This window comes from Type-E symbiont of Plautia stali, assembly GCF_059731115.1.
Genome location: NZ_AP035906.1, coordinates 691,753 through 749,423, shown reverse-complemented (window position 1 = coordinate 749,423; position 57,671 = coordinate 691,753). Strand labels below are relative to the sequence as shown.

The following is a 57,671-nucleotide window of genomic DNA, read 5'->3' as shown; positions in this document are numbered from 1 at the left end:
GGCCCCTGAAACTTCCAGCCGATGCCATACGAGACCCAATCACCAATAAGGCAACCGGCGAAACCTGCCGCCCAGGCAGGATAAAGGCCAATCTGTCCGCTGCCCACCAGCGCCCCAAGGCTGGCCATTAATACGGTTCCTGGCAACAGCAATCCCACGAACGCCAGTGACTCAAGGAAGGTCACCAGCGCCACGGCCATCAGCGCGTACTCCAGCGATTGCGAAAACAGATGTTGAATCCAGGCTTCCATAACTATCCTCTGCGGAATATAGAGGCTGGATTGTCCGGAGCCAGCGCCAACCCGTCAAGGCAAGAATTGTAGGACGATGTTGACAGAGTACTGACAATGTCGCCACACACAGGCACTGTATAAACATCCATGATATACTTCAGGCAATTCATTTCCCGGAGTTCACGTGACCGAACCACGCGCAGGTTTTTTGCTTACCCGCCACTGGCGAGATACCCCAACCGGCAGCGAAGTGGTGCTGTGGCTGGCGACTGATCAGGGACCGCAGCGGCTGGTGCTACCGGCACAAGAGTCCGTGGCTTTCATTCCAGAAGAGTTCCGCCAGCAAACCGAAGCGTTGATCCGTGACGAGCGGCATATTCGTGTGCAATCGCTCGAACTGAAAGATTTTCGCCGTCGTCCGGTGTTTGGCCTTTATTGCCGCAGCCATCGCCAGCTGCAAAACCTGGAAAAGCGCCTGCGCGAAAATGGCATCGCGCTGTATGAAGCCGATATCCGCCCGCCAGAGCGCTATTTGATGGAGCGTTTTATCACTGCGCCGGTGTGGTTCAGCGGCGAGGTACACGGCGATAGCGTGGTCAATGCTCGCCTGAAACCGCATCCAGATTACCGCCCGCAGCTAAGATGGGTTTCGCTGGATATCGAAACCACGGAACACGGTGAACTGTATTGCATCGGGCTGGAGGGCTGCGGTCAGCGCCAGGTGTATATGCTGGGTCCACCCAATGGCGATGCCAGCACGCTCGATTTCGATCTCATCTATGTGGATAGCCGCCCGCAGTTGCTGGATCAGCTCAATGCCTGGTTCGCCCGTCACGATCCTGACGTGATCATCGGCTGGAGCGTAGTGCAGTTCGATCTGCGCGTCCTGCAAAAACACGCCGATCGTTATGGCATTCCGCTGCGCTTAGGACGCCAAAATCAGGCGCTGGAGTGGCGCGAGCACGGCTTTAAGCCTGGCGTCTTCTTCGCACAAGCAACAGGACGGTTGGTGATTGATGGTATTGAAGCGCTGAAATCCGCGTTCTGGGACTTTCCCTCTTTCAGTCTTGAGGCGGTGTCACGCCAGCTCCTCGGCGAAGGAAAAGACATCGACAACCCGTGGCAGCGCATGGAGGAGATCAACTGGCGTTTTGCCCATGACAAACCCGCGCTCGCGAAGTACAACCTGAAAGATTGCGAACTGGTGACGCGCATTTTCCATCACACTGCCATCATGCCGTTTCTGCTGGAACGCGCCACGGTAAATGGCCTGGCGGTCGATCGTCACGGCGGTTCGGTGGCGGCGTTTGGTCATCTTTATATTCCGCGTATGCATCGCGCAGGATTCGTGGCGCCTAACCTTGGTGAAGTGGCACCCGAAGCCAGCCCCGGCGGTTATGTGATGGACTCACGGCCCGGCCTGTATGATTCGGTGCTGGTGCTGGATTACAAAAGCCTTTATCCCTCCATTATTCGCACCTTTCTGATCGATCCTGTCGGTTTGGTGGAGGGGCTGGCGCATCCAGACGATGCCGATTCCGTGCCCGGGTTTCGCCATGCGCGCTTCTCACGCCAAACCCATTGCCTGCCAGCGATTGTGGAGCAGATTTGGCAAGGGCGTGAAGCGGCTAAACGCAACGGCAATCAGCCTTTGTCACAGGCGCTGAAAATCATCATGAATGCCTTTTACGGCGTGCTTGGCACCAGCGCTTGTCGCTTCTTTGATCCACGCCTTGCGTCTTCTATTACCCTGCGTGGCCACGCCATCATGCAGCAAACACGCGAGCTGATTGAAGCCGAAGGGTTTGATGTGATTTATGGCGACACCGACTCCACCTTTGTCTGGCTCAAAGGCGCGCACAGCGAGGCGGAGGCCGCCGCCATTGGTCATCGTCTGGCTAAACAGGTCAATGCGTGGTGGCAGCAACATCTGCAGCAGACTTACGGGCTGGAGAGCGCACTTGAATTAGAGTACGAAACCCATTTCAGTCGCTTCCTGATGCCCACCATTCGCGGTGCTGAACAAGGCAGTAAAAAGCGCTACGCCGGCATGATTCGCAGCGACGGAACAGAGCGGCTGGTGTTTAAAGGGCTGGAGTCAGTGCGCACCGACTGGACACCGCTGGCGCAGCAGTTCCAGCAAAATCTGTATGGCCGAATTTTTCGTGGTGAGCCATGGCAGGATTACATCCGAGAGACCGTGGCGCAGCTGCTGGCGGGCGAACTGGATGAATTACTGGTCTACAAAAAGCGCCTGCGCCGCCCGTTAAAAGATTATGAAAAAAACGTGCCACCCCATGTACGCGCTGCTCGCCTCGCCGATGAGCAAAATCGGAAATTACAGCGTCCATTACAGCATCAAAATGGCGGGTCCATTCGCTATGTGATGGCGACCGCTGGCCCGGAACCGCTGGAAGCACGCACCACGCCGCTCGACTATGATCACTATGTCACCAAACAGTTACAACCGGTGGCAGATGGCATTTTACCTTTCGTCGGCGATGACTTTGCTACACTTATTACCGGGCAGCTGGGGCTTTTTTGACAGGTGACGAATGCCCTGCCATCCAGTACCATAGCGCCCTTCCTGTTTCTCACCGCATAGACACCCTGACCAAACTCTTGTTTGGCGGTGTTGTATTGCCTGAGTGCAGGTGAACTTCTTTATGGCATGTCAGAGAGTCGAGCTAAAAATATATGGTTTTTACACTGGGTCAGCGCTGGATTAGTGATACGGAAAGTGAACTGGGATTAGGAACGGTGGTGGCGATTGATACCCGCATGATCACCATGATGTTTCCGGCAACCGGCGAAAACCGCCTGTATGCCCGTAATGATGCTCCCGTCACCCGTGTGATTTTCAATCCGGGCGACACTATCACCAACCACGAAGGTTGGCAGATGAGCGTCGATGAAGTCCGCAACGATAACGAATTAATGACTTACATCGGCACGCGTCTCGACACCGAAGAAAGTGGCGTGGTGATGCGCGAAGTGATGCTGGACAGCAAGCTGGTGTTCAGCAAACCTCAGGATCGTCTGTTCGCCGGTCAGCTCGACCGTATGGACCGTTTTGCCCTGCGCTTCCGTGCGCGTAAATACCAGAGTGAGCAGTATCGCCTGCCGATCAGCGGCCTGCGCGGTATGCGCACCAACCTGATTCCGCATCAGCTGCATATCGCCCATGATGTTGGCCGTCGCCATGCGCCACGCGTGTTGCTGGCGGATGAAGTGGGCCTGGGTAAAACCATTGAAGCCGGGATGATTATTCAGCAACAGCTGCTGGCCGGTCGTGCCGATCGCGTACTGATCGTGGTGCCGGAAACGCTGCAGCACCAGTGGCTGGTTGAGATGTTGCGCCGCTTCAACCTGCGCTTTGCCCTATTTGATGACGACCGCTACACCGAAGCCCAGCACGACAGCGATAACGCTTTTGAAACCGAGCAATTAATTATCTGCTCGCTAGACTTCGTGCGTCGCAATAAGCAGCGTTTGGAATTACTGGCTGATGCCGACTGGGATTTACTGGTGGTCGATGAAGCTCACCATCTGGCCTGGAGCGAAGAGGCGCCGAGCCGAGAATACCAGGTGATTGAACAGCTGGCGGAAAAAACGCCAGGCGTATTGCTGCTGACGGCCACGCCGGAACAGCTGGGTCTGGAAAGTCACTTTGCCCGTTTACGTCTGCTCGATCCAAATCGCTTCCACGACTTCAGCCAGTTCGTGGCTGAGCAGCAGAATTATCGCCCGGTGGCCGATGCGGTGAGTTCGCTGCTTGCCGATCAGGCTATCACCAAAGAAGAGATGAACCTGATCAATGACCTGATCGGTGAACAGGACATCGAGCCGCTGCTGCAGGTGGCGAACAGCGATCGTGAAGGCAAAGAAGACGCACGCAAAGAGCTGGTCTCGATGTTGATGGACCGCCACGGCACCAGCCGCGTGCTGTTCCGTAACACCCGTAACGGCGTGAAGGGCTTCCCGAAACGCGAACTGCACCAGATTCGTTTGCCACTGCCTGCGCAGTATCAAACCGCGATTAAAGTTTCCGGCATTATGGGCACGCGCAAGAGCGCAGAAGAACGCGCGCGTGACATGCTGTATCCGGAAAAGATTTATCAGGAATTTGAAGGTGATAGCGGTACCTGGTGGAACTTCGACCCACGCGTTGAGTGGCTGATGGGCTACCTGACCAGCAACCGTAAAGAGAAAGTGCTGGTGATTTGCGCTCAGGCTGCCACTGCGCTGCAACTGGAGCAGGTGCTGCGCGAGCGCGAAGGTATTCGTGCTGCAGTGTTCCACGAAGGATTATCCATTCTGGAACGCGACCGCGCTGCGGCGTTCTTCGCCTCAGAAGAAGAAGGCGCACAGGTACTGCTGTGCTCGGAGATCGGTTCTGAAGGCCGTAATTTCCAGTTCGCCAGCCGTCTGGTGATGTTCGACCTGCCGTTTAACCCGGATCTGCTGGAACAGCGTATTGGTCGTCTCGACCGTATCGGCCAGATGCACGATATCCAGATTCTGGTGCCTTGGCTGGAAAAAACCGCTCAGGCGGTACTGCTGCGCTGGTATCATGAAGGTCTGGATGCGTTTGAGCATACCTGCCCAACCGGTCGCACCATTTATGACAGCGAATACAGCAAGTTAATCGAATACCTCGCCGCACCTGAGAATCCACAGGGGCTGGATGAATTTATTGCAGAGAGTCGTAAACAGCACGACACGCTGAAAGCGCAGCTGGAGCAGGGTCGTGACCGCTTACTGGAGCTGAACTCCAACGGCGGCGAAGCAGCGCAGGCGCTGGCGAATGCTATCGGCGAACAGGATAATGACACCGATTTGGTTAACTTCGCGCTTAACCTGTTCGATATCGTCGGCATCAACCAGGAAGACCGCAGTGACAGCCTGATTGTGCTGACGCCATCCGATCATATGCTGGTGCCGGATTTCCCAGGTTTACCGGAAGATGGCTGCACCGTGACCTTCAACCGTAACCAGGCGCTGTCGCGTGAAGACACCCAGTTCATCACCTGGGAACATCCGCTGATCCGTAATGGTCTCGATTTGATCCTGTCCGGCGATACCGGCAGCTGTGCATTGTCACTGCTGAAGAACAAAGCGCTGCCGGTTGGGACGCTGCTGGTTGAGATGGTGTACGTGGTTGAAGCGCAGGCTCCGAAAAGCCTGCAACTCACCCGCTTCCTGCCGCCAACGCCGGTGCGTCTGCTGATGGATCGTGCGGGCAACAACCTGGCAGGCAAAGTGGAGTTTGAAAGCTTTAACCGCCAGTTAAACGCCGTGAATCGTCATACCGGTAGCAAACTGGTTAACGCCGTGCAGCAGGAAGTGCACGAGATTCTGACCCAGGCCGAAAAAGTGGTGATTCCGGAAGCACAGGCGATCATCGCAGCGGCGAAAGTCGAGGCGGATGAGAAGCTGAGTGCCGAGCTATCACGTCTTGAAGCGCTGCGAGCGGTCAACCCCAACATCCGTGATGATGAGGTTGAAGCGCTGGAAAGTAATCGCGAGCAGGTGCTGGCGAGCCTCGGTGATGCGGGCTGGCGTCTGGACGCACTGCGTCTGATCGTTGTCACGCACCAATAATTGCTGAAGGCCACTACGACATGTTGATGGAAGCCTACAATCCGCCGCTCGAACCCTGGCTACATATTCTGTATCAGGACGAGCACATTATGGTGGTCAACAAGCCAAGTGGCTTGTTGTCGGTGCCGGGTCGGCTGGAGGAGCACAAAGATAGCGTGATGACGCGCATTCAACGTGATTTCCCCCAGGCGGAATCGGTGCATCGGCTGGATATGGCCACCAGCGGCGTGATCGTGGTGGCGCTGAATAAGGTTGCGGAAAGAGAGCTCAAGCGGCAGTTCCGCGAACGTGAGCCATCTAAGTATTATGTGGCACGCGTGTGGGGCCATCCTGCGGCGGAAGAGGGATTGATCGATCTGCCGCTGATTTGCGACTGGCCTAATCGCCCTAAGCAAATGGTGTGCTTCGAGAACGGTAAAGCCGCGCAGACCGAATATCAGGTGCTGGAATACGAAGCGAGCAACAGTGCCCGCGTGCGGCTCAAACCAATTACCGGGCGCTCGCACCAGTTGCGCGTGCATCTACTGGCGCTGGGTCACCCGATTTTGGGCGACCGCTTTTATGCCCATGAAGAAGCACTGAGCATGGCGCCGCGTCTGCAACTGCACGCGGAGTCATTAACCATTACCCATCCGGCGTTTGGCAACAGCATGACGTTTAAGCAGCCAGCAGATTTTTAATCTGCAGGTCATAAAAAAGGGCCGTCAGTCATGACGGCCCTTTCAAATTCAATCTTAACGTTCCAGGCTATTTAAATCCTTTCTCCTTACGAATCAAATCGTAAGCCGCCTGAATCTCCTGCGCTTTCTGCTTCGCCATCTCCATCATTTCTGGCGGTAACCCTTTCGCCACCAGTTTGTCCGGATGGTGCTCACTCATCAGCTTGCGGTAGGCTCGTTTAATCGTGGTGCTGTCATCGCTGCTTTTTACCCCCAGCACACTACAGGCGTCATCCAGCGTCGGTCCGCGTTTCGCCTGTTGATAAGCACCGCCATAAGAGGAGCCACCGCCACCAAATTGTTGCCCACCTTCCATCATGCGAAGGAACTGATCGAACTGTGCCCGCGAAATGCCCAGCTCTTCCGCGATTACATACAGCACCTGGCGTTCATTGGGATGCAGCGAACCGTCAGCAAATGCCGCCTGAATCTGAATTTCCAGAAACATCCGAATCAGATCAAAACGACCAAAACAGGCGCTGCGCAGTTCACGCAATTTATTCCGCAGCGGATAGTCACTTTGCTTGCCTTCGCGGAAAGCACGCTGCGCAGCCATGCGGGCATCGCCATGCAGTTGCATACGATCCATAAATAAGGAAGCAATCTGGATATCTGCCTCGGTGACGCGCCCTTTTGACTTGGTCAAATGACCCATCACCTGAAAAGTGGTACTGAAAAACAGCGTCTGTCGCGCCTGATTATTGGCGAAATAGCCCTGTCCTTTTACGCTGCGCACTTTGTCAAACATATGACCAATGATCAGACCCAGTACAATGCCCCAGAAGCCTGCTCCGGAAAGTAAGCCGAGAGCCAGACCAATAACTTTTCCCCAGTAGCGCATAAACTCCTCAATTCGCCATGCTTGCGGCTGAAAATTGCATTATCATACCTTTCATTTACTTCAGTGCCTAACAGCAACGCGATCAGACAAGGATTAACACTGGCACAACGCCGGGCAGTAAGTTAGTCTCTGAGCCGATTGTCGGCATGATGCCCGTTCTCATGGAAATCCCGAACCGCGTATGAAAAAACAGATACCTACCCTGCTGGCAACCATGATTGGTGCAGCGCTCTACAGTCAGCAGTCATTCGCCGACGATCTTATGTCGCAATGTATGCTGGGCGTGCCGAGCTACAACCGTCCGCTGGTCAGCGGCGACACCAATTCCCTGCCTGTCACCATCAACTCTGACTCGGCCAAGGGTAACTACCCGAATGACGCGGTATTCACGGGCAATGTTGATGTGCAGCAGGGCAACAGCCGCTTACGTGCCGATGAGATGCAACTGCATCAGCGTCAGCAGGATGGACAGACCACGCCAGTGCGTACCGTGGATGCGCTGGGTAATGTGCACTATGACGACAACCAGGTCATCCTGAAAGGTCCGAAAGCGTGGTCCAATCTGAACACCAAAGACACCAACGTGTGGAACGGTGATTACCAGATGGTGGGCCGTCAGGGCCGTGGTGTTGCCGACCAGATGAAACTACGTGGCGACAACCGTTATACCATTCTGGAAAACGGCAGCTTCACCTCTTGCCTGCCCGGCTCTAATAGCTGGAGCGTGGTCGGTTCTGAAGTGATCCAGGACCGTCAGGAAGAAGTGGCGGAGATTTGGAACGCCCGCTTTAAACTCGGCAATGTGCCGGTGTTTTACAGCCCATATTTGCAGTTACCGATTGGCGATCGCCGTCGCTCCGGTTTCCTGATCCCGAATGCGAAGTACGGTAGTAACAACGGCTTCGAATTTATGCTGCCGTATTACTGGAACATCGCGCCACAGGCCGATGCCACGATTACGCCGCATTACATGAGCAAACGTGGTCTGCAATTGCAGAACGAATTCCGCTATCTGACCGTGTTTGGTGCCGGTTTGATGGAACTGGATTATCTGCCGTCCGATAAGCAGTACGACAACGACAAAGCGGTGCGTGGCATCGCCGAAAATGATAACTCAGATCGCTGGCTGTTCTACTGGCAGCATGCTGGTGTCTATGAGCAGCACTGGCGCTTCAATGCCAATTACACCAAGGTAAGTGACCCGTATTACTTCAACGATCTCGACTCGAAGTATTACAACTCTACTGACGGTTATGCGACGCAGAAATTCAGCTTTGGCTACGCGGACACAAACTGGGACGCCACGCTGTCGACCAAAGATTTCCAGGTGTTTGGCAGTACCAGCACACGAAATATTTATCGCGCGATGCCTCAGCTTGACCTGAATTTCTATCAGAATGACATTGGTCCCTTTGACGGTCGTATTTTTGCTCAGGCGGTTAAATTTACCAACGTAAACAGTGAAATGCCTGAAGCCACGCGCCTTCATATCGAACCGACGTTGAATTTGCCACTATCCAATGGCTGGGCCAGTCTCGATACCGAAGCAAAATTCCTCGCTACCCACTATCAGCAGGATGGTATCGACAATTACAACAGCACTGTGGATGAAAATAGTGCTAGCGGCCTGCTGAAAAACTCCGTTAATCGTACCTTGCCGCAGTTCAAAGTGGATGGTCGCCTGGTGTTTGACCGCGATATGGATTGGGAACCAGGCTACACGCAAACGCTGGAACCGCGTGTGCAGTACCTCTATATCCCGTATCGTAACCAGAGCAGCATCTATCCGTACGACTCCACCCTGCTGCAAACCGACTATACCGGTCTGTTCCGCGATCGTACTTACAGTGGTCTGGATCGCATCGCTTCGGCTAACGAAGTTTCAACCGGTGTGACCACGCGAATTTATGATAACGATCTGGTTGAACGTTTTAACGTTTCTGTGGGTCAAATCTACTCGTTTACCCCGTCTCGTACCGGCGTAAACCAGACGAGTGATGAAGATGATACCGGCAGCCTGGTGTGGGCGGGTGACACCTACTGGAAAATCAGCGATCGCTGGGGCGCACGCGGCGGGCTTCAGTATGACACCCGTCTCGATAACGTTGCACAAGGCAACGCCATCCTGGAATATCGTCAGGATGCCGATCGTATGGTGCAGTTGAGCTATCGCTATAGCAGCCCGGAATACGTGGCGCAGGCGTTAAACAACTCCAGCTTGCTGACGAACCCGATCTACAAAAACGGGATTTCACAAGTTGGCGCAACCGCGAGCTGGCCAATTGCTGATGCCTGGTCACTGGTCGGTGGTTATTACTACGATACCCGCAACAGTCGTCCGGCTGAACAACTGGTAGGCCTGCAGTACAGCTCGTGCTGCTACGCCATTCGTCTGGGTTACGAGCGCAAGATCAACGGTTGGGAAAACAACGACAGTAAGTACGACAACCAAATCTCATTCAACATTGAGCTACGTGGTCTGAGTTCTAACTATGGCTTAGGCACCAATGAAATGCTGCGTCAGGGCATCATCCCTTACCAGCGCGCTTTCTGATGTTGTGATGTTTGACAGGCTATCCCGCAGTGCGGAAACAACAATGGATAAAGTATGAAGAACTGGAGAATGCTGATTCTTGGTGTAGCGATCACCGCTAACACTGCGTTCGCAGCCCCACAAGAGGTTGATAAAGTTGCTGCCGTCGTGAATAACGGCGTGGTACTGGAAAGTGACGTTGATAACATGATGCGCACCGTGAAATCACAGGCGCAGCAGGCTCATCAACAGTTACCTGATGACAAAACCTTGCGTCATCAGATCCTTGAGCGTCAGGTCATGGATGCCATCATTCTTCAGATGGGCGAGAAAGCCGGCTTGCAGGTCACCGATCAGCAGTTAGATCAGGCTATTCAAAATATTGCCGCACAAAATAAGATGAGCATGGACCAGTTGCGTAGCCGCCTGGCCTACGACGGAATGAACTACAACGCTTACCGTGCGCAGATCCGTCAGGAAATGCTGATCTCCGAAGTGCGTAATAACGAAGTGCGCCGCCGTGTCACCATCCTGCCGCAGGAAGTGGATACGCTGGCAACGCAGATTGGTTCTCAGAACACTCAGGGTACTGAACTGAACGTGAGCCAGATCTTGCTGCCGCTGTCAGAAAATCCGACGCAACAGCAGGTTGACGATCAGGAAGCGCTGGCGCGTCAATTAGTGGGTCAACTGAAAAGCGGTGCCGATTTCGGCAAAATGGCAGTGACTTACTCTGCCGATCCGCAAGCGCTGAAAGGCGGCAACATGGGTTGGGCAAAAATTGAAGAGCTGCCTACCCTGTTCTCGCAAGCGTTAAGCACCGCGAAGAAAGGCGACATCGTCGGCCCCATCCGTTCTGGCGTCGGCTTCCACATTCTGAAAGTGAACGATCTGCGCGGTGAGAGCAAAAACATCTCTGTCACCGAAGTGCATGCGCGTCACATTCTGCTGAAGCCTTCTCCGATTCTCACTGACGCGCAGGCGCAAGCGAAGATCGAGCAGATTGCTGCAGATATCAAAAGTGGTAAAACCACCTTTGCCGCCGCAGCAAAACAGTTCTCTGACGATCCGGGTTCAGCCAATCAGGGCGGCGATCTCGGCTGGGCAACCCCGGAAATCTACGATCCGGCCTTCCGTGATGCACTGCTGAAGCTGCAAAAAGGTCAGGTCAGCGAGCCGGTACACTCTTCTTTCGGCTGGCATTTGATTCAGCTGCTGGATACCCGTCAGGTTGATAAAACCGATGCGGCGCAGAAAGAGCGTGCTTATCGTCTGCTGTTTAACCGTAAATTTGCCGAAGAAGCACAAACCTGGATGCAGGAACAACGCGCCAGTGCTTACGTGAAGATTCTGGACAACAATGGTCAGTAATTACCGTGTCGTGATCACCCCCGGCGAACCCGCCGGGATTGGTCCTGATCTCACCGTTCAACTGGCTCAGTTCGACTGGCCAGTTGAACTGGTGGTCTGTGCCGATGGCCATGTGCTGCGTCAGCGCGCCCAGCAACTGGGCTTACCGCTGACGCTGCGCGATTACCAACCTGGTGTTGCGGCACAAGCACAGCAGGCCGGTACGTTAACGCTGCTGCAGGTTGATACCGCACAGCCGATCACGCCCGGTGAATTAACCGTAGCGAATGGCCACTACGTGCTGGAAACGCTGGCGCGTGCCTGTGACGGCTGTCTCAACGGCGAGTTTGCCGCATTGATTACCGGTCCGGTGCACAAAGGCGTGATCAATGACGCCGGTATTCCGTTCACCGGCCATACCGAATTCTTCGCCGAGCGTGCCGGTGGCGATCGCGTGGTGATGATGCTGGCAACCGAAGAGTTGCGCGTCGCGCTCGCCACTACGCATTTGCCGTTAAAAGATGTCGCTGATGCGATTACTCGCGACAGCCTGCATGAGGTGATCACGATTCTGCATCAGGATTTACAGCAGAAGTTCGGTTTACCCCATCCCCATATCTTCGTCTGCGGCCTGAATCCGCACGCGGGCGAAAGCGGCCATATGGGCCGTGAAGAAATTGATACTATCATTCCGGCGCTCGACGAACTGCGTCAGCAAGGTATACAGCTTACCGGCCCGTTACCGGCTGATACGCTGTTCCAGCCGAAATACTTACAGCATGCCGATGCGGTCCTGGCGATGTATCACGATCAGGGCTTACCGGTGCTAAAATTTCAGGGGTTTGGCCGCGCGGTGAATATCACCCTTGGCCTGCCCTTTATCCGGACTTCTGTCGACCATGGTACCGCGCTGGAATTAGCCGGCCAGGGCAAGGCAGAACCGGGCAGCTTTATCACGGCGCTTAATCTCGCCATCACTATGATCAAGAGCAGTAATGAATAATCGCGTCCATCAGGGGCATTTTGCCCGTAAACGTTTCGGGCAGAACTTCCTGAACGATCAGTACATTATCGACAGCATTGTCTCCGCTATTCACCCGCAGAAGGGAGAAGCGATTGTGGAGATTGGTCCCGGCCTGGGTGCCTTAACTGAACCGGTGGGCGAACGCCTCGATGAACTGACCGTTGTAGAGCTGGACCGCGATCTGGCTGCACGTTTGCAGACCCATCCGTTCCTCGGACCTAAGCTGACCATTTACCAGCAAGATGCCATGACCTTCGATTTCTCGGCGCTGGCGCAAGAGAAAGGTCAGCCACTGCGCGTCTTTGGCAACTTGCCGTACAATATTTCGACCCCGCTGATGTTCCACCTTTTCAGCTATACTGGTTCGATTAAAGACATGCACTTTATGCTGCAAAAAGAAGTGGTCAACCGTTTGGTTGCCGGGCCAGGCAGCAAAGCCTATGGCCGTCTTAGCGTGATGGCACAGTACTATTGCCAGGTGATTCCGGTGCTGGAAGTTCCACCCGAATCCTTCACGCCTGCGCCAAAAGTTGATTCCGCCGTGGTGCGTTTGATGCCTTACCCAGAGCCACCTTATCCGGTGAGCGATATTCGCCTGCTGAGCCGCATCACTACTGAAGCCTTTGGTCAACGCCGTAAAACCCTGCGTAACAGCCTTGCACATATGTTTACTGCGGGTGCGTTGGATGAACTGAACATTGATGCCTCGCTGCGTGCTGAGAATGTCACCGTGGCGCAGTATTGCCAATTGGCGAATTGGCTGGGCAATCATCAGGCTGAAACCCCGGAGAAATAAGTGTATGAGTGAACTGGCCCGCGTCTGTATTCATGTATTGAGTCAATATGTGGAATCACAATCCTTGCCCGACGAGGATCGTTACGTGTTTGCCTACACCATCACCATACGTAATCTGGGACGAAATAGCGTTCAACTGCATAGTCGCTACTGGCTTATCACCAATGGCAACGGTCGTGAGACTGAAGTTCAGGGGGAAGGTGTGGTTGGCGAGCAACCGCACATTGCCGCTGGCGGTGAGTATCAGTACACCAGCGGTGCGATTCTGGAAACCCCTATGGGCACCATGCAAGGTCACTATGTGATGATCGACGATGAAGGTGAAGAATTTCACGTCGACATTCCGGTGTTCCGACTCGCCGTGCAAACCCACATACATTAATCCCCCTCCGCCCGGCCAGTCCGGGCGGCGCGTTTTGATCGGACTGACGTAATGAGTACATACCTGATTGGCGATATTCACGGCTGTTATGACGAGCTACGTGCGCTGCTGGCGCAGGTTGATTTCGATCCGCAGCAAGACGAGCTTTGGCTAACCGGCGACTTAGTGGCGCGTGGCCCGGGTTCGCTGGATGTGCTGCGCTATGTGAAATCGCTGGGAGATTGCGTACGACTGGTGCTCGGCAATCACGATCTGCATCTGCTGGCGGTTTATGCGGGCATCAGCCGTAACAAACCTAAAGATCGTCTGACGCCATTGTTAGAGGCGCAGGACGCGGATGAGCTGATCAACTGGTTACGTCGCCAGCCGCTGCTACAAGTGGATGAAGAGAAAAAGTTGTTGATGGCTCACGCAGGGATCACGCCGCAATGGGATCTCGACACGGCAAAACTCTGTGCACGTGAAGTCGAAGCCGTACTGGCCAGCGACACCTATCCACTGTTCCTGGATGCGATGTACGGCGACATGCCGAACAACTGGACGCCGGAACTGAGCGGTTTGGCGCGTCTGCGCTTCAGTACCAATGCCCTGACGCGTATGCGCTTCTGCTTCCCCAACGGTCAGTTGGATATGATCTGCAAAGAAGCCCCTAACTCTGCTCCACCGCCGTTGAAGCCCTGGTTCCTTGTTCCCGGCAAGATCGGCAGTGACTACACGCAGGTGTTTGGTCACTGGGCTTCACTGGAGGGCAAGGGGACGCCTGAACACATTGTCGGCCTGGATACCGGTTGCTGCTGGGGCGGCACGCTGACGCTGCTGCACTGGGAATCGCAACGCTATTATGTGCAGGCTTCTAACCGTGAAAAGGCGATGGCAGAGAGTGCCGCCAGCGCCCATCCGCCGTTGAGCGACATGCATTAATAAAAGCCCGTCCAAATGGCCACTGAGCCACATGTCATAAACAAAAAGCCCCGCAAATTGAGCGGGGCTTTTTTCGTTCGTCATAAACGATGATGCTGAGATTTCCCGGTTGCCATAAATGGCGACACTACGACGAAATGGCACTATTTTCGTAGGTGACGCACTGATACGCACCGGGACCAGCATCAACGGCGATCTAAAATCTCAAAGCAATAACTGTGCGAGTTCTGCGCATCGGCGTCATGGAACTCGCTAAAGGTCGACTGCCACTCATCCGGCTCGTAATCCGGGAATTGGGTATCGCCTTCCACTTCGGCATCAATGTGCGTCAGGTACAAACGATCGGCACGGGCCAGCATCTGTTCGTAAACACGACCGCCACCAATCACCATCATCTCTTCTACGTCGCCCGCCGCTTTCACCGCTTCGTCCAGCGAAGTCACCCAGGTCACGCCTTCATGGGTGCCCGGCTGGCTGCTCACCACGATATTCAAACGTCCCGGTAGCGGGCGGCCGATTGATTCAAAGGTCAGACGCCCCATAATCACCGGTTTATTCAGCGTATTACGTTTAAACCACGCCAAATCAGCAGGCAGGTTCCAGGGCATGGCGTTTTCCATACCAATAATGCGATCGGCTGCCAGTGCTGCGATCAGACTAATCATGTTAAAAGACCTACAGGAAAAAAATTGGCGCCATCATACGTAAAGGCGAAAGTTTCGTCGATAGGCCGCCCCCGCTATTTGCGTAAAGCTCCTATGCGACCGCATTTTTGTTATTGGACAGAGTTTTACACCGACTTTCCCACCATACATGGAAATAGACGCCAGATTAGTCCAGCGGAACGCTACAATTCAGGGTGAAATGAGGCTTTGACGTGATGGAGTGTAAAGAAAACCGCACTGTCTGCGACAAAGGAAAACGGCTCCCGCAGGAGCCGTAGTCACGCCAATTAGAAATCGTAGCGCAGACGCACCAGGTTCATGTTACCCAGTGATTTGTCGGTGCTTGAGGTGATCACGTATTCGTAGTCCACCTGGAAGCCGTAATCCAGTTTAGTGCTGATACCGACGCCATTGTCGATACGCTTGTAGTTACGTCCATTGACGAACTCCAGACGGTCGCCCATGAAGTAAGGCTGAATAGACTTGACCGCGTACTGATTGATAGCGAATTTGTAGCCAGCAAAGTACTCCACGCCCCACGCATCATCGGCGAAGTAGTTGTTAACGTTGTTCTTCTTGGTTGGTGAGAAGTTCTGATACCAGCCTGCACCTGCAGACAGCGTCCAGTTATCCGGGGTCCAGCTCAGCGCGGTACCGTAGATGTTCTGGTCATAGTCTTTGCTTTCACCGGTGCCTGGGTTATGGATATCTGCACGGGTGTAGTTCCATGCCGTGCCCCATGCCAGATCTTTGGTGATGTGATAGTTCACACCCAGTGATCCGCCGCCTTTACGCTTGTAACGCAGGCCGTTGCCTGGCAGGTAGTTGTTATCTTCAAACAGGTATGAAGCATAAACATCAACGTCGCCGAAGGTGTTTTTGTACTTCAGCATCTTACGTGAACGGTATGAACCGTCGTAGTCACCGTTGATACCGTTGCCCGGTGCCTGAGCCAGCATGTCGTAGTCCCAGATATCGGTCTTCGCACCGACCACATCATAGTAAACACTGTTCTGCTGACCAAAGGTCAACTGACCCCAGGTTTTGCTCTTCAGACCCGTGTACAGCTGACGACGCGTGGTGTTGTTCTGGCCATCGGCATAGTGGTTATCCCAACCCCACCAGGCCGGGAAGTTCACGCCCAGCTCGTAGTAGCTGACCCAGCTGATGTCATCAAACAGGTAGTAATCCGCGGAAAAACGGAAACGTGAACCACCATCGTAGCCGTTACGCTTGTACGATTGGTCACTGACGCCAGCCTGATGCTGGAACTGAGGACGAATACTGCCGCCGACTTTGAAATCAAGACGACTAAGTGGATCGCCTGTCTGCGGATCCTGCTTCAGCAGGGTAATTTCCGCCTGGCTGGCGAGAGGCGCAGCAACTAATAACGCAGCCACTGCGCTGAGGGTGAAAGCACGCATTTTCATTTTTTATATCCCAGTTAAGGTGAGCGCTCTATTGATGAGCGCTCAAGATAGTACGGTGCGCTTACCGGGATCGTATTTATAATTTTGTGCGGATAATCCGAGGTGTAACCGTTATCGCATCAAGTGATAAAAACTATGTCAAATCAATATATTTTTCACACATAACCTTATTCAACCAATGATAAACAGGCGAAAAAAACGGCTCCCAAAGGAGCCGTTTTCAGTCGGTCAACTTATTGATTAACCTTTGATTTGCGCATGCATTTCCTGCACTGAAATCACTTTCTCTGTCGGATCTGCATTCAACGCCATCGCGGTAGCAAATCCACCATTCAGCGTGGTGTCATAATGCACTTTATATTGCAGTGCACTGCGGCGAATCAGTTTGGAATCTTCAATCGCCTGACGACCTGCGGTGGTATTGACGATGTAGGTGTATTCGCCATTCTTCAGACGGTCCTGAATGTGTGGACGACCTTCATGCACCTTGTTAACCAGACGTGGGTTGATACCGGCTTCACCCAGCACCACAGCGGTGCCGTGTGTGGCGTCCAACTCGAAGCCAAACTTCTGCAGCTTCGCCGCCAGGTCAACGATACGTTTCTTATCGCCTTCGCGCACAGACAGTAACGCACGACCGGTTTTCTTCATGTTGCTCTGCGCACCCAGCATCGCTTTAGCGAACGCTTCCGCAAAGGTACGACCGACACCCATCACTTCGCCGGTAGAACGCATCTCTGGACCAAGAATCGGGTCAACACCCGGGAACTTGTTGAACGGTAGCACCACTTCTTTCACCGAATAATACGGTGGAATGATTTCTTTCGTGACGCCCTGCTCAGCCAGGGTTTTACCTGCCATCACGCGCGCAGCCACTTTCGCTAAAGGTACGCCGGTCGCTTTAGACACGAATGGCACGGTACGCGCCGCACGTGGGTTCACCTCAATCAGGTAAACCTCGTTGTCCTTCACTGCAAACTGCACGTTCATCAAACCGCGTACGTTCAGCTCGAAAGCCAGTTTCTCGACCTGTTGACGCATCACGTTCTGGATTTCAGTGCTCAGCGTATAAGCCGGCAGTGAACAAGCGGAGTCACCTGAGTGAACGCCGGCTTGTTCGATGTGCTCCATGATGCCGCCAATCAGCACACGTTCACCGTCGCAAATCGCATCCACGTCGACTTCCACTGCATCATCCAGGAAGCGGTCCAGCAGAACCGGCGCATCATTGGAAACCGAAACCGCGGTCTGGAAGTAACGCTTCAGGTCGATTTCATCATAAACGATTTCCATTGCACGACCGCCCAGCACATAGGAAGGACGTACCACCAACGGATAACCGATACCTGCCGCTTTCTCAACAGCTTGCTCCAGCGTAGCCACGGTGGCGTTAGCCGGTTGCTTCAGGCTCAGGCGATCAACCGCCTGCTGGAAACGTTCACGGTCTTCAGCACGGTCAATCGCATCTGGGCTGGTACCTATCACGGGCACACCTGCTGCTTCCAGCGCACGAGCCAGCTTCAGCGGGGTCTGGCCGCCATACTGCACGATGACGCCTTTAGGCTTCTCGATGCGCACGATTTCCAGCACGTCTTCCAGCGTCACCGGTTCGAAGTACAAACGGTCGGAGGTGTCGTAGTCAGTCGATACGGTTTCCGGGTTACAGTTCACCATAATGGTTTCGTAACCGTCGTCGCGCAGCGCCAGTGCCGCATGTACGCAGCAGTAATCGAACTCGATACCCTGACCGATACGGTTTGGACCGCCGCCCAAAATCATGATTTTGTCACGATCCTGGTTTGGATTGGCCTCGCACTCTTCTTCATAAGTGGAGTACATATAAGCGGTATCGGTGGAGAATTCTGCCGCACAGGTGTCTACGCGTTTGTAGACTGGGTGCAGGTTGAACTGCTGACGCAGTTTGCGAATTTCGCTCTCTGCCACGCCCGCCAGGTTTGCCAGACGCACGTCAGCAAAGCCTTTGCGCTTCAGTGCACGCAGGAAATCAGCATTCAGTGAGTTGACACCTTCACGCGCAACCTTCTCTTCCAGACGTACCAGCTCTTCGATTTGCACCAGGAACCAGCGGTCAATGTTAGTCAGGTTGAACACGCCATCCACCGACATCCCGGCACGGAACGCATCCGCAATGTACCAGATACGGTCAGAACCGGCATCTTTCAGCTCACGGCGGATGCGGGTCAGCGCTTCGGCATCATCCAGATCCACTTTCGGGTCGAAGCCGTTTGCCCCCACTTCCAGACCGCGCAGCGCTTTCTGCATTGATTCCTGGAAGGTGCGGCCAATCGCCATCACTTCACCCACAGATTTCATCTGCGTGGTCAGGCGGTCATTGGCACCAGCGAACTTCTCGAAGTTGAAGCGAGGAATCTTGGTCACAACGTAGTCGATTGACGGCTCAAACGACGCCGGCGTACGACCGCCGGTGATGTCATTCATCAGCTCATCGAGAGTGAAGCCCACCGCCAGTTTCGCGGCGACTTTTGCAATCGGGAAACCGGTCGCTTTGGAAGCCAGCGCCGACGAGCGCGACACGCGCGGGTTCATTTCGATAACCACAAGACGGCCGTCTTTTGGGTTAACCGAGAACTGCACGTTAGAACCGCCGGTTTCCACACCGATTTCACGCAGTACCGCCAGCGAGGCGTTACGCATGATTTGGTATTCTTTATCCGTCAGGGTTTGCGCCGGTGCCACGGTGATCGAGTCGCCGGTGTGGATACCCATCGCATCGAAGTTTTCGATTGAGCAGACGATGATGCAGTTGTCGTTTTTATCACGCACCACTTCCATCTCGTACTCTTTCCAGCCAATCAGCGACTCATCAATCAGCAGCTCATTGGTAGGGGAAAGATCCAGGCCACGCTCGCAAATCTCTTCGAACTCTTCGCGATTGTAAGCGATACCGCCACCGGTGCCGCCCATGGTAAAGGAAGGACGAATGATACACGGGAAGCCAACATCTTCGGCCACGGCCAGTGCTTCTTCCATGGTATGCGCGATACCGGAACGCGCGGTGCCGAGGCCGATGCTTTTCATCGCCACGTCGAAACGGCGGCGGTCTTCAGCTTTATCGATGGCATCCGCGGTCGCACCGATCATGGTGACGCCGAACTCAGCCAGCACACCCTGACGCTCCAGCTCCAGCGCACAGTTCAGTGCAGTCTGGCCACCCATGGTCGGCAGGACCGCATCCGGGCGCTCTTTTTCGATGATCTTACGTACTACTTCCCAGTGAATCGGCTCAATATAGGTCGCATCGGCCATTTCCGGGTCGGTCATGATGGTGGCCGGGTTGGAGTTGACCAGAATGACGCGGTAACCCTCTTCACGCAGCGCTTTACACGCCTGTGCACCGGAGTAGTCAAATTCACATGCCTGGCCGATAACGATCGGGCCAGCGCCAAGGATCAGGATGGATTTTATGTCTGTACGTTTTGGCATCGTGGGCTCCTGATTACTTCGCGTTAGAACGGTAAGCTTCGATCAGTTCGATAAAGTGATCGAACAGCGGCGCCGCATCGTGCGGGCCTGGGCTCGCTTCAGGATGTCCCTGGAAGCTGAAGGCCGGTTTATCTGTGCGGTGAATACCTTGCACCGTCTGGTCGAACAGCGACACATGCGTGACACGCAGATTCGCTGGCAGCTGGCTGTCATCAACCGCGAAACCGTGGTTCTGCGCGGTAATCATCACCACATTGTTGTCGAGATCTTTGACCGGGTGGTTGCCGCCGTGGTGACCGAGTTTCATCTTCACGGTTTTTGCACCGCTTGCCAGCGCCAGCAGCTGATGGCCGAGGCAAATACCAAACACCGGAATATCAGTTTTCAGGAAGGCCTGAATGGCGTTGATGGCGTAATCGCAAGGCTCCGGGTCACCAGGACCGTTCGACAGGAAAATGCCGTCTGGATTGAGTGCCAGCACCTCTTCTGCGCTGGTCTTTGCCGGGACAACCGTCAAACGGCAACCGCGATCCACCAGCATGCGCAGGATGTTGCGCTTAGCGCCGAAGTCATAGGCGACAACGTGGAATGGCAGCTCTGCAGCCGTTTTCTGCTCAGGCAAATCCCCTTCCAGTGTCCAGCTACCCTGCTGCCACGCGTAAGTTTCCGCCGTGGTCACTTCTTTCGCCAGGTCCATGCCTTTCAAGCCCGGGAAGGCCTGCGCTTTTTGCAGCGCCAGTGCCGCATCCGGATTATCACCCGCGATAATGCAGCCGCTCTGAGCGCCCTTCTCGCGTAGCAAACGGGTCAGTTTGCGCGTGTCGATATCGGCGATGCCGACAATGTTATTGCGTTGCAAGTAAGCTGACAGGCTTTCTTCACTACGGAAGTTGCTGGTGATCAGCGGCAGGTCGCGAATAACGAGGCCTTGAGCATGGATTTGGCTGGATTCTTCATCGGCGGCATTAACGCCAACATTGCCGATATGGGGATAAGTGAGGGTAACGATTTGGCGGGAATAGGAAGGATCAGTGAGGATTTCTTGATAACCAGTCATTGACGTGTTGAAAACGACTTCCCCCACTGCCGACCCCGTTGCCCCGATGGCCCGACCGTGGAATTGGGTTCCGTCTTCCAGAACCAAGAGCGCTGACTTAATCAAAACATCCTCCAGGGAATAAACAGTCACAATATTTGCATATTAATTCAAAATACATGTCCGAATCAATGCAAAATCCGCCTGAATGCTCGAATTTTGGCAAATTGCGCGCATTCTAATGATCGACCTTCAGCTTGTCTACCCTGAGTGGCTATTTTTTTGTATTTTTAAGGCTGTTGAATGTTAAAAAGCGAGAAAGGCGATAAAAGAGTGAGATAAGTGAGGAAAATAAACGGTTGCTAAGCGGCAATAATCGCAAACACGTGCTACCGCGCATAAATTTTTGACCAAATGGTCAAAAATCGCATCTTACTGACCTCCTAATAGAACTAAACATTGAAAAATAGCCATCAAAAGACAAAAATACAATTAAGCCATCATTTTAATAAGTAAAATAAAGGGCAATGATCTCATTGCCCTATTCAATCATCATCTTACCGATTGAAATAACCACATCACGATGGTTCACAACACTCACAACATCGATAAATCCAGCACATCCCGCATATCATAGAGGCCAGATTTCTTGTTTTTCAACCAATTTGCCGCCTTAACTGCGCCATTAGCAAAGGTCATGCGGCTGGAAGCCTTATGGGTAATCTCTACACGCTCGCCAATATCAGCAAACATCGCAGTATGCTCACCGACGATGTCGCCCGCGCGCACGGTAGCAAAACCGATGGTCTGTGCTTGACGCTCGCCGGTATGGCCTTCGCGTGCGTAAACCGCGTGCTCGTCTAATTTCCAGTTCATGGCATCGGCAATCGCTTCGCCCATCGCTAACGCGGTACCTGATGGTGCATCAACTTTATGACGGTGGTGTGCTTCCACGATTTCAATATCCGCGTAGTCACCCATCACTTTGGCTGCCTGCTGCAGCAGGTTCAGCACCAGGTTCACGCCCACGCTAAAGTTGGCGGCAAACACAATGCCGATCTCTTCCGCAGCGGCGCAAATCGCTTCTTTGCCCGCTTCATCAAAACCGGTGGTGCCGATCACCATCGCTTTATGATGCTGGCGGCAGAACGCCAGATATTCCAGCGTGCCTTCCGGGCGAGTAAAGTCGATCAGCACATCAAAATCATCGACCACTTTCAGCAAATCATCGGTAACGGCAATACCGGTTTTACCAATGCCAGCCAGTTCACCTGCGTCAGCTCCCAGCAGTGAAGAACCGCTACGTGCCAGCGCTGCGCCCAGCGCAACCCCTTCCGCTTGCTGCACGGCCTGAATTAAATTGCGTCCCATGCGGCCTGGCGCACCAACGATAGCAATGCGGATATCACTCATAATTATTCATTCCTGATACAAATCTATGCATGCAAAGCGTAAACAGGTTAACGGTCAGATAACCGTCACGCCACAATAAAAAAGGGATAATAAGAATTTTATGCCAGCCGCCAAACATTATCAGTAAAAGCAATCCCACCTGCTGGAAGTGGTCTATTTGGCGACGACAGATAAAGAAAAGGCCGAACGATGTCGGCCTGATTCTGTTTCGATAGCAAACGCTTACTGGACGTTGCGCACTTCGACACGCAACTCTTTCGGCACTTCAAACACAATGTTCTCTTCGCGGCCAATCAGCTCAATCGCGGCTTCGCCACCATACTCTTTCAAGCGCTGAATCACCTGCTGCACCAGAATATCCGGTGCCGAGGCACCCGCCGTCACACCGATGATCTGCTTGCCTTTAACCCACTCTTCCTGAATGTCATCTGCTGAATCGATCAGCTTCGCCAGTTTCCCCGCACGCTGTGCCAGTTCGGCCAGACGGTTGGAGTTAGAGGAGTTTTTCGAGCCCACCACCAGCACCACTTCCGCATCACGCGCCAGAACACGCACGGCTTCCTGGCGGTTAGTCGTGGCGTAACAGATATCATCTTTGCGTGGGCCAATAATTGCCGGGAAGCGCTGACGCAGTGCATCAATCACATCTGACGTATCATCAACCGATAAAGTTGTCTGCGTCATGAAGCACAGATTGCCTTCGTCCTTAACGCTCAGCTTGAACACATCTTCCGGTGACTCCACCAAATACATGCCACCGTTGGGGTTGTTGTACTGCCCCATGGTGCCTTCCACTTCAGGGTGTCCGGCATGACCAATCAGAATGGCTTCCACACCTTTACGGCTGGCGCGCGCCACTTCCATATGTACCTTGGTCACCAGCGGACAAGTGGCGTCAAACAGCATCGTGAGATTGCGCGCTTTCGCTTCCGCCCGCACCGCCTGAGAAACGCCGTGAGCAGAGAAGATCAGGATGGCATCGTCCGGCACTTCGCTGATCTCTTCAATGAAGATCGCTCCCCGATCGCGCAAGCTGCTCACCACGTAGCGGTTATGTACCACTTCGTGACGCACGTAGATCGGTGCACCGTACATCTCCAGCGCGCGCTCTACAATACTGATGGCGCGATCCACGCCTGCACAGAAACCGCGAGGGTTAGCTAACAGGATTTGCATCGCTGGCCTCCAGTACCGGATCGATCTCCAGCACTTCAATTTCAAACTGAATGCGCTGACCGGCTAACGGGTGGTTGAAATCAACGGTGATCGAGTCACCGGAAATTTCACGGATCACACCCGGCATCTCGCTACCACCTCTGCCGCTGAACAGCATGATGGAACCGACTTCCGGTTCGCCAGCATCTTTAAAGTCACGGCGCGAAAAGTACTGAACCAGGTCCGGACTGGTGCCACCAAAGGCATCTTCCGGTGCCAGCGTAAAGGCATGCTTATCGCCGACTTTACGCCCTAACAGTTCCTGTTCCAATGCACCAGACAAGCTGCCATCTCCCAGACGGAACAGCGCTGGTTTGCCGTTGGCGCGTGTTGATTCCGCTGTTGAGCCATCTTCCAGCTTCAGCGTGAAATGCACCAGCAACGCGCTATCGCGCTGTACGGACTCAGTCATTTGTTACCCTTTCTCTTTGACCTGTTTGTCTTTCGGCGTGAGGAATCCTTCCAGCACCACCAACGCCGCACCAATACAGATACCGCAGTCAGCGATGTTGAAGGTGGCGAAATGCCAGTCACCAACGTAGAAGTCGATGAAATCCACCACGAAGCCGTGATATGCACGGTCAAACAGGTTACCCAACGCCCCGCCGATAATCAGCGCGTAGGCAATATTGGTTAATTTGTGACTTGCACGGTTGCGATACATCATCACCACCAGCGCGACCACAATCGCAATCGCGATGCCGGCAAAGAACCAACGCTGCCAGCCACCTTTATCCGCCAGGAAGCTGAACGCCGCGCCATAGTTGTGCGCGTAGAACAGATTCAGGAACGGTATCAGCGGCTGAGTTTCATGCAGCATCATGTTATTCATGATCCACTGCTTGCTGGCGAAATCGACCACGATCACCACCAGCACCAGCCACAACCAGCGCAATCCGGTAGAGCAGAGTTTACTCATCAGGCAAATTTCCGCACTTCACCGTTGCCGGCTACGTTGGTGTAACAACGTCCACAGACCGCAGCATGCTCCGGATTCTGGCCAACGTCAGTAGTGTAATGCCAGCAACGCGGACATTTCTCGCCTTCTGCTTTATGCAGTGCGATTTTCAGACCTTTCAGTACTTCGCTTTGCTGCGCTTCATCGCTGGCAGTGGCGTAATCCGCCACCGTCGCGCCGGAAGTCAGCAGGACAAAACGCAGCTCATCGCCCAGCGCCTGCAGTTTAGCGGCCAGTTCAGCATCCGCGTAAAGCGTTACTGTGGCTTCCAGTGCGCCACCGATACGTTTATCGCTGCGCGCCTGCTCGATCACTTTGTTGACTTCGCCGCGCACTTTCAGCAGCTCATCCCAATAAGCGTCGTTCAGTGCTTCGTTATCTGCCAGACCAAACAGGCCTTCATACCACTCTTCGGTGAATACGTATTTAGCACGTTCACCCGGCAGGTAGCCCCAGATTTCATCAGCAGTGAAGGACATGATTGGCGCCATCCAGCGCACCAGCGCTTCAACAATGTGCCACAGCGCGGTCTGGCAACTGCGACGCGCCAGGCTGTCACCTTTCGCGGTGTACTGACGATCTTTAATCACATCAAGATAGAACGAGCCCATTTCGATGGAGCAGAAGTGCATCAGACGCTGCACTACTTCATGGAAATCGTAGTTCTCGTAAGACTGGACGATGTCCTGCTGTGCAGCCAGCGCACGGCCCACCGCCCAGCGATCTACCACCACCATCTCTTCGGGTTTCACGCAATCGGTCGCCGGGTTGAAGCCCGCGAGGTTAGCCAGCAGGAAACGCGCGGTGTTACGGATACGGCGATAGCTGTCCGCTGCACGTTTCAGGATCTCATCGGACACCGCCATTTCACCGGAGTAATCCGTTGAGGCGACCCACAGACGCAAGATATCCGCACCCAGTTTGTCCATCACATCCTGCGGAGCCACGGTGTTACCGATGGATTTCGACATTTTGCGGCCCTGACCGTCCACGGTGAAACCGTGCGTCAGTACCTGACGGTAAGGCGCTTTGCCTTTCATCGCCGTCGAGATCATCAGCGAAGACATGAACCAGCCACGATGCTGATCTGAACCTTCCAGATACATATCCGGCGCATGGCCACCAAATTCTGGGCGCGCATCGACCACAGAGTAGCTGGTTGATCCTGAATCGAACCACACATCCAGCGTATCTGGCACTTTGACATAGTGATCAGCGTCATCGCCCATCAGATCGCGCGGATCGAGATCCCACCATGCCTGAATGCCATCCTGCTCAACGCACTTCGCGACTTTCTCCATCAGCTCCAGCGTATCCGGATGCAGCTGCTCGGTCTCTTTATGCACGAACAGCGCCATCGGCACGCCCCAGGTACGCTGACGTGAGATACACCAGTCTGGGCGGTTCGCCACCATCGCTTCGATACGCGCCTGGCCCCAATCCGGGATCCACTGCACGCCTTTGATCTCTTTCAGCGACTGCGCACGCAGGCCTTTCTGATCCATGCTGATGAACCACTGCGGGGTGGCACGGAAGATGATCGGGGTTTTGTGACGCCAGCAGTGTGGATAGCTGTGCAGCAGTTTCTCAACGTGCAGCAGTGCGCCTTTCTCTTTCAGCAGCTCAACGATCATGTCGTTGGCTTTAAACACGTTTACGCCATCCAGCGTGGGATAGGTGCCTGGCAGGTACGCGCCATCCGGGCCGACCGGGTTAGCGGTTTCCAGACCGTATTTCTGGCCGATCACATAGTCATCTGGGCCGTGGCCAGGTGCGGTATGCACTGCACCGGTACCCGCTTCAAGCGTAACGTGCTCGCCCAATACGACTTTGGATTGGATCTGCTCAAGGAACGGGTGCTGGAACAGCTGCAGCTCAAGTGCCGCACCGTTGCATTCGCCCAGTACTTTCCACTCAGTGATGCCCGCGCGCTTCATCACACCCTCAACCATCTCTTTGGCGAGGATCAAGCTGCGGCCTTCGATTTGCAGCAACTGGTATTCGAACTCAGGATGCAGTGAGATACCGCGGTTGGCCGGCATGGTCCACGGGGTAGTGGTCCAGATCACCAGAGAAACCGGGCCTTCAGAGGCGGCAACGCCAAACTTCGCGCGCACCGCATCGGCATCGACGGCGTTAAACATCACGTCGATAGATGGGGAGGTTTTGTCGTAGTACTCCACTTCCGCTTCAGCCAGCGCCGAGCGGCAATCCATGCACCAGTGCACCGGCTTCGCGCCTTTGTGCAGGTGGCCGTTGCCAATGATTTTACTCAGCGCACGAATGATGTTGGCTTCGGTTTTGAAGTCCATGGTCAGGTAGGGACGATCCCAGTCGCCCAGCACGCCGAGACGGATGAAGTCTTTCTTCTGGCCTTCAACCTGTTCAGCAGCGTAGTTGCGGCAGGCGGCACGGAATTCCGCGGCGGAGACTTTCTCGCCTGGCTTACCGATCATCTGCTCAACTTTGTGCTCGATAGGCAAACCATGGCAGTCCCAACCCGGCACATACGGCGAGTCATAGCCCGCCATGCCTTTCGACTTAACGATAATGTCTTTCAGAATCTTGTTAACGGAGTGACCAATATGAATGCTGCCGTTCGCGTAAGGAGGGCCATCATGCAAAATAAAGGTTTTTTTCCCTTTTTTGGCTTCGCGGATGATGCCGTACAGGTTGTCATCAGTCCAACGTTGCAGCATTCCCGGTTCGCGTTTGGCCAGATCGCCACGCATCGGGAACCCCGTTTCCGGCAAATTCAGGGTAGATTTATAGTCACTCATCAGATTCTCGGTTCCGTATTTCGGTCATTAAGCCGGTGCGTTAAGCCCAAAAAATTGGCGGGCCGTCACCACATCTTTCGCAATTTGTTCTTTCAACGCGTCCAGCGAAGCGAAACGCTGTTCGTCGCGAATCTTCTGTTTCAGCACCACCTCAATGTGGTGGCCATAAAGATTCATATGTGTGTCAAGCAGGTGAACTTCAAGCTGCTGACGCAGACCTTTTACCGTCGGACGTGTGCCAATGTTGGCCACGCCAGCGATGGGCTTGTCGCCCAGGCCTAACACTTCTACCGCAAACACCCCTTTCACCGGCGTTACTGTGCGGCGTAATGGAATGTTAGCGGTGGGGAAACCAATGGTGCGCCCCAGTGCATCACCGTGCACCACGCGCCCTGAAATGCTGAATGGATGGCCCAGCAGCGCTTCCGCCTGCGCAAAATCATCCTGTGCCAGTGCCTGACGTACCGCCGTGCTACTGATACGCGCACCGCCATCACAATAGGTCTGGGTGCTGATGACGTCGAAGCCATACTCGACACCGGCTTTCTGTAATAACAGGAAATCTCCCTGGCGACCAGCGCCAAAGCGGAAATCATCACCCACTGCGAGAAACTTCACGTTGAGTTTATCGACCAGCAGTTCTGCGATAAAACTTTGTGCGGAGTGTGCCGCAAAACGGCGATCAAAGCGGACGCAGAGCACCGCATCAACACCCGCCAGCTCGAGATACTTCAGCTTCTCGCGCAAACGAGTCAGGCGTGCCGGGGCTTTGTCACCGGCAAACAATTCAAGTGGTTGCGGTTCAAACAGCATCACCACCACCGGCAGATTGCGTTGACGTCCTTCAGCAATCAACTCCGCCATCAATGCCTGGTGGCCGCGATGTACGCCGTCAAAATTGCCAATGGTCAGGACGCAGCCGCGATGCTGCTCTTTCAGATTATAAATACCGCGGATAAACTTCATGGCTGACTCAAACCGGTGGAAATCGGCGGATTATACCCTTGAATGGCCTTCAGGTTAACCCGTCTGCGTGCCTTTCCTGCGTATGGTGCGGCTTAATGCGCACGCAACCCATTGCTCAGGCAGGTAATGAAGATTTTTAATGCGAAATACTGTATTCAGCGACGTGTTGCTGGTAGAATCCTGCGCCATCAATTACGTAATCAAGCGCCGTTGCTAAAACGACGCTTATTTGCACAAATCCATTGACAAAAGAAGGCGCAAAAGGCATAGTCCTCGGCCTTTGATTTGTCCATATAGATCACATTTGGGAGTTGGACCTTGGCTAATATCAAATCAGCTAAGAAACGCGCCGTAACATCTGAGAAACGTCGCAAGCATAACGCAAGCAACCGTTCAATGATGCGTACTTTCATCAAGAAAGTATACGCGGCTATCGCAACAGGCGACAAAGCTGCTGCGCAGAACGCATTCAACGAAATGCAACCAATCGTGGACCGTCAGGCTGCTAAAGGTCTGATCCACAAAAACAAAGCTGCACGCCATAAAGCAAACCTGGCTGCACAGATCACCAAACTGGCTTAATCGCCTGTTAGGTTATCGCTTTGTCGAAAGAACCGGCGCTTAGCCGGTTTTTTTATGCCTGCGATTTAGCATTAAAGAGTGCGCTGAAATCACGATTGCAGATGCGTTGCACCGCCGGATGTTGAATCATACGCTCGGCAAAGATCACGTGATACTCCTCCATGACCGCCTCCAGGCGCCCTATTTCACGGATCGTATCATCGCGATAGATCTCAGCGCCATAGAGTGTCGGCGCGACAAAAATCGCATTGTTCTGCGCACCAAAGGCCTTCATCAAAGCCGCATCATCAAACTCACCCAGAATATCCACCTGCAACCCCTGGCTGTGAATCCAGTTCAGCAACTTACGGCCGAGCATCGAGCGACGCCCGGGAATGAGCAGGCGACGCTGCTCTAAACATGCCGGGAAAGGACGATCGGGCAGCGGTGCATTGCACCAGAAACTGACTGGGCATTCGCCGAGTTTCACTGAGAACAAACCTTCCTGCTGAGTGGAGTCGATTGGGCAATCCGAGACAATCATGTCGAGCTTGTGCTGGCTCAGTTGCTCCAGCAACATCTCGTGCGTTGACTCGAAACAGCGCAGATGAATTTTCTCCTCAGACACCACGGCCGCTTCCAGCACTTTGCTCACCAGTGGCTTCGATAATGCATCCGCCACACCCACGTCGAACAACAGATGCGACTCTTTGCGATAGTTAACGATATCCAGCATCTCCTGGCTGAGCATGAACATGCGATCGGCGTAGCGAAACACCAATTGTCCGAGTTCATTAGGCACTAAACCACGTCCCTGCCGACGAAACAGCGCGCCACCCAATTGCTCTTCCAGTGCCTTAATCTGACCCGTCACCGTTTGGGGCGTCAGGCACAGGACATCAGCGGCGCGTACCACGGAGCCGGTTTTGCACACCTGCCAGAAATAATAGAGATGATTGAAATTGAGCTGATTCATTATAAAAAAAGGAGGCTTACGCCTCCTTCCCTGTTTATCGCAGTTTGATACGCAGCAGCGTGTAACCAATTACTGCCGACAGCAGCGAGCCACTGAGGATACCGAGTTTCGAGAAGGTCACCAACTGCTCATGTGCGGCGTCAAAGGCCAGTGAACTAATGAAGATCGACATGGTGAAGCCAATACCACACAGTACACCGATCGCCATGATATCGCGTATTGTGGTGCCGTTCGGCAACACCGCCAGTCGCCACTTCACTGCCAGCCAGCAGAACAACGTGATGCCCAGCGGTTTACCGATCAACAGGCCGAGGATAATGCCCAGTGGCTCCGGTGACAGCACGTCGCCAAAGGTAATGCCACTTAAAGAGATACCGGCGTTAGCGAAAGCGAACAGCGGCAGAATCAGCCAGTTCACCCAGGGCATCAAACCGTGTGCCAAATGTTCTGCAGGCGAATGGCCATCCTTCTCTTCCAGCGGCACGAAGAAGCCCACGATCACCCCTGCCAGCGTGGCATGCACGCCGGATTTAAGCACAGCGGTCCACAGCACCACGCCCACCAGCATGTAAATCGCAATGTTACGCACACCGCAGCGGTTCAATATCGCCAGCAATACGATAGCGCCAGCTGCGACGCTCAGCGACAGCACCGAGAGATCGCTGGTATAGAACAGCGCGATGATCACGATAGCGCCGAGATCATCAATAATCGCCAGTGCCATCAGGAACACTTTCAGTGCGGCAGGTACGCGGCTGCCGAGCAGTGCCAGCACACCTAAAGCAAAGGCAATGTCAGTGGCAGTTGGGATCGCCCAGCCGTTGCGAGCGATTTCATCAGCATGATTGAAACCAAAGAAGATCAGCCCGGGAACCACCATACCACCGAGCGCTGCAATCACCGGGAAGATGGCACGGTCGCGACTGGCTAATTCACCAATCATCAGCTCACGCTTCACTTCAAGGCCGATTAACAAGAAAAACAACGCCATCAACGCATCATTGATCCACAGCAACAGGTTTTTGCTGATATCCAGTGCGCCAAAACGAATTTGCACCGGCTCAGCGAGGAACGATTGATAACCTTGCGCGGTTTCTGCACTGTTGGCGAGGATCATTGCCGCAACAGCGGCAATAATAAGCACGATGCCGTTGCTGGCATCACTCGCGATAAAGCTCTTCAGTAAGCTTCGAATACTACGGGGTTTGTTCACAACTCCTCCTGAGCAGGACAATTTTTAGCGGCTAGTTTAGCGGCGTAAATACCTCGTTAAAAGCAGCTTATGTCTCGTTTATAGATCGGTAATAACGATCTATTAAATCACAGCCATAAAAAAAGCGGAGAGTCGCCTCTCCGCTTCATTGTGAACCACTTACCCGATTAGCGGGTCAGATCGTCAAAGAACTTTTTCACACCATCGAAGAAGCTTTTAGAGCGCGGGCTGTTTTTCTCACCCGTTGGGCCGCCAAAGCTCTCTTCCAGCTCACGCAACAACGCTTTCTGTTTGTCGTTGAGGCTAACTGGCGTTTCCACTACCACACGGCACAGCAAATCGCCAACGGCTCCGCCACGCACCGACTTCACACCTTTACCGCGCATGCGGAACAGCTTGCCGGTTTGCGTTTCAGACGGCACTTTCAGCTTCACGCGACCATCAAGAGTAGGCACTTCGATCTCGCCACCCAATGCCGCCATCGCGAAGTTGATCGGCACTTCACAGTACAGGTTGTTATCTTCACGTTCGAAGATCGGGTGTTTCTTCACCGAAACCTGAACGTACAGATCGCCCGCTGGCGCGCCGTGTTCACCCGCTTCACCTTCGCCGCTCAGACGAATGCGATCGCCGGTATCCACGCCTGCCGGGATTTTCACCGACAAGGTTTTCTGGCGTTCAACGCGACCATGCCCATGACAGGCGTTGCACGGATCTTTGATTACCGAACCACGACCGTGACAGGTCGGACACGCCTGCTGTACGGTGAAGAAGCCCTGGCGCATCTGCACCTGACCCGCACCATGACAGGTTGAACAGGTCTGTGGCTGCGTACCCGCTTTAGCCCCGCTGCCGTGGCAGACATCACACTCTTCCAGGGTAGGAATGCGGATCTCTTTGGTCACGCCGCGTACCGCTTCTTCCAGCGACAGCTCCATGTTGTAGCGTAAATCGGCGCCACGGGCAGCACGCTGACGGCGTCCACCACCAAAGATATCGCCAAATACGTCGCCAAAGATATCGCTGAAGTCAGCACCGCCGCCGCCAAAGCCGCCGCCACCGAATCCACCACCGCCCATGCCACCCTGTTCAAAGGCTGCATGGCCGTACTGGTCATAGGCCGCACGCTTCTGCGCATCGGTCAGGACTTCGTAGGCTTCTTTAATCTCTTTAAACTTAGCTTCGGCTTCTTTATTGTCCGGGTTACGGTCCGGATGGTATTTCATCGCCAGGCGCTTATAGGCCTTTTTGATTTCACGCTCATCTGCGGATTTAGAGACGCCTAAGATCTCGTAAAAATCACTCTTAGCCATTTTGTTCTGCCCTTAACATGATCGCACGGGCGTGGAGAGATCTCCTACGCCCGTGCTGGTTTCAACGGCTGTCAGGCCAGCCGTCGCGCCCGGTCAGGGGCAATTATTTTTTATCTTTAACTTCTTCGAATTCAGCGTCGACAACGTCGTCATCTTTCTTCGCTGAAGCGTCGCCAGCATCTGCTGCGCCCGCCTGGCCCTGCTGCTGTGCCAGTTCCATCAGTTTGCTTGAGACTTCCATCAATGCCTGCATTTTGGCTTCGATTTCCGCTTTGTCTTCGCCTTTCAGCGCAGTGTTCAGCTCGGTCAGCGCAGATTCGATCGGTGCTTTGTCTTCAGCAGACAGTTTGTCACCGGCTTCGTCCAACTGCTTACGGGTGCTGTGAGAAATCTGGTCACCCTGGTTGCGGGTCTGAACCAGCTCTTCGAACTTACGGTCAGACTCGGCGTTGGCTTCTGCGTCACGCACCATTTTTTCGATCTCTTCTTCGTTCAGACCTGAAGAAGCTTTGATGGTGATCTTCTGCTCTTTACCGCTGTTTTTGTCTTTCGCAGACACGTGCAGGATACCATCGGCATCGATATCGAAGGTCACTTCGATCTGCGGCATACCGCGCGGTGCAGCCTGGATACCGTCGAGGTTGAACTGGCCCAGAGATTTATTATCACCTGAACGCTTACGCTCACCCTGCAGCACGTGAATGGTCACGGCAGACTGGTTATCTTCAGCGGTTGAGAACACCTGGCTGTGCTTGGTTGGGATGGTGGTGTTCTTGCTAATCAGCGCAGTCATCACGCCACCCATGGTTTCGATACCCAGTGACAGTGGAGTCACGTCCAGCAGCAGAACGTCTTTCACGTCACCTGCCAGCACGCCACCCTGAACCGCAGCACCTACAGCAACGGCTTCATCCGGGTTCACGTCTTTACGTGGCTCTTTACCAAAGAACTCGGTCACTTTGGCCTGAACCATTGGCATACGTGTCTGACCACCGACGAGGATTACGTCGTTGATATCAGAAACAGACAGGCCAGCGTCCTGCAGAGCAACTTTCAGTGGCTCGATAGAACGGGTCACCAGATCTTCAACCAGTGATTCCAGCTTCGCACGGGTCACTTTGATGTTCAGGTGCTTAGGACCGGTTGCATCTGCAGTGATGTACGGCAGGTTCACGTCGGTCTGCTGCGCTGAAGACAGTTCAATCTTCGCTTTTTCAGCCGCTTCTTTCAGACGCTGCATCGCCAGCGGATCGTTATGCAGATCGATACCCTGATCTTTCTTGAATTCCGCGACTAAGTAGTTGATCAGACGGCTATCAAAGTCTTCACCACCGAGGTGAGTGTCACCGTTGGTCGCCAGTACTTCGAAGGTTTTCTCGCCATCAACTTCATCGATTTCGATGATAGAGATATCGAAAGTACCACCACCCAGGTCATATACCGCGATAGTACGGTTGCCCTGACCTTTATCCAGACCGTAAGCCAGTGCGGCTGCGGTAGGTTCGTTGATGATACGTTTTACGTCCAGACCCGCGATACGGCCGGCATCTTTGGTTGCCTGACGCTGTGCATCGTTGAAGTAAGCTGGAACAGTGATAACCGCTTCGGTTACCGCTTCACCGAGGAAATCTTCCGCGGTTTTCTTCATCTTTTTCAGCACTTCAGCAGAGATCTGCGGTGGTGCCATTTTCTGGTCTTTCACGTTCAACCATGCGTCACCGTTATCAGAACCGATGATTTTGTAAGGCATGATTTTGATATCACGCTGCACTTCTTCGTCCTGGAAACGACGGCCAATCAGGCGCTTGATCGCGAACAGGGTGTTCTGCGGGTTAGTCACCGCCTGACGTTTAGCCGGCTGACCGACCAGAGTTTCGCCATCTTGTGTATATGCAATGATTGACGGTGTGGTGCGATCGCCTTCGGCGTTTTCAAGCACACGTGCTTTACCACCATCCATAACCGCAACACATGAGTTGGTTGTACCCAAGTCAATACCAATAATCTTACCCATCTAAACGTCTCCCACTTAAATTCTTTGTCAATTAGCGTTGTTAGCAGATATGTGGTCAAACTGACCCTTTTCAACTGCTGTGACAGGCTTTTTTTGCTGCCTGACATCACTCGATGACAAGTAAATGGGGCCGCTTCAGAGCGCATCAAGGGTTAAAACTAAAATAATTTTAAAAAAATGCGGAAAAGAAAAAGGCGCTTACGCGCCTTAGGTTAGACATTCACCTGATTGAGCAGCGTCGATCGCTGTTTTTCGCTCTGCAGCCACAGGCCAACCAGCAAGCCAATCAGCGCCAACGCCAGCACATACCAGGCCGGCGCCATCGGCGTGAGTTGCATCATCAGCGTCACGCTGATCGGTGTCAGACCGCCGAAAATCGCATAGGCCACATTGTAGGAAAATGAGATACCGGTGAAACGCACCGCCGCCGGGAACGCTTTGACCATTACAAAGGGCACCACACCCACCACGCCCACGCTCAATCCCGCCAGGCCGTACCAGACGAACAGCATCTCAGGCGAGCCACCCAGTTGATGGAAGAAGTTCCAGCTGAAGATGGCCAACAGCAACGAACCGCCCATCAGCGTTAATGCCGCGCCGAAGCGATCCACCAGCCAGCCAGCGACGACGCAGCCAATCAGCAACATGATGGTAGCAACGCTATTCGCCTGCAGACTTAACGCTGCGGGAATCGCATGCTGCTTCTGCATTAATGTGGGTGCCATCAGGATCACCACCACAATGCAGGCCGAAAGCAGCCAGGTGACCAACATCGACACCACAATCCCGCGTTTATGGCTGGTCAAAATGGTTTGCAACGGGAGCTTATCGGATAACGCTTTACGTTCCTGCATCTGCTTAAACACTGGCGTTTCATGCAGCCAACGGCGCAGATACATCGCCAGTAAACCAAACAGGCCACCGAGGAAGAATGGAATGCGCCAGCCGTGATCGCGAATTGCAGCCGGTGAAAGTGTGGTGTTCAGCACCGTCGCCACCAGCGAACCCAGCAAAATGCCCGCCGTTAAACCTGCTGTCAGCGTGCCACAGGCAAAACCGATGCGTTTTTCCGGCACATGTTCAGCCACGAAGACCCACGCACCCGGCACTTCGCCACCAATCGCGGCGCCCTGCAGCACGCGCATCAGCAGCATCAAAATCGGCGCTGCGATGCCAATACTGGCATAAGTCGGCAGTGCGCCCATTGCCAGCGTGGGTAACGCCATTAACAGAATGCTCAGACTAAACATCTTCTTGCGCCCAACTTTGTCACCAAAGTGCGCCATGATGATGCCGCCCAGAGGACGCGCCAGATAACCGGCGGCGAAAATCGCGAAGGTCTGCACCTGACGCAACCACTCTGGGATATCCGGCGGGAAAAATAGCTCGCCAATTACGGTGGCGAAGAAAACGAAGATGATGAAGTCGTAGAATTCCAGCGCCCCGCCGAGGGCGGCCAGCGACAGGGTTTTATAATCCTGGCCGTTGAGACGGCGCATTGTGTGTGCATCCATAGTCGTGCGGTATCCAGAGGCAAAGTCAGTATGGTTGTAAAGCTGGAGTTACTATACCGTCAATATTTCGCCACACCAGCGGCGTTGGATTTTATGCCTGAAAACGGCGATTTTCAGACGTTTGTCTCACGCCTTGCACTTTTAGGGCGAAATGCTGCTACCACCTCGGGATCGGTTTCCACATAGGGCCCTTCCAGTAACTGTAAACAATAAGGTACGGCGGCAAAAATGCCTGGCACTTTCACTGCACCATCTTCTGCTTTCAGCCCTTCCAGCGTCTCTTTGATGGATTTGGGCTGGCCCGGCAGATTGAGGATCAGCGACTGTTTACGTATCACCCCCACCTGACGCGAAAGGATCGCAGTCGGCACAAACTGCAGGCTGATTTGACGCATCTGTTCGCCAAAACCCGGCATCTCACGATCGGCGACTGCCAGAGTGGCATCGGGCGTCACATCGCGGCGCGCAGGACCGGTTCCGCCGGTGGTCAACACCAGATTGCAGAACAGTTCATCGACCAGTTCGCAGATCGCCTGTTCAATCATCGGCTGCTCATCGGGCACTAAACGGGTTTCGATTTCAAACGGGGTAGTCAGCGCGGCGGCGAGCCAGGTTTCCAGCGCCGGAATGCCTTGATCCTGATAAATGCCATTAGCAGCACGATCGGAAACGGAAATTAATCCAATACGTAAAGTATCCATTAAGTTATCGCTGTGGTTGACCGCAATGCGGCAATTGAAGGGGAATGCAAAAAGGATAATACAAAGCGGAAGCGAGGGGAAAGCGTAAAACCGTGGCGACGGGTGGCGCCACGGCAAATCACCTTACAGCAGTTCGGCGATCATCTTCTCAAGTTTGCCCTGATCGATGGCAAAGTTGCGGATACCTTCAGCCAGTTTGGTCACGGCCATTGGATCCTGGTTGTGCTGCCAGAAGAACTCAGCTTCGGTCATTTTCGCAGGGCGCGCTTTGACTTCACCGGTATAGCTCAGCTTGCGCTCAACCGCGCCTTCGCTCTCTGCCAGCTCTTTCAGCAGGCCCGGAGAGATGGTCAGACGGTCACAGCCGGCCAGTTCGATGATTTCACCGATGTTACGGAAGCTGGCACCCATTACCACAGTTTCATAACCGTGCTGTTTGTAATAGTTGTAGATTTCCGCCACTGACACCACGCCTGGATCTTCATGCGCAGCGTACTCTTTCTTATCGGTGTTCTGCTTGTACCAGTCGAGGATACGGCCTACGAATGGCGAGATCAGGAACACGCCTGCTTCAGCACAAGCACGCGCCTGTGCGAAGGAGAACAACAGAGTCAGGTTACAGTTGATGCCTTCTTTTTCCAGCTGCTCAGCAGCACGGATGCCCTGCCAGGTTGAGGCCAGTTTGATCAGGATACGGTCGTTGCTGATGCCAGCATCGTTGTACAGCTTGATCAGGCTACGTGCCTTCGCGATGCTCGCTTCGGTGTCGTAGGAGAGACGAGCGTCAACTTCGGTAGAGATACGGCCTGGGATCAGTTTCAGAATTTCCAGACCAATGTTGACGGCCAGCTTGTCAGAAACCAGTGCCAGCTGCTCTTCTTTGTTGCTGCTCTGCTGACGTGCCCAGGTAATGGCTTCGTCAATCAGTTTGCGGTATTCAGGGATTTGAGCGGCGTTGAGGATCAAAGAAGGGTTGGTGGTCGCATCTTGCGGCTGATAAAGCTTCATCGCCGCGATATCACCGGTGTCTGCGACCACAGTAGTCAGCTGACGCAAGGAAGTAAGTTTGTCCGTCATGGTTCTCTTTCTCTTAGGTTGACTGTCAGGGTGTAAAAGGCTGTTGGGATAATATCACGCACAATTCAGTGCGCAACATCACGAAGTGCCTCATTACGATAGCGCTAACAAATGGGAGCGATTTGCCGATCCGTGCAGCTTTTTTGCTACACTCGTCGCAACTTAATTCCCACCAATCCCCTGTAAACAGGCGGGTCAACAAGGACAAACACGATGCTGATGGTTATCTCGCCAGCGAAGACACTGGATTTTGAAAGCCCGCTGGCGACACAGCGCTTTACGCAGTCAACACTGTTAGAAAAATCACAACAGCTGATCGATGTTGCGCGCGATCTTTCACCGGCGCAGATCAGTTCACTAATGAGCATCAGCGACAAACTGGCACATCTGAATGCCGATCGCTTCAACCAGTGGCAGCCGCCCTTCACGCTCGAAAATGCGCGTCAGGCAATTCTGGCGTTTAAAGGCGACGTGTACACCGGTTTGCAGGCTGAAACGTTCAGTGATGCAGATTTCGATTTTGCCCAGCAGCACCTGCGCATGCTGTCCGGTTTATACGGCGTGCTGCGCCCACTGGATTTGATGCAGCCTTATCGTCTGGAAATGGGCATCAAGCTGGCCAACCCGGCGGCGAAAGATCTCTACGGTTTCTGGGGTGATTTACTGACGCAGAAGCTCAATGAAGCGATGGCCGAGCAAGGCGATGAGGTGCTGATCAACCTGGCATCTGATGAGTACTTCAAAGCGGTGAAGCCGAAGCAACTGAACGGTGAGTTGATCAAGCCGGTGTTCCTTGATGAGAAGAACGGCAAGTTTAAAGTAATCAGTTTTTACGCCAAGAAAGCGCGTGGCCTGATGAGCCGCTATGTGATTCAGAACCGCCTGAGCAAGCCCGAGCAGCTGAAACAGTTTGATGTTGATGGCTACTTCTTTGCGGCTGATGAGAGCAAAGGTAACGAGCTGGTGTTTAAGCGCCACGAACAGAAATAAAAAAGGTCGCCATCATGGCGACCTTACTCTTCAAAACGCGCATGGTCGCGCGCCTGTTTGCATTACTTCATCAAGAACTTACGCAGTTCAGCGAAGTCTGCCGCCATATTATGCGACAGCAGTGGCAGCTCAGCGCGCTCTGCCAGCTCTTTTGGCAGCGGCAATTCCTGACCCAGAATCTCGTCCACGCTCTCTTTAAACTTGGCCGGATGCGCGGTGCCGAGGAACAGGCCGAACTCGCCTTCCTGCAGGTTGTCGCGCAGCATGCGATAGGCAATCGCCGCGTGCGGTTCAGAGATGTAGCCAATTTCCGCCAGCTCACGCATGGTGGCTTTGGTGGTCTCATCCGATACCGCGCCAGACACCAGATCGGTCAGGCGCCAGGTTTTACGACGGAACAGCTCTTCCACGCGCGGCCAGTTGTTCGGCTGGCTGACGTCCATGGCGTTAGACAGGGTTGCCACTGTCGCATTCGGCAGCCATTCGCCGTTGCCCAGGAAACGTGGCACGGTGTCGTTGGCGTTGGTGGCAGCGATAAAGCGCTTGATCGGCAAGCCGAGGGATTTCGCCAGCAGGCCTGCGGTCAGGTCACCAAAGTTACCGCTTGGCACGGAAACCACCAATTGATTGCGCTGCTCTTGTGGCAGTTGCGCCACCGCTTCGAAGTAATAGCAAATCTGCGCCAGCAAGCGGCTGATGTTGATGGAGTTAGCCGAGTTCAGGCCAATCGCTTTCTTCAGCGCTTCATCATCAAACGCCTGCTTCACCAGCGCCTGGCAGGCATCGAAATCGCCTTCCACCGCGATGGTTTCAATGTTGCCGCCCAGCGTACAGAACAGCTTTTCCTGCAGCGGGCTGATTTTGCCCTGCGGATAGAGGATAACGACACGCACGTTTTCCATGCCGTAGAAGGCATGTGCCACGGCGGCGCCGGTATCACCGGAGGTCGCGGTCAGAATGGTGATTTGCTCATCAGCGCCTGACACATAAGAGAGCATTTGCGCCATGAAACGGCCGCCGAAGTCTTTGAATGCCAGCGTGGGGCCGTGGAACAGTTCGAGGCACGCCACATCTGCACTGACTTTCGCCACCGGCGCGGGGAAGGCAAAGGCGTTTTTCACGCGCTCAGCCAACTGGTGCGCGGCAATCTCATCGCCAATGTAAGCAGAGAGAATTTTGCTGCTGCGGCTGACGAAATCCATCTCCAGCATCGCATCGATGTCGGTCAGTTCGAATTCCGGCAGTTCGAGCGGGAAGAACAGCCCTTGCTGCGAGCCGAGGCCCTGTTTAACGGCCTGAGCAAAACTAACCTGCTCGTTGTGATCCTTAAGGTTGTAGAGTTTCATGCGTTATCCCAAGTTACGTGCGCCAGCCGTATCAAGACGGCAGATATGGACGAAGCCTTCATCGTTCTGCAGATAGTGCTGGCTCAGCCAGTCTGCCATCCGCTGTGCCGTTGCCATCTCGTTGCAAACGGCGAAAAGTGTCGGGCCGGAGCCCGAAATACCACAGGCCAACGCGCCGATGTCGGCAGCCGCCTGGCGCGCCTCAGCGAAGCCCGGCAGCAGTTTGGTGCGGTAAGGTTCTGCAATCACATCCTGCATCAGTTTAGCCGCCAGCAGCGGCTGGCGGGTATGACAGGCGTGAATAAAGCCCGCTAACAGACGGCCATGCTTGATGGCATCGTCTTTGCGGTACTGCGCAGGCAGAATCGCGCGTGCTTCAGCGGTTGAGACTTTAATGCCTGGATAGGCCATCACCCACAGCCAGTCATCAAAGCACGGCACATCCTGTGAGATGATACCGTTTTCTTCAATCATCAGCTGTACACCGCCGAGGAAGCAAGGCGCGACGTTATCAAAGTGCACGCTGCCGGAAATACGCCCTTCCAGCTCGCCCATCAAGGCCAGCAGCTCGGTATCGTTCAATGGCTTGCCGCAGAACTCGTTCATCGCCATTAAACCCGCGACCACCGAGCAGGCGCTGGAACCCAGACCGGAACCGATCGGCATATTCTTTTCCAGTGTCATCGCGACAGGCACTTCTTTACCAATCGCCTGGCAGAAACGTTCCCAGCACTGATAAACGATGTTCTCTTGCGGATTGGTTGGCAGCTTGCTGACAAAGCGCCCGGTGTTCACCATGCTGAAGCTGTCGGCCGCTTCTACCGATACGCAGTCACCCAACAGAGTGCCATCCACCGGCGAAACCGCCGCGCCCAGCACATCAAAGCCGACGCTGACGTTACCTATTGAGGCCGGTGCATAAATTTTTACCATCATCAAACTCCCAACTTCCACGACAGTGTACGCAGCAAGTCGGCAAACACGCCGGCCGCTGTGACATCATTCCCCGCGCCGTATCCACGCAGAACCAGCGGGATCGGCTGATAATAGCGGCTGTAAAACGCCAGCGCGTTCTCGCCGTTCTTCACTTTGTACAGCGGATCGTTACCGTCCACCGCATCGATTTTCACTTTGCAGACGCCGCCTTCTTCAATGGCGCCGACGAAGCGTAACACTTTACCTTCATCACGCGCTTTGGCAACGCGGGCGGCAAAAGCATCATCCAGTTCCGGCAGGCGGGCCATAAACTGCTCGACGTCAGCGATGTCGGTGAGTTCAGCTGGCAGCAGCGGCTCAATCTCGATATCGCTCAGCTCCAGTTGATGACCCGCTTCACGCGCCAGAATCAGCAGTTTACGCGCCACATCGGTGCCTGAAAGATCGTCACGCGGATCCGGCTCGGTGAAGCCCATCTCACGCGCCATTTTGGTGGCTTCAGACAGTGAAACGCCTTCGTCCAGTTTCCCGAAGATAAAGGAGAGTGAACCGGAGAGAATACCGGAGAATTTGATCAGCTCGTCACCGGCATTCAGCAGATTTTGCAGGTTTTCGATCACTGGCAGACCAGCACCGACGTTGGTGTCGTACAGGAACTTACGACGCGATTTCGCCGCGGCCGCACGCATCTGCTGATAGTAATTCCACGACGAGGTATTGGCCTTTTTGTTCGGCGTCACCACGTGGAAACCTTCAGCAAGGAAGTCAGCATATTGATCGGCCACCGCCTGGCTGGAAGTACAGTCCACAATCACCGGGTTCAGCAGGTGATACTCCTTCACCAAACGCATCAGACGACCGAGATTGAACGGCTCTTTGGCTTCGCTCAGCGCGCCTTTCCAGTCGCTGAGATCGATGCCGTGCACATTGGTTAACAGCGCGCGAGAATTGGCGATACCGCACACGCGCAGATCGATGTGCTTCTCTTTCAGCCACGCCTGCTGACGATGCAGCTGCTCCAGCAACGCCGCGCCGACACCGCCGACACCGACAACGAACACTTCGATCACCTGATCGGTGGCGAACAGCATCTGATGCACCACGCGCACGCCAGTGGTCACTTCATCATTGCTCACCACCACCGAGATGGAACGCTCAGAGGAACCCTGCGCAATCGCCACGATATTGATGTTGGCACGCGCCAGCGCCGAGAAGAATTTGGCGGAGATGCCGCGCAAGGTGCGCATGCCATCGCCGACCACGGAAATCACCGCCAACTGCTCCAGCACATCGAGTGGATCCAGCAGGCCATCTTTCAGCTCCAGATAGAACTCTTCTTCCAATACACGGCGCGCACGCGCCTGCTCGCTCTGCGGTACGCAGAAACTGATGCTGTATTCAGAAGAGGATTGGGTGATCAGCACCACCGAGATACCGGTACGCGACATCGCGGCAAACACGCGTGCTGCCATGCCGACCATGCCTTTCATACCAGGACCGGAGACGTTAAACATCGCCATATTATTCAGGTTGGTGATGCCTTTCACCGGGTTCTCATCCAGCTCGCCTTCGCCACCGATCAAAGTGCCGGGCGCTTGCGGGTTGGCGGTATTTTTGATCAGACAAGGAATCTGGAACTGGGCAATCGGAGCAATGGTGCGCGGATGAAGGACTTTCGCGCCGAAGTAAGACAGCTCCATCGCTTCCTGGTAGGACATCGACTTCAGCAGTCGCGCATCCGGCACCTGGCGTGGATCGCAAGTGTAAACACCGTCTACGTCAGTCCAGATCTCGCAGCAGTCCGCACGCAAGCAGGCAGCCAGCACCGCCGCCGAGTAGTCAGAGCCATTACGGCCCAGCACCACCAGTTCGCCCTTCTCGTTACCGGCGGTAAAACCGGCCATCAGGATCATGTGATCGGCTGGGATCTGGCTGGCCGCGATGCGACGGGTTGACTCGGCGATATCCACGGTGGATTCGAGGTAGTGACCAACGGCCAGCAGTTTCTCCACCGGATCGATCACCGTGACTTTATGGCCGCGCGCCTGCAGCAGCGCTTCCATGATAGCGATAGAGAGCTTCTCACCACGGCAGATGATGGCGGCGTTCACTGCATCCGGACACTGTCCCAGCAGGCTGATGCCGTGCAGCACCTGTTTCAGCTGGGCAAATTCCAGCTCGATGCGGGTTTTCAGGCCATCATAATCGAAGCCCGGCTGAGCCTCCGCCAGGCCCTGCAGCAGATCGGCAAAAATACGTTCGGCATCGCTGATATTCGTCAGTGCGTCCTGGCCGCTGATGGTTTTCTCAATCATCGCCACCAGATGATTGGTGATTTTCGCTGGCGCAGAGAGCACGGTGGCAACCTGTCCCTGTTGCGCGTTGCTTTCCAGAATATCTGCCACGCGGAGAAAACGTTCCGCATTGGCTACTGAGGTTCCGCCGAATTTCAGCACTCGCATGATTGAAGCTCTCCTGAATTTTTGCCGAAAAAAAAACCCGCACTGTTTAGGTGCGGGCTTTTTTCTTTGTTTTTCCTGTATGCGTCAGCCCGCACCGTTACCTGTGGTAATGGTGGTGGTAATAATAATTGTGGTGTTCAGGCTGTGATTACGCATTGATATTTTTTCTGTCTGTCTTTGTCTTGTCCGTCTGCCTTCCAGAAGTAAAGCAAAGCGCACGTTAAGTCAACGAATTTGTCTTAGCCGCTATTTTGAGGCGACTGCGCAGAGTTCGGTGTCTGCGCATAAATCATATTGGGATCGTTCGACTGATCGCCCTGTTTCCCGATCAGTCACTATTAAAAACGATATTCACCGATTATTTATCTATAAGTTTTTTTCTACATCATGTAGCAGGCGATGCAGCATGGCGCTATCGCGCTGTTCCAGTAGGCCAATGCGCTGATCGATCCAGTCCGCCATTTTGGCATCGTCGCTCACCTCCAGTTTCACCAGCAGCTGGTGAAAGCGCTCGCGCAGCGCCTGCAGCTGGTGTTCGTTCGCCACTTCTTTCACTTCTGCCGCGACCTGATTCAGCGCCGACAGCTGATAGCAGTACACCATTACCGCCTGTCCGAGGTTGAGTGAAGGATAATCATTGGCCATTGGAATGCCGGTCAGCAGATCGACCTGATCCAGCTCTTCATTGGTTAAGCCACTGTCCTCACGACCAAATACCAGCGCGATTCGGCTCAGCCACTGGCGCTTCTCCTGCAGAATGGTTTCGACTTGCGCCGGCGTGGCGTAGTAGCGGAACTTCGCACGACTGCGGGCGGTGGTGGCGACCGAGAAATCGACATCGGCCAGCGCCTCATTCAGCGTGGTGTAGGTTTTGACATTATCGAGAATCTCACCGGCACCGTGCGCAACACGACGCGCAGCCGGGTCTTGCCAGGCATCGCTGGCGACAATACGCAGTTCGCTAAAACCCATGGTTTTCATGGCACGAGCGGCCGCGCCGATATTTTCCGGACGGGCGGGTGAGACAAGGATTAAGGGGAAATGCATGATTTTTCCATCGAACTGTTAACAACTCGCCCTATGTTGGCATGCAGTGGCAAAAATACCAACCGCACGGACAAGAGAAAATAAGATGTTAAGGATGTTAAAAGAGGATAAAAGCGATGGGGAGAAGATATTGTGGGATATAACTAAAATTTTCACGCTTAATTAATATAAATCTATTGTTTTTCATATTATTAAAATATTATTTCCTGCAGGTTTTAGTTTTACCGTTATGCAGCCAAAATGTAGCAAAAATGCTGCTTTTTGTGAGCTAAGCTGGCATTCCTGGAGAAGTTTTTCATAAAAGTGTTAACGTGCTACACTTGCATTTGATATAAGTCAACGAAGCGTTGTTTTTATGCTTATCGGTTGTTGTTGGTGCTGTTAGGTTGCTGTTAATACGGTTAGGATAAGCGCCAGTCCGATACCCACGGGGCACGCAAATATTCATCCTGACTGGCTGAGCTAACACTGAAGTTGACATAGATGGATGGTGTATTCCGAAGATTATTTCGTACACCGGTTGCGTAAGGCACGCTGTTTTGATGAACAGTAAACGCAGCCATCGTACGCCCTGTTTTCGATTTGTTGGCAAATTTTAGGTAGCGAAACATGCAGACCCCGCACATTCTTATCGTTGAAGACGAACTGGTCACGCGTAACACCCTCAAAAGTATTTTTGAGGCGGAAGGTTACGTGGTCTATGAAGCCACCGACGGCGCCGAGATGCATCAGGTTTTGACGGAAAATGACGTCAATCTGGTGATCATGGATATCAACCTGCCAGGCAAAAACGGTTTGCTGCTGGCACGCGAATTGCGTGAACAAGCAAACGTTGCGCTGATGTTCCTGACAGGTCGTGATAACGAAGTGGATAAAATCCTCGGCCTGGAGATTGGCGCCGATGATTACATCACTAAACCGTTTAACCCACGTGAGCTGACGATTCGTGCACGCAACCTGTTATCGCGCACCATGAATCTGGCGATGCCAAGTGAAGAACGTCGCGCGGTTGAAAGCTATCGCTTTAACGGCTGGGAGCTGGATATTAACAGCCGCTCACTGATCAGCCCGAACGGTGAACAGTATAAGCTGCCACGCAGTGAGTTCCGCGCGATGCTGCACTTCTGCGAAAACCCGGGCAAGATTCAAACCCGTGGCGATCTGCTGAAGAAGATGACGGGTCGTGAGCTGAAGCCGCATGACCGCACCGTGGATGTCACCATCCGCCGCATTCGTAAGCATTTCGAATCCACCCCGGATACGCCAGAAATCATCGCCACCATTCATGGCGAAGGGTATCGCTTCTGTGGTGAATTGCAGGATTAAGTTTGCTGCAGTAAAAGAAAAACGCCCATCAGGGCGTTTTTTTATGCCTCAATGCCACGGCATGATTGGCACAGCGCTCAGCGCATTCTTCGGCGAACCGTCCACCACTTTATCTGAGTAGCTCAGGTAAACCAGCGCATGACGTTTTTGATCATAGAAGCGCACCACCTGCAGCTTCTTAAATACCAATGAAGTGCGCTTTTGGAAGACCACTTCTCCTTGCGCCTTGCCTTGTGCGATTTTATCGCTAAGCTCTACAGGCCCAACCTGCTGGCAGGAGATGGCCGCGTCGGAAGTATCTTCCGCCAGACCTAATCCGCCCTTGATCCCACCTGTTTTCGCCCGGCTGATATAACAGGTTACATTTTTTACGTCGGGGTCATCGAAGGCTTCCACCACGATCTTATGATCGGGGCCAAACATCTTGAACACCGTGTCTACCGAGCCAACTTCCTCGGCCTGGACACCCGCGCTGAACACAGCCGTTACCAGCGTGATTATAAGAAAGCGAGCTATTGTCATTGAGTTACCATTGCCAATCGAATAGATGAGACTGTAATGTACTGTCAATTGAACCCGGAACCAAACCTAAACGGGTTGTAGCCCGCATTGATTTAACACAGCCGATTGACAAACCGCCCCCACGCTTTTGTGCATTTCGTGCTATTATTCGACGACTTCATAGTTGCGCCACCAGAGAGTTATGAGGATGTTTTATGGACCAAGCCGGTATCATTCGCGATTTGCTTGTCTGGCTGGAGAGCCATCTGGATCAACCCCTTTCATTAGATAATGTTGCGTTGAAAGCGGGCTACTCCAAGTGGCACCTGCAGCGTATGTTCAAGGAAGTGACGAGCCACGCCATCGGCGCTTACATCCGCGCGCGTCGCCTGTCGAAAGCCGCTGTGGCCTTGCGCCTGACCAGCCGCCCGATCCTCGACATCGCTTTACAATACCGCTTCGATTCACAGCAGACTTTTACCCGTGCGTTTAAAAAGCAGTTTAATCAAACGCCCGCCTGGTATCGTCGCTCATCGGAATGGAACTCCTTCGGCATTCGCCCGCCGATTCGTCTCGACGATCACCACATGCCTGAGGCCACGTTTGTCACGCTGCCGGAAACGGTGCTGGTCGGGCAAACGCAAAGTTACACCTGTACGCTGGAGCAAATTTCCAGCTACCGTGACGAAATGCGCATCCATTTCTGGAAACAGTTCCTGCTGGAAACTGATACCGTGCCACCGGTGTTATACGGTCTGCATCAGGTACGTGCCAGCCATGAAAAGGATGATGAGCAGGAGATTCTCTACACCACGGCAGTGCCTGCCGATCAACAGGCATTGAGCATGCAGTCGAATCAAAAGGTGATTCTCGAAGCCGGGGATTACGTGCAGTTCACCTATAACGGTGCGCGCAGCGCACTAGGTGAGTTCATTCTGCTGCTATACGGCACCTGTATGCCAACGTTGGGTCTGGTGCGTCGTCAGGGCCAGGATATTGAGCGTTTCTTCACGCATGGCGGTAAGAAACGCAGCGAGCCGCCAACGGAAATCCGTTGCGAATACCTGATTCCCATTCGCCCGCAGCAGAATCGCTGATATGAAAATGCCGTCATGATGACGGCATTTTTTTGGCTTCAATAACGGCAGATCGGCATAAATGGCGAGCTGACCCTTTTGCTGGGCAGGCAATCATTACCCCCACCCTTTACAGGCTGCGCATTGATGCGCACCGAAACCGAATGACCCTTAACGCTGCAATTCGTCCAGCGCAGGCGCATCCAGATGCGACACATCGCCTGCCGTCTCGACCACCCAACCTGCAGCCAGCCACGCGCTTTGTTGATGATCCACGCGTGAAATCGAGCAGTTGCGCAGGCGCAAACGGCGCTCAGCGTGCGCCGGCAATCCCAATAGCGTACTCACTAACACGCCTAACGCCATACCGTGACTGACAATCAACGGACGGCTGCCCGCTGGCAGTTCGAGCAACGCGTTCAGTGCTTCGTGCATGCGCGTCGCCATCTCCAGCATCGATTCACCGCCAGGGATGCGGCCGTCTTGGGTGCCATCCACCAGCGTTTTACGCCAGCTCTCCTCTTCCGGCGTTAAGCCATCAAGGGGGCGCTGTTCGAGACAGCCCATATTCAGCTCACGCAAACGTGCATCAACCGTGACCGTACAACCGCAGGCATCCGCGATGATCTCGGCGGTGCGGCGCGTGCGGCCTAAATCGCTGGCAATCACATGGGTGATGCCCTGCGATTTCATCCGTTCGCCCACTTGTTGGGCCTGTTGCTCACCTTTTTCCGTCAGCGGACTGTCGGATTGACCTTGAATGCGTCGGGCCGCATTCCATACCGTTTCGCCGTGACGAACAAGATAGACCTGTAGCATGCTTAATTTCCGTTATACTGCGACAAATTTGCCTTGAGGGTTCAAACAATTATGTACCACGTTGTCGCAGCCACCATCAACCCGGCAAAAATCCGCGCGATTGCTCAGGCGTTCAACGACGTCTTTGGTGAAGGATCCTGCCATATTGAAGGGGTCGAGGTCGAGAGCGGCGTTGCCGCACAGCCGTTAAGCGATGTCGAAACGCGAACTGGCGCACGTACCCGCGTGGCAAATGCGCGTTTGCAGTGTCCTGAATCTGACTACTGGGTCGCGATTGAGGCCGGTATCGAAGGCGATTGTGCCTTTGCATGGATGGTGATTGAAAACGCCCAGCAGCGCGGCGAATCGCGCTCCGCCAGCTTCACCTTGCCGCCGATTGTCATGGCGGGCTTAGCCGCCGGACACGAACTCGGTCACGAAATGGCGCGCTTAACTGGCGTTGATAATATCAAGCAGAAAGGCGGTGCTATCGGTGCGTTTACCAACGGTCTGTTGAGCCGCTCCAGCGTTTACCACCAGGCGCTGATACTGGCACTCTGCCCGTTCACCCATCCGCTGTATCAACAGTAATTAATGGCGGCCTAAGCGCGCTTCCAGCCAGCGTTTCAGCTCGGGAGGCGCTTCTTTCAGACTGTTAGAGCCACGCGTGATGGTGGCGATACCGACGCCCAGCTCATTCTTCAGCTCGCGCTGGCTCATGTCGCCGTTCATCAGCTCTTCGATAATGCGCAGGCGTGTGCCAAACGCTTCACGTTCATCGGGCGTCATCATCAGTTGCAACAACGGCAACGACACACCATCCGCGAAAGCGTTTTGCATTAAATCGATAAAACGCAGCCAGTTATCTTCAACAGGCTCAGCCGCATCCGGCTGGGAGGAAAGGGGTTGGCTCATGAAGGGCTTCCGTACTCATTGACGAGTACGGAAGCATAGCACAGCTAGTAACGGCGATTCCACTCACCATCGGCGAGAATCTTATCCGGCTTGCCCATGAAATATCGGTAGTAAGCATCATACGCCAGCACGTTTTTCACGTAGCCGCGTGTTTCGGAGAACGGGATGGTTTCGATAAACGCCACCGCATCCAGTTTTCCGCCGCTGTTATTCAACCAGCTGCGCACCCTGCCCGGCCCGGCATTGTAGGCCGCCGAGGAGAAGATGCGGTTCTGATCGAACTGCTGATAGACGTACTCCAGATACTGGGTACCAATCTGGATATTGGTCTGAGGATCCAGCAGCTGGCTGCTGTTCACATAGCCGGGGATGTTATACATCTTCACGGTATGGCTGGCCGTGGCTGGCATCACCTGCATCAAACCACTGGCACCGACCGGCGAACGCGCTTTCGGATTCCACGCACTCTCCTGGCGGGAGATCGCCATGGCATAGCTCTGCGGAATACCTTTATCGCTGGTGTATTGCTGATACAGATTGCGCCATGCCAGCGGGAAGCGCTCTTTCAGGCTATCCCACATTTTCGCGGTAATGGTCGCCTGCACGCTGAGATCCCACCAGTCCTGCTCGTTGGCGTAACGCGCCAGCATCTGTTGCTGCGAATGGGTCTTGCTGGAGATCAGATTGGCCCACTCACTGCGCGCCAGGTTATCCAGCCCCCAATACATCAGCTCACGCACGCGCGCCAGTTCAGGCCCCTGCACCACCGAGCTGTCTGCCGCCGGAGCCTGATCGATCTGCAACGGATATTCCACGCCGAGACGTTGCGCCGCCACCATCGGGTAGAAACCACGAGCCTGCATCAGCTTACGCAGAATCTCATCGGCTTCTTCTTTGCGCCCCTGAGAAATCAGCAGATCGGCTTGCCAGTATTGCCACTCATCTTTCTCTTTGGCTTCAACCGGTAAACGCGCGATCCAGGTGTTCAGTCCACGACGATCGTTCTGACTGAGCGCCAGACGCACGCGACGCTCCACCAGCGCGGTGGATTCACTGTTCATCACCACCGCATCACGCCAGCGCGCCTGCTCGGAAGTCAGATCGGCGCCCATCATGCGCCACACGACAGTTTCCTTCAGATCCTGCTCTTCCGCCGGGCTCATTTTTTGCGCCTGCACCAGTTGCGGGATCATCATGCGCGCATTATCCATGTCTTCACGCGCGACGCGGGCAAAGGCATAACTGGTGGCCATACGAGTGAAATCGGTCGGACCGAGGCTGCTGGCAAAAGTGGTGACGGTCTGCGGATTTTGCTGCAGCGCAATCAGCGCGCTGGAAGTGGTTTGATAATCCGCCGGCAGCATTTTCGCCAGATAATTCACCAGACTGTCGTTGCCGGCTTTCATCGCCAGGCGAATACGTTCGAGAATGGTGATCGGCGACATCTGTCCGGACGCTTGCCACACCGAGAACAGCTGATCGCAGTCATTCGGTAACGCGGAACCGCGCAGCCAGATCGATTTCGCGCCATCAAACGCCACCTGCTGCTGGCCGGTAGCCCACTTGGCGTAATACCAGTTACAGCGCGCCTGCACCGGTTTGGGCTCATCCGGGCTAAAGCTCAGCACGCCCTGCCAGTCCTGACGATGTGCCAGCACGTTGACGAAGCGTGTCGAGAGTGAACGCGCCGGTGGCAGCGTTGGATATTGCTGAATGAAATTCTTCACCGCCAGCGGCGTCTCTTGATCGAGATCCTGCGCCAGCAAACGGTATTGCAGATACGGATAGAGCGGATAATCCTGCAGCGTTGGCATCAGCTGCGAGACCTGGTCCATTTGATTGTTATCCCAGGCTTGTTTGATTTGCGCATAGCGCTGTCTTTGTTGATCCAGCGAGTCGGCCCACACGCTGCTGGCCGTGCTGACCAGACAGATCCCTATCATCCAGTTACGCCACTTCTCCACTCTGCTCTCCTCTCTGCTGCGATCCAGCTCATGCCAGACTTAACTCATGCTAACCAGGCCAACGGTCTCTTGCCATGTTCTTCACAAAATTTACGCAGGCGCACCGTGATTGCACACTGTCTGCGCTGTGACTGTGCAAATTATCATCACAAAATCTTATGTCATATCAATTAGCTACAGCTATTCATTTACTTACAAAAATGGCACGCGCTTTGCTCTGTTGAATTCCATCTTGTATACCAGTTGGAATTCACTCATGGCAGCAACCTTCGGATACACGCTTCAGGATTGGCAACATCGCTATCAGCAGGACCCGCAGTGCATTAGCGCGCTGTTGGCAGCCCACCTCGACGCTATCGATCAGCAGGATAATGCCTGGCTGTATGTCGCCTCGCCCGCACAGCTGCAAGCGCAAATCGAACCCTTGCTGGCGAGTTATTTGCGCAATCCCGCAGCGCTGCCGCTGTTTGGCGTGCCGTTTGCGGTGAAAGACAATATCGATGTGGCAGGCTGGCCGACCAGTGCCGCCTGTCCGGCCTTAACCTATACGGCTGAAACTGATGCCTTTGTGGTCGCACAGCTTAAAGCGGCCGGTGCGGTGGTGATCGGCAAAACCAACCTCGACCAATACGCCACTGGGTTAGTCGGCACGCGTTCTCCGTTCGGTGCGGTAAGCAACACCTTTAACCCCGAGTATGTTAGCGGTGGTTCCAGCTCCGGTTCTGCTTCGGTGCTGGCGCGCGGCCTGGTGGGCTTCTCGCTGGGCACCGATACCGCCGGTTCCGGTCGCGTCCCGGCAGGTTTTAACAACATCGTCGGTCTGAAACCGACCAAAGGCTGGTTCTCGGCCAGCGGCGTAGTGCCTGCTTGCCGTTTGAATGACACCATCTCCGTCTTCGCTCTGACGGTGGAAGATGCCTTCACCGTTGCCACCGCCGCAGGCGGTTACGATGCGGGAGACGCCTACTCACGCAACAATCCGCACACCGCGCCTGCCAGCTTTAAGGCTCGACCTGATTTCGCCATTCCTGCCATGCCTGAATTCTTTGGTGATAAGCAGGCCGAAGCAGCCTGGTTACGTGCGCTGGAGCAACTGCAAGCGGGCGGCGCGACACTGCACCCTATCGACTTCACCGCATTCCACCAACTGGCGGAACAGCTTTATTACGGCCCGTGGGTTGCCGAGCGCACTGTCGCTGTCGGTGAGATGATCAATCGCCCGGAAGAGATGGACCCGGTGGTGTACGGTATTGTCAGCAGTGGCCTGAAATACACCGCCGTCGAGGCTTATCAGGCGGAATACCTGCGCGCTGAGCTGACGCGTCAAATCCAGCAAACCCTGGCGCAGTTTGATGCGCTAGTGGTGCCGACCTCGCCAACCATTCATACGCTGGAAGAGATGAAGCAGGAGCCGGTGCATTACAACTCGCAGTTTGGCACCTACACCAACTTCACTAACCTTGCTGACCTTAGCGCACTGGCGCTGCCTGGTCCGTTCCGCGCCGATGGCCTGCCTGCGGGCATCACGCTGATTGCGTCTGCCTGGCAGGATCGCGCGCTGGCAGGCTTCGGCATTCAGTGGCAACAGCAGATGGCGCTGACGTTAGGCGCGACCGGCAAAGCTCAGCCCGCTCAATACACCGCCTTCCCGGTGTCTGCCGATCACGTACGCGTGGCAGTGGTCGGTGCGCACCTCACCGGCATGCCGCTGAATTTCCAGCTCACCACCCGCGATGCGGTGTGGGTGGAAGAGACACAAACCGCCAGCCACTACCGCCTGTTTGCCCTGCTCGATGGTCCGATCAAAAAACCCGGCCTGCTGCGCGGTGACAGTGGTGCCGCCATCACCGTGGAACTGTGGGATATCCCACTCGCGCGCTTTGGCGAATTTGTGGCGGAAATCCCGGCACCGCTCGGCATTGGATCTCTGACGCTGGCTGATGGTCGCGTGGTGAAAGGCTTTATCTGTGAACCGGCGGTGCTGTCGCAGGCGCTGGAAATTACCGAATTTGGCGGCTGGCGCAACTGGCTGGCCTCTCAGGGGAGTAAATAACCATGTTCAGCACCGTCCTGATCGCTAACCGTGGCGAAATCGCCTGCCGTGCGATTCGCACCCTGAAGCGCCTCGGCGTGAAAAGCGTTGCCGTTTACTCCGATGCCGACCGTAACGCGCGCCATGTCAAAGAAGCCGATGTGGCGATTGCCCTCGGCGGTGACAAAGCCAGCGACAGCTATCTGCGCATCGATAAAATTCTGGCTGCTGCTAAAGAGACCGCCGCAGAAGCCATCTGGCCGGGCTACGGCTTTCTCTCCGAAAGCCTGCCGTTTGCCGCCGCCTGTGAAGAGGCGGGGATTGCGTTCGTTGGTCCGACGGCGCTGCAGATTGGCGAGTTTGGCCTGAAGCACCGCGCGCGTGAACTGGCGGCTAGCGCAGGTGTGCCGATGACGCCTGGCACACCGCTGCTCAACTCGCTGGAAGAGGCGCTCAGCGCGGCAGAAAACATCGGTTATCCGGTGATGCTAAAAAGCACGGCGGGCGGCGGCGGTATTGGCTTAACCCGCTGTGACGACGCCGATGCGCTGCGCAATGCATGGGAGAGCGTACGTCGTCTCGGCGAACAGTTTTTCAGTGATGCAGGCGTGTTCCTGGAGCGCTTTATCGACCGCGCGCGCCACGTTGAAGTGCAGATTTTTGGTGACGGCAGCGGCAAAGTAATTGCCCTCGGTGAGCGTGACTGCTCATTACAGCGTCGCAACCAGAAAGTGGTGGAAGAGACCCCGGCACCGAACCTGCCGCAGGCGACGCGTGAGGCGCTGCTCTCATCGGCCGTGCGTCTGGGCGAGTTAGTGAGCTATCGCAGCGCCGGTACCGTGGAATACATCTACGACGCCGAACAGGACGCGTTCTACTTCCTCGAAGTGAACACCCGTTTACAGGTGGAGCATCCAGTGACGGAGTGTGTCACCGGCCTCGATCTGGTGGAGTGCATGCTGCAAGTTGCCGCCGGTGATGCCATCGACTGGGCGCGACTGCAGCAGGCACCCAAAGGCGCATCGATTGAAGTACGTATCTATGCTGAAGATCCACTGAAAAACTTCCAGCCAAGTCCCGGCACCCTGACCGGCGTCAGTTTCCCGGATGGCGTGCGCGTCGATGGCTGGATCGATACCGGCACCGAAGTCTCAGCATTTTACGATCCGATGGTTGCCAAACTGATTGTTCACGCCGACACGCGTGAAGCGGCGCTGGCAAAAATGCAGCAGGCGCTGGATGCCACACAGCTGCACGGCATCGCCACCAACCTCGATTATCTGCGCCAGATTGTGGCCACCGAAGCGTTCAGCAGCGGCAAAGTCTGGACGCGTTTCCTCGACAGCTTTACGCCGTCTGCCAGCGTAATTGAAGTGCTGCAACCCGGTACCTTCAGCAGCATCCAGGATTTCCCTGGCCGCCTCGGCTATTGGGATATTGGCGTGCCACCTTCAGGCCCGATGGATGACTTCGCTTTCCGCCTCGCAAACCGCATTGCCGGCAACCACGACAGCGCCGCCGGGCTGGAATTTACTTTGCAAGGCCCGACACTGCGTTTCCACAGCGACGCAGTCATTGCCCTTACCGGCGCAGATTGCCCGGCAGAACTGGATGGCGCAAGCCTCGATTACTGGCAACCAATCAGTGTAAAAGCAGGCCAGACGCTGACGTTAGGCCGTGCGCAAAGCGGTTGCCGCACCTATTTAGCGGTGCGCAACGGCTTCGATGTGCCGGAATATCTGGGCAGCCGTTCTACCTTCTCACTCGGCCAGTTTGGCGGTCATGCCGGACGCACCCTGCGCATCGCCGATATGCTGCCGATCTCCCAGCCGCTGCTGGCCGCCTGCACCACGCCCGCGCCGATCAGTGAACCGCAAGCGCTCGATCACGCGCTGGTGCCGCACTATGGCAACGAATGGCGCATCGGCGTGCTGTACGGCCCGCACGGCGCGCCGGATTTCTTCACCCAGGCTGCCATCGACGAGTTCTTTGCCAGCGACTGGCAGGTGCACTACAACTCCAACCGTCTCGGCGTGCGCTTAGTGGGACCCAAACCGACCTGGACGCGTGCCAACGGCGGCGAAGCCGGGCTGCACCCTTCCAACGTACACGACTGCGAATACGCAATTGGCGCGGTGAACTTTACCGGTGACTTCCCGGTGATCCTGACCCATGACGGCCCGAGCCTTGGTGGCTTCGTCTGTCCGGTGACGATTGCCAAAGCGGAGCTGTGGAAAGTCGGTCAGGTGAAACCGGGCGACCGCATTCGCTTCCATCCAATCAGCGCCGACGAAGCGGTGGCGCTGGAGAAAGCCCAGGCGCACAGCGTGGAAACCTTGCGCAGTACCCATGCGCCAGCCTTCGAGGTGCCTTCGCTGGCGACCAGTGACATCGGCTCTGCGACCTTGCTGGCCGCACTGCCCGCCACAGACACCACGCCTGCTGCCGTGTATCGCCAGGCCGGTGATAAATATGTGCTGATTGAGTACGGCGACAACGTGCTGGATCTGGCGCTGCGTCTGCGTGTGCACCTGCTGATGAATGCGCTGCGTGAACGTGCGGTGCCTGGCGTGGAAGAGTTATCGCCTGGTGTGCGTTCATTGCAGGTGCGCTATGACAGCCTGATCCTCAGCCAGAAACAGCTGATGAATCTGCTGCTGGAACTGGAAGCCGGACTCGGCGATGTCAGCCAGCTGAAAGTGCCTTCGCGCATCGTCTGGATGCCAATGGCATTTGAAGACAGCGCCACGCTCGGTGCGGTTGAGCGTTATCAGGAAACCGTGCGCGCTAGCGCACCATGGCTGCCGAACAACGTTGATTTTATTCAGCGCATTAATGGGTTGGAGATTCGCGAAGCGGTGCGCGACACCATTTTCGATGCCAGCTATCTGATTCTCGGCCTGGGCGATGTCTACCTCGGCGCACCATGCGCAGTACCGATCGATCCGCGCCATCGCCTGCTCAGTTCCAAATACAGCCCGGCACGTACCTTTACCGCCGAAGGCACAGTCGGTATTGGCGGCATGTACATGTGCATCTACGGGATGGATTCACCCGGTGGCTATCAGCTGGTGGGCCGCACGCTGCCAATCTGGAACAAATTCCTCAAGAACGACCAGTTCGCGGCGGATGAGCCATGGCTGCTGCACTTCTTCGATCAGGTGCGCTTCTATCCGGTGACCGAAGATGAACTCACGCAACTGCGCGATGACTTCCGCGAAGGCCGCGCCACGGTACGCATCGAAGAGACGCTGTTTGATTTTGCTGCCCACCAGCAATTCCTCGCTGAACACGCCGACTCAATTGCCGAATTCCGTCAGCGCCAGTCAGCCGCTTTCGAACAGGAAGTGACGCTGTGGGCACAGGAAGAGCAGAACGCGCCGCTGACCAGTGAAGAGACGCTGATGGCCCCGGAAGCCGACGAAGATGCGCTAGCGGTCTGTGCCGATATGAACGGCAACATCTGGAAAGTGCTGGTGCAGCCGGGGGACGCAGTGGAAGCCGGTCAGACGCTGATCATCGTCGAAGCGATGAAAATGGAACTGGCGATTGTCGCGCCGCAGGCCGGCACGGTGAAACGCATTGCCTGTCAGGCAGGACGTCCGGTGAGTCCGGGCGACACCCTGCTGTGGCTGGAATAAGGAACTCGTATGCATCAAAGCCCACGCAGCAAAGGCCGCCCGGAAGCGCTGGCGGAGAAGGTTTATCAGGCATTGAAACAGGACATTTTTGAGTTTCGTTTAATGCCCGGTGACCGCTTTAGCGAAAACGAAATCGCCGATCGGCTCGACGTGAGCCGCACGCCGGTACGTCAGGCGCTGTTTTGGCTGGAGCGCGAGGGCTATGTCGAAGTGTGGTTCCGCAGCGGCTGGCAGGTGAAGCCGTTCGACTTCGAATACTTCGAAGAGCTGTACGACTTCCGCACCGTGCTGGAGCGCGAAGCAGTGCGCCGCCTGTGCGCGCTGCCGCCGCTGGCCTGTGCGGAAATCCTGAACGAACTGAAAGGTTTCTGGATCGATGCGCCACGCCTGGAGGATGGCAAAGCGGTGTCGGCGCACGACGAAGCCTTTCATATGGCGCTGGTAGCCGCCGCGGGCAATCAGGAGATGGCACGCATCCACGCCGAACTGACCGAAAAGATCCGCATCATCCGTCGTCTCGACTTTACCCGCGACGACCGGGTAGATGCGACATACCGCGAACACGCTCAGATTTTACGGGCGATTTTCCAGCAACAAACCGAGGAGGCACAACGCATTTTAACCGACCACATTGCCGTCAGTAAGGCAGAGGTCAGAAAGATCACATTGCATATGTTACAGCAGGCCCGGCTTCAACCCATTGAATAAAAACACTAACACATTTAGAGGGTTAACGATGAAAAGACGTTCGTTGCTAAAAGCTTTTGCGCTCTCCGCCACCGTGGCCAGTTTGGGCTTTATCTTTGGTGCCCAGGCCGCTGATACCATCAAAGTCGGCATCATGTCGTCGCTTTCCGGCACCATGGCGATCTCCGAGACGCCGCTGAAAGACGTGGCCCTGATGACCATTGATGAAATCAACGCCAAAGGCGGCGTG

General features: G+C 54.7%; 46 protein-coding genes and 1 other annotated feature (2 of these 47 only partly in view). Of the genes, 18 read left to right on the top strand and 28 right to left on the bottom strand.

Annotated elements, in window-relative coordinates; genetic code table 11:
* On the bottom strand, positions 1–251 hold the beginning of the coding sequence (locus tag AC6I8L_RS03330) for a DedA family protein (protein ID WP_058959349.1). 514 nt of this gene lie to the left of the window's left edge; only the first 251 of its 765 coding nucleotides appear in the window; it begins with the start codon at positions 249–251; the stop codon falls past the left edge of the window.
* Between the two features lie 166 nt (positions 252–417).
* On the opposite strand from AC6I8L_RS03330, the gene polB reads away from it, so the two are divergent.
* The 3 genes from polB to rluA all read left to right on the top strand — a co-directional run bounded on the left by polB (position 418) and on the right by rluA (position 6,517).
* Positions 418–2,778 carry a DNA polymerase II gene (polB, locus tag AC6I8L_RS03325; protein ID WP_058959350.1) on the top strand — a complete coding sequence of 787 codons (2,361 nt, stop codon included), beginning with the start codon at positions 418–420 and terminating at the stop codon, positions 2,776–2,778.
* Between the two features lie 152 nt (positions 2,779–2,930).
* Entirely contained in the window at positions 2,931–5,837 is a 2,907-nt protein-coding gene (rapA, locus tag AC6I8L_RS03320) for an RNA polymerase-associated protein RapA (protein WP_058959351.1), read from the top strand.
* A 20-nt stretch (positions 5,838–5,857) separates the two neighbouring features.
* Positions 5,858–6,517 carry a bifunctional tRNA pseudouridine(32) synthase/23S rRNA pseudouridine(746) synthase RluA gene (rluA, locus tag AC6I8L_RS03315; RefSeq protein WP_058959352.1) on the top strand — a complete coding sequence of 220 codons (660 nt, stop codon included), beginning with the start codon at positions 5,858–5,860 and terminating at the stop codon, positions 6,515–6,517.
* 67 nt (positions 6,518–6,584) lie between these two features.
* Here rluA and djlA read toward each other — a convergent pair whose 3' ends face one another.
* Positions 6,585–7,397 carry a co-chaperone DjlA gene (djlA, locus tag AC6I8L_RS03310; RefSeq protein ID WP_058959353.1) on the bottom strand — a complete coding sequence of 271 codons (813 nt, stop codon included), beginning with the start codon at positions 7,395–7,397 and terminating at the stop codon, positions 6,585–6,587.
* 181 nt (positions 7,398–7,578) lie between these two features.
* Between djlA and lptD the strand changes: the two genes are divergently transcribed.
* From lptD to apaH, 6 genes are read left to right on the top strand one after another with little or no spacing between them, the layout of a single operon-like run.
* On the top strand, positions 7,579–9,951 hold the full coding sequence (gene lptD / locus AC6I8L_RS03305) for an LPS assembly protein LptD (RefSeq protein ID WP_058959354.1): 2,373 nt from the start codon (positions 7,579–7,581) through the stop codon (positions 9,949–9,951).
* Positions 9,952–10,005: 54 nt separating this feature from the next.
* Entirely contained in the window at positions 10,006–11,301 is a 1,296-nt protein-coding gene (surA, locus tag AC6I8L_RS03300; RefSeq protein ID WP_034826072.1) for a peptidylprolyl isomerase SurA, read from the top strand.
* Positions 11,291–12,283 carry a 4-hydroxythreonine-4-phosphate dehydrogenase PdxA gene (gene pdxA, locus AC6I8L_RS03295; protein WP_058959355.1) on the top strand — a complete coding sequence of 331 codons (993 nt, stop codon included), beginning with the start codon at positions 11,291–11,293 and terminating at the stop codon, positions 12,281–12,283. Before surA ends, pdxA begins: the two co-directional genes overlap by 11 nt.
* Positions 12,276–13,100 (top strand): 16S rRNA (adenine(1518)-N(6)/adenine(1519)-N(6))-dimethyltransferase RsmA, encoded by an 825-nt coding sequence (gene rsmA, locus AC6I8L_RS03290; RefSeq protein WP_034826076.1) that lies wholly within the window; start codon positions 12,276–12,278, stop codon positions 13,098–13,100. Before pdxA ends, rsmA begins: the two co-directional genes overlap by 8 nt.
* A 4-nt stretch (positions 13,101–13,104) precedes the next feature.
* Complete coding sequence (apaG, locus tag AC6I8L_RS03285; protein WP_034826077.1) at positions 13,105–13,482, top strand: Co2+/Mg2+ efflux facilitator ApaG/CorD; 378 nt, start codon at positions 13,105–13,107, stop codon at positions 13,480–13,482.
* Positions 13,483–13,533: 51 nt separating this feature from the next.
* On the top strand, positions 13,534–14,403 hold the full coding sequence (gene apaH / locus AC6I8L_RS03280) for a bis(5'-nucleosyl)-tetraphosphatase (symmetrical) ApaH (protein ID WP_058959356.1): 870 nt from the start codon (positions 13,534–13,536) through the stop codon (positions 14,401–14,403).
* A gap of 185 nt (positions 14,404–14,588) precedes the next feature.
* On the opposite strand, the gene folA is transcribed toward apaH, so the two are convergent.
* The 10 genes from folA to ribF form a co-directional block, all read right to left on the bottom strand.
* Positions 14,589–15,068 carry a type 3 dihydrofolate reductase gene (folA, locus tag AC6I8L_RS03275; RefSeq protein ID WP_058959357.1) on the bottom strand — a complete coding sequence of 160 codons (480 nt, stop codon included), beginning with the start codon at positions 15,066–15,068 and terminating at the stop codon, positions 14,589–14,591.
* 287 nt (positions 15,069–15,355) lie between these two features.
* Positions 15,356–16,498 carry a porin gene (locus AC6I8L_RS03270; RefSeq protein WP_058959358.1) on the bottom strand — a complete coding sequence of 381 codons (1,143 nt, stop codon included), beginning with the start codon at positions 16,496–16,498 and terminating at the stop codon, positions 15,356–15,358.
* 240 nt (positions 16,499–16,738) lie between these two features.
* A complete protein-coding gene (carB, locus tag AC6I8L_RS03265) occupies positions 16,739–19,963 on the bottom strand; it encodes a carbamoyl-phosphate synthase large subunit (protein WP_058959359.1) in 3,225 nt (1,074 codons plus the stop codon).
* Between the two features lie 13 nt (positions 19,964–19,976).
* Positions 19,977–21,125 carry a glutamine-hydrolyzing carbamoyl-phosphate synthase small subunit gene (carA, locus tag AC6I8L_RS03260; RefSeq protein ID WP_058959360.1) on the bottom strand — a complete coding sequence of 383 codons (1,149 nt, stop codon included), beginning with the start codon at positions 21,123–21,125 and terminating at the stop codon, positions 19,977–19,979.
* 471 nt (positions 21,126–21,596) lie between these two features.
* On the bottom strand, positions 21,597–22,412 hold the full coding sequence (gene dapB, locus AC6I8L_RS03255) for a 4-hydroxy-tetrahydrodipicolinate reductase (protein WP_058959361.1): 816 nt from the start codon (positions 22,410–22,412) through the stop codon (positions 21,597–21,599).
* 222 nt (positions 22,413–22,634) lie between these two features.
* Positions 22,635–23,588 (bottom strand): 4-hydroxy-3-methylbut-2-enyl diphosphate reductase, encoded by a 954-nt coding sequence (gene ispH / locus AC6I8L_RS03250; protein ID WP_034826097.1) that lies wholly within the window; start codon positions 23,586–23,588, stop codon positions 22,635–22,637.
* Complete coding sequence (fkpB, locus tag AC6I8L_RS03245) at positions 23,569–24,039, bottom strand: FKBP-type peptidyl-prolyl cis-trans isomerase (RefSeq protein ID WP_034826099.1); 471 nt, start codon at positions 24,037–24,039, stop codon at positions 23,569–23,571. Before fkpB ends, ispH begins: the two co-directional genes overlap by 20 nt.
* 3 nt (positions 24,040–24,042) lie before the next feature.
* Positions 24,043–24,546 carry a signal peptidase II gene (gene lspA / locus AC6I8L_RS03240; RefSeq protein ID WP_058959362.1) on the bottom strand — a complete coding sequence of 168 codons (504 nt, stop codon included), beginning with the start codon at positions 24,544–24,546 and terminating at the stop codon, positions 24,043–24,045.
* Positions 24,546–27,365, bottom strand: a complete 2,820-nt coding sequence (ileS, locus tag AC6I8L_RS03235; protein WP_097118314.1) for an isoleucine--tRNA ligase — start codon at positions 27,363–27,365, stop codon at positions 24,546–24,548. Before ileS ends, lspA begins: the two co-directional genes overlap by 1 nt.
* Before the next feature lie 27 nt (positions 27,366–27,392).
* On the bottom strand, positions 27,393–28,331 hold the full coding sequence (gene ribF / locus AC6I8L_RS03230; RefSeq protein WP_058959365.1) for a bifunctional riboflavin kinase/FAD synthetase: 939 nt from the start codon (positions 28,329–28,331) through the stop codon (positions 27,393–27,395).
* A 318-nt stretch (positions 28,332–28,649) separates the two neighbouring features.
* On the opposite strand from ribF, the gene rpsT reads away from it, so the two are divergent.
* Positions 28,650–28,913, top strand: a complete 264-nt coding sequence (gene rpsT / locus AC6I8L_RS03225; RefSeq protein ID WP_034826107.1) for a 30S ribosomal protein S20 — start codon at positions 28,650–28,652, stop codon at positions 28,911–28,913.
* 52 nt (positions 28,914–28,965) lie between these two features.
* Here rpsT and nhaR read toward each other — a convergent pair whose 3' ends face one another.
* The 7 genes from nhaR to tal all read right to left on the bottom strand — a co-directional run bounded on the left by nhaR (position 28,966) and on the right by tal (position 37,700).
* Positions 28,966–29,868, bottom strand: coding sequence for a transcriptional activator NhaR (nhaR, locus tag AC6I8L_RS03220; protein WP_058959366.1), 903 nt, complete (start codon positions 29,866–29,868; stop codon positions 28,966–28,968).
* Between the two features lie 34 nt (positions 29,869–29,902).
* Complete coding sequence (nhaA, locus tag AC6I8L_RS03215; protein WP_058959367.1) at positions 29,903–31,081, bottom strand: Na+/H+ antiporter NhaA; 1,179 nt, start codon at positions 31,079–31,081, stop codon at positions 29,903–29,905.
* 167 nt (positions 31,082–31,248) lie between these two features.
* Complete coding sequence (gene dnaJ, locus AC6I8L_RS03210; protein ID WP_034826114.1) at positions 31,249–32,394, bottom strand: molecular chaperone DnaJ; 1,146 nt, start codon at positions 32,392–32,394, stop codon at positions 31,249–31,251.
* Positions 32,395–32,497: 103 nt separating this feature from the next.
* Positions 32,498–34,408, bottom strand: coding sequence for a molecular chaperone DnaK (gene dnaK, locus AC6I8L_RS03205; RefSeq protein WP_058959368.1), 1,911 nt, complete (start codon positions 34,406–34,408; stop codon positions 32,498–32,500).
* 212 nt (positions 34,409–34,620) lie between these two features.
* Positions 34,621–35,922, bottom strand: a complete 1,302-nt coding sequence (locus tag AC6I8L_RS03200) for an MFS transporter (protein WP_058959369.1) — start codon at positions 35,920–35,922, stop codon at positions 34,621–34,623.
* 113 nt (positions 35,923–36,035) lie between these two features.
* Positions 36,036–36,623, bottom strand: a complete 588-nt coding sequence (gene mog, locus AC6I8L_RS03195; RefSeq protein ID WP_058959370.1) for a molybdopterin adenylyltransferase — start codon at positions 36,621–36,623, stop codon at positions 36,036–36,038.
* Positions 36,624–36,746: 123 nt separating this feature from the next.
* Positions 36,747–37,700, bottom strand: a complete 954-nt coding sequence (gene tal, locus AC6I8L_RS03190) for a transaldolase (RefSeq protein WP_034826122.1) — start codon at positions 37,698–37,700, stop codon at positions 36,747–36,749.
* 213 nt (positions 37,701–37,913) lie between these two features.
* On the opposite strand from tal, the gene yaaA reads away from it, so the two are divergent.
* Positions 37,914–38,690, top strand: coding sequence for a peroxide stress protein YaaA (gene yaaA, locus AC6I8L_RS03185; protein WP_058959371.1), 777 nt, complete (start codon positions 37,914–37,916; stop codon positions 38,688–38,690).
* A 62-nt stretch (positions 38,691–38,752) separates the two neighbouring features.
* Here the strand turns inward: yaaA and thrC are convergent, their stop codons facing one another.
* From thrC to AC6I8L_RS03160, 5 genes are all read right to left on the bottom strand, one after another.
* Entirely contained in the window at positions 38,753–40,036 is a 1,284-nt protein-coding gene (thrC, locus tag AC6I8L_RS03180) for a threonine synthase (RefSeq protein ID WP_058959372.1), read from the bottom strand.
* A gap of 3 nt (positions 40,037–40,039) precedes the next feature.
* Complete coding sequence (gene thrB, locus AC6I8L_RS03175) at positions 40,040–40,969, bottom strand: homoserine kinase (protein WP_058959458.1); 930 nt, start codon at positions 40,967–40,969, stop codon at positions 40,040–40,042.
* 2 nt (positions 40,970–40,971) lie between these two features.
* Positions 40,972–43,434: a bifunctional aspartate kinase/homoserine dehydrogenase I gene (gene thrA / locus AC6I8L_RS03170; protein WP_058959373.1), complete on the bottom strand. Its 2,463-nt coding sequence runs from the start codon at positions 43,432–43,434 to the stop codon at positions 40,972–40,974.
* 26 nt (positions 43,435–43,460) lie between these two features.
* Positions 43,461–43,583: a sequence feature (Thr leader region), on the bottom strand.
* A complete protein-coding gene (gene thrL / locus AC6I8L_RS03165; protein WP_128601299.1) occupies positions 43,519–43,590 on the bottom strand; it encodes a thr operon leader peptide in 72 nt (23 codons plus the stop codon). (Overlaps the previous feature by 65 nt.)
* 210 nt (positions 43,591–43,800) lie before the next feature.
* Positions 43,801–44,481 carry a tRNA/rRNA methyltransferase gene (locus AC6I8L_RS03160; RefSeq protein WP_058959374.1) on the bottom strand — a complete coding sequence of 227 codons (681 nt, stop codon included), beginning with the start codon at positions 44,479–44,481 and terminating at the stop codon, positions 43,801–43,803.
* Positions 44,482–45,090: 609 nt separating this feature from the next.
* Here AC6I8L_RS03160 and arcA point away from each other — a divergent pair.
* On the top strand, positions 45,091–45,807 hold the full coding sequence (arcA, locus tag AC6I8L_RS03155; protein ID WP_034826183.1) for a two-component system response regulator ArcA: 717 nt from the start codon (positions 45,091–45,093) through the stop codon (positions 45,805–45,807).
* A gap of 48 nt (positions 45,808–45,855) precedes the next feature.
* On the opposite strand, the gene creA is transcribed toward arcA, so the two are convergent.
* On the bottom strand, positions 45,856–46,329 hold the full coding sequence (gene creA / locus AC6I8L_RS03150) for a protein CreA (protein WP_479398009.1): 474 nt from the start codon (positions 46,327–46,329) through the stop codon (positions 45,856–45,858).
* A 194-nt stretch (positions 46,330–46,523) separates the two neighbouring features.
* Between creA and robA the strand changes: the two genes are divergently transcribed.
* Positions 46,524–47,405, top strand: coding sequence for an MDR efflux pump AcrAB transcriptional activator RobA (gene robA, locus AC6I8L_RS03145; protein WP_058959375.1), 882 nt, complete (start codon positions 46,524–46,526; stop codon positions 47,403–47,405).
* 150 nt (positions 47,406–47,555) lie between these two features.
* Here the strand turns inward: robA and gpmB are convergent, their stop codons facing one another.
* Positions 47,556–48,203, bottom strand: a complete 648-nt coding sequence (gene gpmB / locus AC6I8L_RS03140) for a 2,3-diphosphoglycerate-dependent phosphoglycerate mutase GpmB (RefSeq protein WP_038649182.1) — start codon at positions 48,201–48,203, stop codon at positions 47,556–47,558.
* 51 nt (positions 48,204–48,254) lie between these two features.
* Here gpmB and yjjX point away from each other — a divergent pair, with 51 nt between their 5' ends.
* Positions 48,255–48,773: an inosine/xanthosine triphosphatase gene (gene yjjX, locus AC6I8L_RS03135; protein ID WP_058959376.1), complete on the top strand. Its 519-nt coding sequence runs from the start codon at positions 48,255–48,257 to the stop codon at positions 48,771–48,773.
* On the opposite strand, the gene trpR is transcribed toward yjjX, so the two are convergent.
* Together trpR and sltY are read right to left on the bottom strand one after the other, a co-directional pair.
* Positions 48,774–49,097 (bottom strand): trp operon repressor, encoded by a 324-nt coding sequence (gene trpR, locus AC6I8L_RS03130; RefSeq protein ID WP_058959377.1) that lies wholly within the window; start codon positions 49,095–49,097, stop codon positions 48,774–48,776. It lies immediately after the preceding gene.
* A 44-nt stretch (positions 49,098–49,141) separates the two neighbouring features.
* The gene (gene sltY, locus AC6I8L_RS03125; protein ID WP_058959378.1) at positions 49,142–51,061 is read right to left on the bottom strand and encodes a murein transglycosylase; all 1,920 of its coding nucleotides are present in this window, start codon (positions 51,059–51,061) and stop codon (positions 49,142–49,144) included.
* 256 nt (positions 51,062–51,317) lie between these two features.
* Here sltY and atzF point away from each other — a divergent pair, with 256 nt between their 5' ends.
* The 4 genes in view from atzF to urtA are tightly spaced (at most 28 nt apart) and all read left to right on the top strand, a layout consistent with a single transcriptional unit that may run on beyond the window.
* On the top strand, positions 51,318–53,114 hold the full coding sequence (gene atzF / locus AC6I8L_RS03120) for an allophanate hydrolase (protein ID WP_058959459.1): 1,797 nt from the start codon (positions 51,318–51,320) through the stop codon (positions 53,112–53,114).
* Between the two features lie 2 nt (positions 53,115–53,116).
* Positions 53,117–56,734, top strand: coding sequence for an urea carboxylase (gene uca / locus AC6I8L_RS03115; RefSeq protein WP_058959379.1), 3,618 nt, complete (start codon positions 53,117–53,119; stop codon positions 56,732–56,734).
* Between the two features lie 9 nt (positions 56,735–56,743).
* Positions 56,744–57,442 carry a GntR family transcriptional regulator gene (locus AC6I8L_RS03110; protein WP_034826206.1) on the top strand — a complete coding sequence of 233 codons (699 nt, stop codon included), beginning with the start codon at positions 56,744–56,746 and terminating at the stop codon, positions 57,440–57,442.
* Between the two features lie 28 nt (positions 57,443–57,470).
* A protein-coding gene (gene urtA / locus AC6I8L_RS03105; RefSeq protein WP_058959380.1) for an urea ABC transporter substrate-binding protein crosses the window boundary here: on the top strand, positions 57,471–57,671 show its beginning. It continues 1,068 nt past the right edge of the window; the window shows 201 of its 1,269 coding nt (coding positions 1–201); the start codon lies at positions 57,471–57,473; the stop codon falls past the right edge of the window.

Bases quoted from the DNA above. Each gene is read 5' to 3' on its own strand.
- rapA (WP_058959351.1), top strand. From the start codon at position 2,931: ATGGTTTTTACACTGGGTCAGCGCTGGATTAGTGATACGGAAAGTGAA.
- rluA (WP_058959352.1), top strand. From the start codon at position 5,858: ATGTTGATGGAAGCCTACAATCCGCCGCTCGAACCCTGGCTACATATT.
- djlA (WP_058959353.1), bottom strand. From the start codon at position 7,397: ATGCGCTACTGGGGAAAAGTTATTGGTCTGGCTCTCGGCTTACTTTCC.
- lptD (WP_058959354.1), top strand. From the start codon at position 7,579: ATGAAAAAACAGATACCTACCCTGCTGGCAACCATGATTGGTGCAGCG.
- surA (WP_034826072.1), top strand. From the start codon at position 10,006: ATGAAGAACTGGAGAATGCTGATTCTTGGTGTAGCGATCACCGCTAAC.
- pdxA (WP_058959355.1), top strand. From the start codon at position 11,291: ATGGTCAGTAATTACCGTGTCGTGATCACCCCCGGCGAACCCGCCGGG.
- rsmA (WP_034826076.1), top strand. From the start codon at position 12,276: ATGAATAATCGCGTCCATCAGGGGCATTTTGCCCGTAAACGTTTCGGG.
- apaG (WP_034826077.1), top strand. From the start codon at position 13,105: ATGAGTGAACTGGCCCGCGTCTGTATTCATGTATTGAGTCAATATGTG.
- apaH (WP_058959356.1), top strand. From the start codon at position 13,534: ATGAGTACATACCTGATTGGCGATATTCACGGCTGTTATGACGAGCTA.
- folA (WP_058959357.1), bottom strand. From the start codon at position 15,068: ATGATTAGTCTGATCGCAGCACTGGCAGCCGATCGCATTATTGGTATG.
- AC6I8L_RS03270 (WP_058959358.1), bottom strand. From the start codon at position 16,498: ATGAAAATGCGTGCTTTCACCCTCAGCGCAGTGGCTGCGTTATTAGTT.
- carB (WP_058959359.1), bottom strand. From the start codon at position 19,963: ATGCCAAAACGTACAGACATAAAATCCATCCTGATCCTTGGCGCTGGC.
- dapB (WP_058959361.1), bottom strand. From the start codon at position 22,412: ATGAGTGATATCCGCATTGCTATCGTTGGTGCGCCAGGCCGCATGGGA.
- ispH (WP_034826097.1), bottom strand. From the start codon at position 23,588: ATGCAAATCCTGTTAGCTAACCCTCGCGGTTTCTGTGCAGGCGTGGAT.
- fkpB (WP_034826099.1), bottom strand. From the start codon at position 24,039: ATGACTGAGTCCGTACAGCGCGATAGCGCGTTGCTGGTGCATTTCACG.
- lspA (WP_058959362.1), bottom strand. From the start codon at position 24,546: ATGAGTAAACTCTGCTCTACCGGATTGCGCTGGTTGTGGCTGGTGCTG.
- ileS (WP_097118314.1), bottom strand. From the start codon at position 27,365: ATGAGTGACTATAAATCTACCCTGAATTTGCCGGAAACGGGGTTCCCG.
- ribF (WP_058959365.1), bottom strand. From the start codon at position 28,331: ATGAAGTTTATCCGCGGTATTTATAATCTGAAAGAGCAGCATCGCGGC.
- nhaR (WP_058959366.1), bottom strand. From the start codon at position 29,868: ATGAATCAGCTCAATTTCAATCATCTCTATTATTTCTGGCAGGTGTGC.
- dnaJ (WP_034826114.1), bottom strand. From the start codon at position 32,394: ATGGCTAAGAGTGATTTTTACGAGATCTTAGGCGTCTCTAAATCCGCA.
- dnaK (WP_058959368.1), bottom strand. From the start codon at position 34,408: ATGGGTAAGATTATTGGTATTGACTTGGGTACAACCAACTCATGTGTT.
- AC6I8L_RS03200 (WP_058959369.1), bottom strand. From the start codon at position 35,922: ATGGATGCACACACAATGCGCCGTCTCAACGGCCAGGATTATAAAACC.
- mog (WP_058959370.1), bottom strand. From the start codon at position 36,623: ATGGATACTTTACGTATTGGATTAATTTCCGTTTCCGATCGTGCTGCT.
- tal (WP_034826122.1), bottom strand. From the start codon at position 37,700: ATGACGGACAAACTTACTTCCTTGCGTCAGCTGACTACTGTGGTCGCA.
- yaaA (WP_058959371.1), top strand. From the start codon at position 37,914: ATGCTGATGGTTATCTCGCCAGCGAAGACACTGGATTTTGAAAGCCCG.
- thrC (WP_058959372.1), bottom strand. From the start codon at position 40,036: ATGAAACTCTACAACCTTAAGGATCACAACGAGCAGGTTAGTTTTGCT.
- thrB (WP_058959458.1), bottom strand. From the start codon at position 40,969: ATGGTAAAAATTTATGCACCGGCCTCAATAGGTAACGTCAGCGTCGGC.
- thrA (WP_058959373.1), bottom strand. From the start codon at position 43,434: ATGCGAGTGCTGAAATTCGGCGGAACCTCAGTAGCCAATGCGGAACGT.
- AC6I8L_RS03160 (WP_058959374.1), bottom strand. From the start codon at position 44,481: ATGCATTTCCCCTTAATCCTTGTCTCACCCGCCCGTCCGGAAAATATC.
- arcA (WP_034826183.1), top strand. From the start codon at position 45,091: ATGCAGACCCCGCACATTCTTATCGTTGAAGACGAACTGGTCACGCGT.
- creA (WP_479398009.1), bottom strand. From the start codon at position 46,329: ATGACAATAGCTCGCTTTCTTATAATCACGCTGGTAACGGCTGTGTTC.
- robA (WP_058959375.1), top strand. From the start codon at position 46,524: ATGGACCAAGCCGGTATCATTCGCGATTTGCTTGTCTGGCTGGAGAGC.
- gpmB (WP_038649182.1), bottom strand. From the start codon at position 48,203: ATGCTACAGGTCTATCTTGTTCGTCACGGCGAAACGGTATGGAATGCG.
- yjjX (WP_058959376.1), top strand. From the start codon at position 48,255: ATGTACCACGTTGTCGCAGCCACCATCAACCCGGCAAAAATCCGCGCG.
- trpR (WP_058959377.1), bottom strand. From the start codon at position 49,097: ATGAGCCAACCCCTTTCCTCCCAGCCGGATGCGGCTGAGCCTGTTGAA.
- atzF (WP_058959459.1), top strand. From the start codon at position 51,318: ATGGCAGCAACCTTCGGATACACGCTTCAGGATTGGCAACATCGCTAT.
- uca (WP_058959379.1), top strand. From the start codon at position 53,117: ATGTTCAGCACCGTCCTGATCGCTAACCGTGGCGAAATCGCCTGCCGT.
- AC6I8L_RS03110 (WP_034826206.1), top strand. From the start codon at position 56,744: ATGCATCAAAGCCCACGCAGCAAAGGCCGCCCGGAAGCGCTGGCGGAG.